51 protein-coding genes (2 of these 51 cut by a window edge) are annotated in these 56374 nt (G+C 70.9%); 23 read left to right on the top strand and 28 right to left on the bottom strand.

Going from position 1 to position 56374, the window contains the following annotated elements; all coding sequences use genetic code 11:
• On the bottom strand, window positions 1-1352 hold the 5' portion of the coding sequence (mctP, locus tag ACZ7OH_RS17825; protein ID WP_470281750.1) for a monocarboxylate uptake permease MctP. It extends 304 nt beyond the left edge of the window; 1352 of the gene's 1656 nt are visible here — the first part of the coding sequence; it begins with the start codon at window positions 1350-1352; its stop codon lies off the left edge, out of view.
• Window positions 1349-1627 carry a DUF3311 domain-containing protein gene (locus ACZ7OH_RS17820; RefSeq protein ID WP_470281749.1) on the bottom strand — a complete coding sequence of 93 codons (279 nt, stop codon included), beginning with the start codon at window positions 1625-1627 and terminating at the stop codon, window positions 1349-1351. Before ACZ7OH_RS17820 ends, mctP begins: the two co-directional genes overlap by 4 nt.
• 188 nt (window positions 1628-1815) lie before the next feature.
• On the opposite strand from ACZ7OH_RS17820, the gene ACZ7OH_RS17815 reads away from it, so the two are divergent.
• From ACZ7OH_RS17815 to ACZ7OH_RS17805, 3 genes are all read left to right on the top strand, one after another.
• On the top strand, window positions 1816-3435 hold the full coding sequence (locus ACZ7OH_RS17815) for an alpha/beta hydrolase (RefSeq protein ID WP_470281748.1): 1620 nt from the start codon (window positions 1816-1818) through the stop codon (window positions 3433-3435).
• A 113-nt stretch (window positions 3436-3548) separates the two neighbouring features.
• A complete protein-coding gene (locus ACZ7OH_RS17810) occupies window positions 3549-3821 on the top strand; it encodes a helix-turn-helix domain-containing protein (RefSeq protein WP_470281747.1) in 273 nt (90 codons plus the stop codon).
• Between the two features lie 9 nt (window positions 3822-3830).
• Complete coding sequence (locus ACZ7OH_RS17805) at window positions 3831-4646, top strand: GNAT family N-acetyltransferase (RefSeq protein ID WP_470281746.1); 816 nt, start codon at window positions 3831-3833, stop codon at window positions 4644-4646.
• Here the strand turns inward: ACZ7OH_RS17805 and ACZ7OH_RS17800 are convergent.
• The 11 genes from ACZ7OH_RS17800 to ACZ7OH_RS17750 all read right to left on the bottom strand — a co-directional run bounded on the left by ACZ7OH_RS17800 (window position 4643) and on the right by ACZ7OH_RS17750 (window position 16446).
• Window positions 4643-5221, bottom strand: a complete 579-nt coding sequence (locus ACZ7OH_RS17800; protein ID WP_400897165.1) for an EndoU domain-containing protein — start codon at window positions 5219-5221, stop codon at window positions 4643-4645. The two genes, ACZ7OH_RS17805 and ACZ7OH_RS17800, sit on opposite strands and share 4 nt — an antisense overlap.
• A 30-nt stretch (window positions 5222-5251) precedes the next feature.
• Complete coding sequence (locus ACZ7OH_RS17795) at window positions 5252-6529, bottom strand: hypothetical protein (RefSeq protein WP_470281745.1); 1278 nt, start codon at window positions 6527-6529, stop codon at window positions 5252-5254.
• Window positions 6523-7128 (bottom strand): ABC transporter ATP-binding protein, encoded by a 606-nt coding sequence (locus ACZ7OH_RS17790; RefSeq protein ID WP_470281744.1) that lies wholly within the window; start codon window positions 7126-7128, stop codon window positions 6523-6525. The genes ACZ7OH_RS17795 and ACZ7OH_RS17790 overlap by 7 nt, the downstream gene beginning before the upstream one ends.
• On the bottom strand, window positions 7125-8006 hold the full coding sequence (locus tag ACZ7OH_RS17785) for an LLM class F420-dependent oxidoreductase (RefSeq protein ID WP_470281743.1): 882 nt from the start codon (window positions 8004-8006) through the stop codon (window positions 7125-7127). The genes ACZ7OH_RS17790 and ACZ7OH_RS17785 overlap by 4 nt, the downstream gene beginning before the upstream one ends.
• Before the next feature lie 14 nt (window positions 8007-8020).
• A complete protein-coding gene (locus tag ACZ7OH_RS17780) occupies window positions 8021-8896 on the bottom strand; it encodes a TIGR03621 family F420-dependent LLM class oxidoreductase (protein ID WP_470281741.1) in 876 nt (291 codons plus the stop codon).
• An 81-nt stretch (window positions 8897-8977) separates the two neighbouring features.
• The gene (locus ACZ7OH_RS17775; protein WP_400897175.1) at window positions 8978-10801 is read right to left on the bottom strand and encodes a phosphoenolpyruvate carboxykinase (GTP); all 1824 of its coding nucleotides are present in this window, start codon (window positions 10799-10801) and stop codon (window positions 8978-8980) included.
• Between the two features lie 349 nt (window positions 10802-11150).
• Window positions 11151-11852 carry a hypothetical protein gene (locus ACZ7OH_RS17770; RefSeq protein ID WP_470281740.1) on the bottom strand — a complete coding sequence of 234 codons (702 nt, stop codon included), beginning with the start codon at window positions 11850-11852 and terminating at the stop codon, window positions 11151-11153.
• Between the two features lie 104 nt (window positions 11853-11956).
• Window positions 11957-13795: a dynamin family protein gene (locus tag ACZ7OH_RS17765; RefSeq protein WP_470281739.1), complete on the bottom strand. Its 1839-nt coding sequence runs from the start codon at window positions 13793-13795 to the stop codon at window positions 11957-11959.
• A complete protein-coding gene (locus ACZ7OH_RS17760; RefSeq protein ID WP_400897181.1) occupies window positions 13792-14184 on the bottom strand; it encodes a nucleotide exchange factor GrpE in 393 nt (130 codons plus the stop codon). The genes ACZ7OH_RS17765 and ACZ7OH_RS17760 overlap by 4 nt, the downstream gene beginning before the upstream one ends.
• 46 nt (window positions 14185-14230) lie before the next feature.
• Window positions 14231-14878 (bottom strand): hypothetical protein, encoded by a 648-nt coding sequence (locus ACZ7OH_RS17755; protein ID WP_470281738.1) that lies wholly within the window; start codon window positions 14876-14878, stop codon window positions 14231-14233.
• Window positions 14879-14937: 59 nt separating this feature from the next.
• Complete coding sequence (locus tag ACZ7OH_RS17750) at window positions 14938-16446, bottom strand: dynamin family protein (protein WP_470281868.1); 1509 nt, start codon at window positions 16444-16446, stop codon at window positions 14938-14940.
• Between the two features lie 191 nt (window positions 16447-16637).
• Between ACZ7OH_RS17750 and ACZ7OH_RS17745 the strand changes: the two genes are divergently transcribed.
• Together ACZ7OH_RS17745 and ACZ7OH_RS17740 are read left to right on the top strand one after the other, a co-directional pair.
• Window positions 16638-17810: a sensor histidine kinase gene (locus ACZ7OH_RS17745; protein ID WP_470281867.1), complete on the top strand. Its 1173-nt coding sequence runs from the start codon at window positions 16638-16640 to the stop codon at window positions 17808-17810.
• Window positions 17807-18463: a response regulator gene (locus tag ACZ7OH_RS17740; protein ID WP_400897185.1), complete on the top strand. Its 657-nt coding sequence runs from the start codon at window positions 17807-17809 to the stop codon at window positions 18461-18463. The genes ACZ7OH_RS17745 and ACZ7OH_RS17740 overlap by 4 nt, the downstream gene beginning before the upstream one ends.
• Here ACZ7OH_RS17740 and ACZ7OH_RS17735 read toward each other — a convergent pair.
• Together ACZ7OH_RS17735 and ACZ7OH_RS17730 are read right to left on the bottom strand one after the other, a co-directional pair.
• Window positions 18460-19365, bottom strand: a complete 906-nt coding sequence (locus ACZ7OH_RS17735) for an SDR family NAD(P)-dependent oxidoreductase (RefSeq protein WP_470281866.1) — start codon at window positions 19363-19365, stop codon at window positions 18460-18462. The two genes, ACZ7OH_RS17740 and ACZ7OH_RS17735, sit on opposite strands and share 4 nt — an antisense overlap.
• A gap of 35 nt (window positions 19366-19400) precedes the next feature.
• Window positions 19401-19988, bottom strand: coding sequence for a TetR/AcrR family transcriptional regulator (locus ACZ7OH_RS17730; RefSeq protein WP_470281737.1), 588 nt, complete (start codon window positions 19986-19988; stop codon window positions 19401-19403).
• A gap of 197 nt (window positions 19989-20185) precedes the next feature.
• Here ACZ7OH_RS17730 and ACZ7OH_RS17725 point away from each other — a divergent pair, with 197 nt between their 5' ends.
• The 6 genes from ACZ7OH_RS17725 to trmB all read left to right on the top strand — a co-directional run bounded on the left by ACZ7OH_RS17725 (window position 20186) and on the right by trmB (window position 25071).
• Window positions 20186-21124: an ABC transporter ATP-binding protein gene (locus ACZ7OH_RS17725; RefSeq protein WP_470281736.1), complete on the top strand. Its 939-nt coding sequence runs from the start codon at window positions 20186-20188 to the stop codon at window positions 21122-21124.
• Between the two features lie 17 nt (window positions 21125-21141).
• Entirely contained in the window at window positions 21142-21891 is a 750-nt protein-coding gene (locus ACZ7OH_RS17720) for an ABC transporter permease (protein WP_400897193.1), read from the top strand.
• A gap of 88 nt (window positions 21892-21979) precedes the next feature.
• Entirely contained in the window at window positions 21980-22888 is a 909-nt protein-coding gene (locus tag ACZ7OH_RS17715) for an ABC transporter ATP-binding protein (protein ID WP_470281735.1), read from the top strand.
• On the top strand, window positions 22885-23640 hold the full coding sequence (locus ACZ7OH_RS17710; RefSeq protein WP_470281734.1) for a hypothetical protein: 756 nt from the start codon (window positions 22885-22887) through the stop codon (window positions 23638-23640). The genes ACZ7OH_RS17715 and ACZ7OH_RS17710 overlap by 4 nt, the downstream gene beginning before the upstream one ends.
• 174 nt (window positions 23641-23814) lie before the next feature.
• A complete protein-coding gene (locus ACZ7OH_RS17705; protein ID WP_470281865.1) occupies window positions 23815-24366 on the top strand; it encodes a hypothetical protein in 552 nt (183 codons plus the stop codon).
• Between the two features lie 9 nt (window positions 24367-24375).
• Window positions 24376-25071 (top strand): tRNA (guanosine(46)-N7)-methyltransferase TrmB, encoded by a 696-nt coding sequence (trmB, locus tag ACZ7OH_RS17700; RefSeq protein ID WP_470281733.1) that lies wholly within the window; start codon window positions 24376-24378, stop codon window positions 25069-25071.
• 40 nt (window positions 25072-25111) lie between these two features.
• On the opposite strand, the gene ACZ7OH_RS17695 is transcribed toward trmB, so the two are convergent.
• Together ACZ7OH_RS17695 and ACZ7OH_RS17690 are read right to left on the bottom strand one after the other, a co-directional pair.
• Window positions 25112-27361, bottom strand: a complete 2250-nt coding sequence (locus tag ACZ7OH_RS17695; protein ID WP_470281732.1) for an FtsX-like permease family protein — start codon at window positions 27359-27361, stop codon at window positions 25112-25114.
• On the bottom strand, window positions 27358-28059 hold the full coding sequence (locus tag ACZ7OH_RS17690; protein ID WP_470281731.1) for an ABC transporter ATP-binding protein: 702 nt from the start codon (window positions 28057-28059) through the stop codon (window positions 27358-27360). Before ACZ7OH_RS17690 ends, ACZ7OH_RS17695 begins: the two co-directional genes overlap by 4 nt.
• Window positions 28060-28232: 173 nt before the next feature.
• On the opposite strand from ACZ7OH_RS17690, the gene ACZ7OH_RS17685 reads away from it, so the two are divergent.
• From ACZ7OH_RS17685 to ACZ7OH_RS17675, 3 genes are read left to right on the top strand one after another with little or no spacing between them, the layout of a single operon-like run.
• Window positions 28233-30020, top strand: coding sequence for a sensor histidine kinase (locus tag ACZ7OH_RS17685; protein ID WP_470281730.1), 1788 nt, complete (start codon window positions 28233-28235; stop codon window positions 30018-30020).
• Window positions 30017-30667, top strand: a complete 651-nt coding sequence (locus ACZ7OH_RS17680; protein WP_470281729.1) for a response regulator — start codon at window positions 30017-30019, stop codon at window positions 30665-30667. The genes ACZ7OH_RS17685 and ACZ7OH_RS17680 overlap by 4 nt, the downstream gene beginning before the upstream one ends.
• 23 nt (window positions 30668-30690) lie before the next feature.
• On the top strand, window positions 30691-31998 hold the full coding sequence (locus ACZ7OH_RS17675; RefSeq protein ID WP_470281728.1) for an amidohydrolase family protein: 1308 nt from the start codon (window positions 30691-30693) through the stop codon (window positions 31996-31998).
• Here ACZ7OH_RS17675 and ACZ7OH_RS17670 read toward each other — a convergent pair.
• From ACZ7OH_RS17670 to ACZ7OH_RS17650, 5 genes are all read right to left on the bottom strand, one after another.
• Window positions 31995-32672, bottom strand: a complete 678-nt coding sequence (locus ACZ7OH_RS17670; RefSeq protein ID WP_470281727.1) for an SDR family oxidoreductase — start codon at window positions 32670-32672, stop codon at window positions 31995-31997. The genes ACZ7OH_RS17675 and ACZ7OH_RS17670 overlap by 4 nt on opposite strands.
• 13 nt (window positions 32673-32685) lie before the next feature.
• The gene (locus tag ACZ7OH_RS17665; RefSeq protein ID WP_470281726.1) at window positions 32686-34293 is read right to left on the bottom strand and encodes a DUF7850 domain-containing protein; all 1608 of its coding nucleotides are present in this window, start codon (window positions 34291-34293) and stop codon (window positions 32686-32688) included.
• A gap of 179 nt (window positions 34294-34472) precedes the next feature.
• Entirely contained in the window at window positions 34473-36536 is a 2064-nt protein-coding gene (locus tag ACZ7OH_RS17660; protein WP_470281725.1) for a PhoX family protein, read from the bottom strand.
• 100 nt (window positions 36537-36636) lie between these two features.
• Window positions 36637-37854 (bottom strand): MFS transporter, encoded by a 1218-nt coding sequence (locus tag ACZ7OH_RS17655; protein WP_470281724.1) that lies wholly within the window; start codon window positions 37852-37854, stop codon window positions 36637-36639.
• Window positions 37844-38302 carry a MarR family winged helix-turn-helix transcriptional regulator gene (locus tag ACZ7OH_RS17650; RefSeq protein WP_470281723.1) on the bottom strand — a complete coding sequence of 153 codons (459 nt, stop codon included), beginning with the start codon at window positions 38300-38302 and terminating at the stop codon, window positions 37844-37846. The genes ACZ7OH_RS17655 and ACZ7OH_RS17650 overlap by 11 nt, the downstream gene beginning before the upstream one ends.
• A gap of 66 nt (window positions 38303-38368) precedes the next feature.
• Between ACZ7OH_RS17650 and ACZ7OH_RS17645 the strand changes: the two genes are divergently transcribed.
• Entirely contained in the window at window positions 38369-39007 is a 639-nt protein-coding gene (locus ACZ7OH_RS17645; protein ID WP_470281722.1) for an HAD family hydrolase, read from the top strand.
• On the opposite strand, the gene ACZ7OH_RS17640 is transcribed toward ACZ7OH_RS17645, so the two are convergent.
• The 4 genes from ACZ7OH_RS17640 to ACZ7OH_RS17625 all read right to left on the bottom strand — a co-directional run bounded on the left by ACZ7OH_RS17640 (window position 39000) and on the right by ACZ7OH_RS17625 (window position 42024).
• Window positions 39000-39698: a hypothetical protein gene (locus ACZ7OH_RS17640; RefSeq protein ID WP_470281721.1), complete on the bottom strand. Its 699-nt coding sequence runs from the start codon at window positions 39696-39698 to the stop codon at window positions 39000-39002. The genes ACZ7OH_RS17645 and ACZ7OH_RS17640 overlap by 8 nt on opposite strands.
• Window positions 39695-40225 (bottom strand): RNA polymerase sigma factor, encoded by a 531-nt coding sequence (locus ACZ7OH_RS17635; RefSeq protein ID WP_470281720.1) that lies wholly within the window; start codon window positions 40223-40225, stop codon window positions 39695-39697. Before ACZ7OH_RS17635 ends, ACZ7OH_RS17640 begins: the two co-directional genes overlap by 4 nt.
• A gap of 92 nt (window positions 40226-40317) precedes the next feature.
• Window positions 40318-41406: an inositol-3-phosphate synthase gene (locus ACZ7OH_RS17630; protein WP_470281719.1), complete on the bottom strand. Its 1089-nt coding sequence runs from the start codon at window positions 41404-41406 to the stop codon at window positions 40318-40320.
• Window positions 41407-41478: 72 nt separating this feature from the next.
• Window positions 41479-42024, bottom strand: coding sequence for a PadR family transcriptional regulator (locus ACZ7OH_RS17625; protein ID WP_086679623.1), 546 nt, complete (start codon window positions 42022-42024; stop codon window positions 41479-41481).
• 299 nt (window positions 42025-42323) lie between these two features.
• On the opposite strand from ACZ7OH_RS17625, the gene ACZ7OH_RS17620 reads away from it, so the two are divergent.
• The 4 genes from ACZ7OH_RS17620 (at window position 42324) to ACZ7OH_RS17605 (ending at window position 50567) form a co-directional block, all read left to right on the top strand.
• A complete protein-coding gene (locus ACZ7OH_RS17620) occupies window positions 42324-42722 on the top strand; it encodes a DUF5318 domain-containing protein (protein ID WP_329053600.1) in 399 nt (132 codons plus the stop codon).
• Window positions 42723-43062: 340 nt separating this feature from the next.
• Window positions 43063-45528 (top strand): transglycosylase domain-containing protein, encoded by a 2466-nt coding sequence (locus tag ACZ7OH_RS17615; protein WP_470281718.1) that lies wholly within the window; start codon window positions 43063-43065, stop codon window positions 45526-45528.
• Between the two features lie 149 nt (window positions 45529-45677).
• Window positions 45678-48140: a transglycosylase domain-containing protein gene (locus tag ACZ7OH_RS17610; protein ID WP_470281717.1), complete on the top strand. Its 2463-nt coding sequence runs from the start codon at window positions 45678-45680 to the stop codon at window positions 48138-48140.
• A gap of 78 nt (window positions 48141-48218) precedes the next feature.
• Window positions 48219-50567, top strand: a complete 2349-nt coding sequence (locus tag ACZ7OH_RS17605; RefSeq protein ID WP_470281716.1) for a transglycosylase domain-containing protein — start codon at window positions 48219-48221, stop codon at window positions 50565-50567.
• Window positions 50568-50609: 42 nt separating this feature from the next.
• On the opposite strand, the gene ACZ7OH_RS17600 is transcribed toward ACZ7OH_RS17605, so the two are convergent.
• Entirely contained in the window at window positions 50610-51653 is a 1044-nt protein-coding gene (locus ACZ7OH_RS17600) for a Gfo/Idh/MocA family oxidoreductase (RefSeq protein WP_470281715.1), read from the bottom strand.
• 55 nt (window positions 51654-51708) lie between these two features.
• Between ACZ7OH_RS17600 and ACZ7OH_RS17595 the strand changes: the two genes are divergently transcribed.
• A complete protein-coding gene (locus ACZ7OH_RS17595) occupies window positions 51709-52767 on the top strand; it encodes an ROK family transcriptional regulator (protein ID WP_400897241.1) in 1059 nt (352 codons plus the stop codon).
• A 49-nt stretch (window positions 52768-52816) separates the two neighbouring features.
• The gene (locus ACZ7OH_RS17590) at window positions 52817-54367 is read left to right on the top strand and encodes a glycosyltransferase family 87 protein (protein WP_470281714.1); all 1551 of its coding nucleotides are present in this window, start codon (window positions 52817-52819) and stop codon (window positions 54365-54367) included.
• Here ACZ7OH_RS17590 and ACZ7OH_RS17585 read toward each other — a convergent pair.
• A complete protein-coding gene (locus ACZ7OH_RS17585; RefSeq protein WP_470281713.1) occupies window positions 54364-55137 on the bottom strand; it encodes a deoxyribonuclease IV in 774 nt (257 codons plus the stop codon). The two genes, ACZ7OH_RS17590 and ACZ7OH_RS17585, sit on opposite strands and share 4 nt — an antisense overlap.
• Window positions 55138-55251: 114 nt before the next feature.
• Between ACZ7OH_RS17585 and ACZ7OH_RS17580 the strand changes: the two genes are divergently transcribed.
• Window positions 55252-56061 carry a hypothetical protein gene (locus tag ACZ7OH_RS17580; protein ID WP_470281712.1) on the top strand — a complete coding sequence of 270 codons (810 nt, stop codon included), beginning with the start codon at window positions 55252-55254 and terminating at the stop codon, window positions 56059-56061.
• 122 nt (window positions 56062-56183) lie between these two features.
• Window positions 56184-56374: the 5' end (the start) of a hypothetical protein gene (locus ACZ7OH_RS17575; protein WP_470281711.1), read on the top strand. The gene runs 712 nt beyond the window's last position; the window shows 191 of its 903 coding nt (coding positions 1-191); the start codon lies at window positions 56184-56186; its stop codon lies beyond the right edge, outside the window.

Raw genomic sequence — 56374 nt, 5'->3', positions numbered from 1 at the left:
ACGACCCAGCCCGCGATCAGGCCCCAGCGGTGGAACCAGCGCGTGTACAGCGCCAGTGCGACCGCCGGCAGCGTCTGCAGGATCAGGACGCCGCCGATGAGCTGGAGGTCGATCGAGAACTGCGGGTCGATCAGGATGATCACAGCCACCGCGCCGAGCTTCACGACCAGCGAAGCGAGCTTCGCCTGCTTCGCTTCTTCCTGCGGCGTCGCGTTCTTGCGGATGTACTCCTTGTAGATGTTGCGGGTCCACAGGTTGGCCGCAGCGATCGACATGATCGCGGCCGGCACCAGGGCGCCGATGCCGATCGCGGCGAACGCGATGCCGGCGAACCACGACGAGAACTGGCTGTCGAACAGCACCGGGACGATCGTGTTGCCGTCCGCCTTGCCGGTCGCCGCGTTCGTCAGCGGTTTGACGCCGGCGGTGATCGCGACGTACCCGAGCAGCGCCAGCAGGCCGAGCACCAGCGAGTACGCCGGCAGCGCGACCATGTTCCGCTTGATCACGTTGCGGCCGCGCGAAGCCAGCACGCTGGTCAGCGAGTGCGGGTACAGGAACAGCGCGAGCGCCGAACCCAGGGCCAGCGTCGCGTACTGCAGCTGGTTGTTGGCGGTCAGCAGGATCGAGCCGGCCGGCTTGCCGGTGGCCGGGCTCGGCGTGCCGAGCTTCTTCGCCGCCGCGTCGAAGATGTGCGACCAGCCGCCCAGCTTCGAGGGCAGGTAGATGATCGCCACCAGGATCACGATGTAGATCAGGATGTCCTTGACGAACGCGATCAGCGCGGGCGCCCGCAGGCCGGACTGGTAGGTGTAGAAGGCCAGGATGACGAAGGCGACCAGCAGCGGCAGGTGGCCGACGATGCCGGAGCCGTTGATGCCCATCGTCCGCAGCACGGCTTCGAGGCCGACCAGCTGCAGCGCGATGTACGGCATGGTCGCGACGATGCCGGTGATCGCCACCAGCAGCGCGAGGATCGGCGAGCCGAAGCGGCCGCGCACGAAGTCGGCCGGGGTCACGTAGCCGCGGACCCGCGAGACCGACCACATCCGCAACGCCGGGAGCAACACGATCGGGTAGACGACGATCGTGTACGGCAGCGCGTACAGGCCGAGCGCGCCGGCGCTGAACACCAACGCGGGCACCGCGACGAACGTGTACGCCGTGTAGAGGTCACCGCCGAGCAGGAACCAGGTGATCCACGAGCCGAACTTGCGGCCGCCGAGACCCCATTCGTCCAGGTGGTCGAGCGTGCTGCCGCGCTGCCAGCGCGCCGCCATGAAGCCGAGGACCGTCACCAGCGCGAACAGGATCGTGAAGATGATCAGCTCGGGCCACTGCAGGTTGCTCATCGAGCGTCCCCCTCGTCCAGGTCCTCGACGCTCAGCCGGTCCGGCGCGTCAACGGTCGGCTTCTCCCGCGTCATCAGGTAGACGATCCAGGTGCTGAGCACCCCGACCGCCACCATGAGGAACTGGAACCAGTAGAAGAACGGCATCCCGAACAACCGTGGACCGTCCATGTTGAACAGTGGCGTGACCAGGACCAGCAGCGGGACGATCAGGAGCAGGTTCCACGGGTTGAACCGCAGCCCGCGCACCTTCCCGTCGTGCTTCACAGTCGACATCGGACCTCACCTAACACTCCCGTAACCGACCGCCTGACCTTAGAACCTGGGTGACAGGGAGTCACGTCTGTCCGATATCGATTTGATCGCCGCGATCCGCGATGCCGACCAACGTCGGTTGCCCCGCCCCCACCCGGCCGATAGGAATAGCCGGACTCGCACGCGAAAACCCGATAAGGGGCAACCGTATGACACGACTCCGCTACGCGGTGGTGATCCCGGCCATCGCCGGCACCCTGCTGGCCGGGTTCACCCCTGCGTTCGCAGGCCAGGATGCCGCGGCCGGCAAGCAGCCGCTGAACTCCACGAACATCCCGGCGCAGTACGCGAACCAGAAACTGGACTGGCACAAGTGCGCTGTCCCCTCCGAGCTGCCGACGGCGCCGCCCGCGGGTGCCGAGGACATGGAGTGCGCGACCTACAAGACGCCGCGCAACTGGTACCAGGCGAACGCCCAGATCGACCTGACCATCGCGGTCAGCCGGCTGAAGGCGACCAAGGACGCGACGGCCAGCGTCGTCACCAACCCGGGCGGCCCGGGGGCGCCCGGGCGCAACTTCCCGGCCCGCCTGCGCAACCAGCCCAAGCTGCGCGAGCACCAGGAGATCGTCGGGTTCGACCCGCGCGGCACCGGCAAGAGCACGAACATCACGTGCGGGGGCGCCATCGGCACCGGCTCGGACCTCGACCCGCGTGACCGCAGCAAGCAGAACCTGAACCTGATCCTCCAGGCGACGAAGTACGCGGCGCTGTCCTGCCAGCAGAAGTCCGGCGAGCTGGGCCCGCTGATCAACACCGACCAGACGGTCAAGGACATCGACCTGCTGCGCGTGCTGCTCGGCCGCGACAAGATCAACTGGGTCGGCTACTCGGCGGGCACGTGGATGGGCGCGCACTACGCGCAGGCCTACCCGACGCGCACCGGCCGGTTCGTCCTCGACTCCTCGACGGAGTTCACGACGACCTGGCAGAAGTCGTTCGACTGGCAGCCGCTCGGCTTCGAGCGCCGCTGGCGGCAGGACTTCCTCCCGTGGATGGCGAAGTACGACAAGCTCTACCACTTCGGCACCACCGGCGAGGCTGCCCGCCAGACCTACGAGCAGGTCCGCTACGCCCTGACCCAGGGCGCGGTCACCCTGCCCGACGGCTCGACCGTGTCGGCCAACGGCCTGGACTCCTTCATCGCCTCGAACATCTACTCGAAGCGCGCCTTCCCGGGCCTGGCCGACTACCTGGTCAGCGTCCGCACGCTGACCCAGGGCACCGCGTCCGCGCAGGCCAAGACGTCGGCCGCGCAGAAGGTCAAGGCCGCCGACAAGAGCACCGAGACCTCCGGCGCGCAGCCGCTCATGGTCCCGACCGACGGCGACGCCTACGACGCCTCCTTCTGGACGATCCCGTGCAACGAGGGGCCGTGGACCGGCTCGACCCAGAGCGCCATCAAGCAGTCGCAGAAGCTGATCGACCAGCAGCTGCCCCTGCTCGGCGCGGGCTGGTTCATCCAGCCGTGCCTGTTCTGGAAGAAGCCGCCGGCTCCGCTGCCGGTGCTCAACGGCAAGGGTGTCCCGCCGGTGCTGATCGTCGAGTCGGAGCACGACCCGGCGACGCCGATCGAGGGCGCGCGGCGCGCGCACCAGGCGTTCGACAACTCGCGGATGCTGACGATCACCGGTGAGGGTGACCACGGCATCTACGCCGGCGGCAACGCGGGTGTGGACAAGGTCGTGGAGGCCTACCTGGTCGACGGCGTCGTGCCGAACGACCAGAGCCTGCCCGGCATGCCACTTCCGGTGCCCGCGGGCGCCTGAAGGCACTAGATGTGGTGGGGCCCCGCCGAACTCCGGTTCGGCGGGGCCTTTTCCACACCTGTGCACAGAGTTGTCCACCACCTGTGGACAACTCTGGTATTAGTATTGGCGCCATGGTGCGGGTACCGCTAACGGACGAAGAGCGCGAACGGGGCGAACGCCTCGGCCAGGCGTTGCGGACGGCGCGGGCCGGCCGGAGCATGGTCGACGTCGCCGCGGAGGCCGGGATTTCGGTGGAAACACTCCGGAAGATCGAGACCGGACGGATCCCGACACCGGCGTTCTTCACGGTCACGGCCATCGCGGACGCCGTGGGCCTGCCGCTGGACGAGCTGCGCGCGGCCGTCGCGGCGACGGCGTCACCACCGCTTTCCCAGGCGAGCTGATCCCCGGACATGACCTGGCACCTCACCGAGGACATCGAAGACTTCCTCGCCCGGACCGAAGACTTCCTGCGCTCGCGGCCCGCGCTGCACACCTCGCAGCTGACCCGGCTCGAGAAGCTGCGGAAGCAGAAGGAAGAGGGCACGCTCTTCGGCCGGCTGGAGCAGCACGGCGAGGTCCGGGCGGTCTTCTACCGCCGCGCGTCGCAACGGCTCCTTCTCACCGCGGTCGAATCCGAGCAGGCCGACGCCCTTGCCGCGGAGCTGGCCGACCGGCCGTTGTCCGGGGTTACCGCGGAAGACGACTGCGCCGCCGCGTTCGCCGAGGCGTGGCAACGGCACACCGGCGCGGTCGCGGTGCCCGGCGTGCGGGTCCGGCTCCACCGGCTCGGCACGCTCGTTCCGCCGGAGCCGATGCCCGAAGGCCGCGCGGTGGACGCGCCGGACCGCGCGGAGGTGATCCGCTGGTGCAGCGAGTTCGCCACCGCGGTCGGGCAGGCGCCCTTCGCCGACGAGTCGTCCTGGGCCGCCTCGAACTTCGCCGACAAGCGGTTCACGTTCTGGGAGGCCGGCTCACTCGTCGCCATGGCGGGCTCCACCCCGGTGCTGGCGGGCATGGTCCGGGTCGACCCCGTCTACACCCCGGCCCGGTTCCGCGAGCGGGGCTACGCGGGTGCCGTGACGTTCGCCGTGAGCCAGGCCGCGCTGGCGGCGGGCGCGACGGACGTCGTCCTCTACACCGATCCCGCCAACGTCACGAGCAACGCCCTGTACCGGCGCCTCGGGTACGTCCCGATCGCCGCGTTCACCGGGTACGACTTCCGCTAGACCGGGCGGAGCTGGTTCAGGATGTGCTCGCGGTCGTTGAGGAACGCGCACGCCGGGACCGGCAGGTCGTAGCTGTTCAGCAGCCGCTCGAAGTCGGAGAACTCGTCCGTCGAGAAGCCGAAGCCGACCTTGACCGCGTGCGCGGCCAGGACGTCTGCCAGTTCTTCCCACTCGCCGGACCACAGCAGCGTCCGGTAGTGCGTGTAGTCCTCGGGGGACAGGCGGTCGGCCAGGTGCGTCAGAACGCTGTCGCCGAAGAAGCTGATCCGGTTCTCCTTGAGGTCCGCCACCGTCGGGTTCGCCGGGTCGCGGGCCGCGTCCGGGTTGCGGACCACGCCGGGGCCCGCCACCGGGTACGCCGTGTGGACGTGGCCGTTCTCCTCGACCAGCACGATCAGGTGCACGTTGTACCGCTCGCCCGCGCAGCGCCAGCGGCCGTTCGGCTGCCGCCGCCGGGCCTCGCTGGGGTCGTTCGCGACGTCCTTGACCACCGAGATGATGTGCTCGTCGCTCCAGCCGGGCGGGAACTCACTGGTCGCCCGCCGCCCGACGCCCGGTGCGTGTCCGCCGCCCACCGCTGCTCCCTTCGACGCAACGAGCGTAGGTCAAACGGCGGCCGACAGCACCACGATGCCGAGGACGAGCAGGTCGGGACCGCGGAACAGCTGCCGGGTCAGGTTGGCGGGCATCGGCCCGACCGGGGTGTCCACGAAACCCGGATTCGCGTAGTCAACGGCGGTCCGCGTGACCGTCCGCAGGATCGAGAGCACCGCCAGCGGCACCGCGAGCCAGGTGCCCAGGCCGAACGACGTCCCACCCGCGAGGGTGACCACGGCGAACACGCCCGCCCAGAGCAGACCGGTGCCGGCGAGCACCACGCCGTGCGCGACGACCAGGTCGCGGTTCGGCGAACCGAGCCAGCGGCGGCGGCCCGGGTTGCGCCACAGCTCGCCGAGCCCGGCGCCGAACGGCGTCAGCGCGACGTACGCGCCGAGGCCCGCCAGGACCGCGCCCGGCAGGGTCGGCAACGCGATGTGCGCGACGACGACCGCGAAGCCGACCAGCACCGCCGCCCCCGCGTACCGCGACCGGCCGAGCGTGCCCGCCACCGCCAGCCGCAGCGGGGTCGGCCGCCGGACCGAAAGCCCGATCGGCGCCGACGGCGGGAGCAGCATCATCGGGTCGAGGAAGGTGACGGCGACCGAGCGCAGCACCCGGCCGTCCCACCCGGCGAGCAGCGCGGACCGGCCCGCGCGCGAGACCGGTTCGCCGCCGAAGGCCAGCGGCAGGGCGGCGACCAGCACGCCCGCGGCGATGAGCTCGACGGTCAGCGGGCCGAGGCCGAAAGCGGCGATCGCCAGCCCGAGGACGGCCAGCACCAGCGGGCCGAACGCGTCGAACCGCAAGGACGTCCGCCGCGCGGACGCGAAGGCCACCACGGCGGTCGCGGCCACGACGGCGATGCCCGCGCGCCACTGGTCCAGCCCCGCGCCGCCGACGGCGAGCATCAGCGCGGCCAGGTAGCCGGTCACCGCCACGACGCCGGTCCAGGCACCGAGCAGCCGGAGCGTGACGACGCGGCCGCGGTCCACCGGCGCGAAGTCGAGCCAGGTCAGCTCGGCCGGCTCGACCCACGCGAACCCGCGGCGGAGCAGGCCGCGCCAGCCCACCGCGCAGCAGAGCGTGAGCAGGCCGAGCACGGCCGGGAAGTCGACGTGGGCCGAACCGTAGACGGCCTGGCGCCAGCCATCGACGTGGAAGAACGCGGTGAACAGGAACCCGAAGCCGAACAGGAAGACGAACGAGGCCGTGTCGCCGCTGAAGATCCCGCCGAACCGCTTGCGGCCCGGGATCCGCATCCGCCGCGGCGCGAGAGTCACCACAGCTCGAGAACGCTGTCCGCGGCTTCGAGCAGCGGCGGGTGGTGCGTGGCCACCACGACCGCCGCGCCGGCCGCCGTCGACCGGGCGATCAGCTCGACCAGCCATTCCTTGCCCTCGACGTCCAGCGCGCGTTCCGGCTCGTCGAGCAGCAGGAGCTTGTGCGGCCGCGCGGTGACGCCGAGCAGGAGCAAGCGCCGCCGCTGCCCCGCCGAGAAGTGCCCGGACGTGACGCGCATGCGGTCGCCCAGCCCCGCGTCCCGCAGCAGTTCCTCGTGGTCGCCGAGGTCGGCGCCGAACGAGCCGGACAGCAGTTCCAGGTGCTGCACCGGCGTCAGCTCGGCGAAGAAGTCGGAGTCGTCGAACAGCACGGACACCTTGCGGCGGAACTCGACGTCCCGCTCGTCCGGCGCCTTGCCGTCGATGAGCACGCGGCCCCGCTGCGGCTTCTGCATGCCGTAGAAGCAGCGCATCAAAGTCGACTTGCCGACCCCGTTCGGCCCGACGATCGCGGCGCACTCGCCGGGGTCGACCGAGAAGTCCAGGTCGTCGAACAGCCACAGCTCGCCGGCCTGGACCCCGATGCCCCGCGCGTCGATCATCGGAGGTGCTCGAGCACCGGGGCGAACTCGTCCGCGAACATCTCGAGGATGGTGAAGTAGGTGAACCCCCACCGCTCCCGGTGCCCGCGGATCTGGTCGGCGATCTGGGCCGGCGTGCCGACGAGCGCGATCGGCAGCTCCCCGATCTGCTCGGCGGTCATCCCGCCCGGGACGAGCCGCTCGATCTCGGCCAGGCCGGCCGCGCGGTCGTTCGTCACCTTCACGAACTGGCAGAGCAGGTTGAACTCCACTTCGGACGCTCGCTCGCCGAGCTTCGCCCGGACGAACGCCACCCGCTCGTCGACGCCCTCGGGCGGGGCCGCCGCGATGGGCGCGCCGTCCGGGGTCTTCGCCGTGCCGGTGAAGCCGATGATGTCGGCGTGCTCGACGGCCAGGCCGAGCACCCGGTCGCCGCGTCCGCCGAGCAGCAGCGGCGGCCCTTGGGGACGGACGGGCGACGGCTTGTGCTCGGGGTCGGCGTACAGCCGCTTCAGCTCGAGGATCGTGCGTTCGAGGTGGTCGACGCGCTCGCCGGCCGACGGGAACGGCATCCCGGCCGCTTCGAACTCCGCCTTGACGTACCCGGCGCCGAGCCCGAGCTCCAGCCGGCCGTCGGTGAACTGGTCGGTGCCGGTGACGTCCCGCGCCAGCAGCACGGGGTTGTAGAAGGGCGCGTTGAGCACGAAGGTGTTCAGCTTGACGCGGGAAGTGGCCTCGCCGGCGAGCACCAGCGACGGGAACGGCGTGGCCATGCCGAGGTGGTCGGCGACGGACAGCACGTCGTAGCCGAGGTCCTCGGCCTTGCGGCACTTCTCGACCCACGCGGCGCGGCTGTCCGGAACGACCATGTTGACACCGAAGCGGAATTCCCCAGTCATGATCCCCAAAATACTCACCGGTCGCGGAGGCGTTCGACCACCGGGGCCAGCCGGGGCAAGTCGTCTTCGATCACCGTGAAGTAGCTGATTCCGAGCCTCTCGCGGGTGCGCAGCAGCTGGTCGGCGACGGCGTCGGCGGATCCCACGAGGACGGTCGGGAGCTCGCCCAGCTCGTCCGGGGACAGGTCGGGCACCCGCCGGTGCACCGCTTCGAGCGTGCTTCGCCGGTCGTCGGTGATCCGCGTGACGTGCACCAGCAGGTTCAGCTCGACGTCCCGGCCGTCGAGCGCCTTGCGCGCGAACTCGACGCGTTCGGTGAGCTCGGCGGCGCCGGCCAGCGCCATCCGGCCTTCGGTCTTGGTCGCGGCGGTGCCGGTGAACCCGACGATGTCGGCGTGCTCGGCGGCCAGCTTGAGCACGCGGTCGCCGCGCCCGCCGAGCAGCAGCGGCGGGCCGGGCTTCTGCACCGGTTCCGGCTTGTGCGACGGGTCCGCGTAGAGCCGTTTCAGCTCCAGGACCGCGCGTTCGAGCCGGGCGAACCGCTGCCCGGGCGTGCCCCATTCGATGCCCGCCGCGTGGAACTCGTCCTCGACGTACCCCGCGCCGATGCCCAGCTCCAGGCGGCCGTCGGTGAACTGGTCGGTGCCCGTGACGTCGCGGGCGAGCAGCACCGGGTTGTGGAAGCAGGCGTTGATGACGAACGTGTTGAGCCGCACCCGCTCGGTCGCCTCGCCGGCCAGCACGAGCGCGGGGAACGGCGGCGCCATCCCGACGTGGTCGGCCGCGCCGACGACGTCGTAGCCGAGGTCCTCGGCCTTCCGGCACTTCTCCACCCACTCGGCCCGCGAGCCGGGCACCACCAGGTCCACGCCGAACCGGAACGGTCTCATGGTCGCGAAACTACCGGGAAAAGGTAGAAGGGGACGCCTCCCGGATGCGGCCGGGAAGCGTCCCCTTCTGTCTCAGGGAGCTCAGCTCAAGCGCTGGGCCAACGCGTCGAGCTCGTCACGCAGCGACGTCGGAACCCGGTCGCCGATCTTCTCGAACCACTCCTCGATCAGCGGCAGCTCCTCGCGCCACTCCTCGGGCTTGACGTCCAGGGCGGCCTGGATGTCCTCGATCGGCTCGGTCAGGCCCTCGGTGTCGAGGTCCTCGGCGCGCGGCACGAAGCCGACCGGCGTCTCGACGGCGTTGCCCTTGCCCTCGACGCGCTCGATGACCCACTTGAGGATCCGCGAGTTCTCGCCGAAGCCCGGCCACAGGAAGCGGCCGTCGTCGCCGCGGCGGAACCAGTTGACGTAGAAGATCTTCGGCAGCTTGTTCGCGTCGGCGTTCTTGCCCAGCGTCAGCCAGTGCTTGAAGTAGTCACCGGCGTGGTAGCCGAGGAACGGCAGCATCGCCATCGGGTCGCGGCGCACGTTGCCGACCGCGCCGGCCGCCGCGGCGGTGGTCTCCGACGACATCGTGGCGCCCATGAAGACGCCGTGCTGCCAGTCGCGGGCCTCGTTCACCAGCGGGACGGTGGTCTTGCGGCGGCCGCCGAACAGGATCGCCGAGATCGGCACGCCCTTCGGGTCGTCCCACTCCGGCGCGAGGATCGGGCACTGCGACATCGGCGTGCAGTAGCGCGAGTTCGGGTGGGCGGCCTTCTCGCCGGAGTCCGGCGTCCAGTCCTGGTGCTTCCACGAGGTCGCGTGCTCGGGCTTGTTCTCCATGCCCTCCCACCAGATGTCGCCGTCGTCGGTCAGGGCGACGTTCGTGAAGACCGTGTTGCCCTTCTCGATCGTGCGCATGGCGTTCGGGTTGGTGTGCCAGTCGGTGCCCGGCGCGACGCCGAAGAAGCCGAACTCGGGGTTGACCGCGTACAGGCGGCCGTCCTCGCCGAAGCGCATCCAGGCGATGTCGTCGCCCAGGGTCTCGGCGCGCCAGCCCGGGATGGTCGGCTGCAGCATGGCGAGGTTGGTCTTGCCGCAGGCGCTCGGGAACGCGGCCGCGACGTAGTGGACCTTGTCCTCGGGCGAGATCAGCTTGAGGATCAGCATGTGCTCGGCGAGCCAGCCCTCGTCGCGGGCCATGACCGAAGCGATGCGCAGCGAGTAGCACTTCTTGCCCAGCAGGGAGTTGCCGCCGTAACCCGAGCCGTAGCTCCAGATCGCGCGCTCCTCGGGGAAGTGCGAAATGTACTTCGTTTCGTTGCAGGGCCAGGAAACGTCCTGCTGACCCGGCTCGAGCGGCGCACCAACGGAGTGGAGGGCGGGCACGAATTCACGCTCGGTGCCATCCGGCGCGACGAACTTGTCGAGGGCCGCCTTGCCGGCGCGAGTCATCACGCGCATCGAAGCGACAACGTAGGCGAAATCGGTGATTTCGATACCCAGCTTGGGGTTCTCGTCAGCGAGCGGGCCCATGCAGAAGGGGATGACGTACATCGTGCGGCCGCGCATCGAGCCCCGGAAGAGCTCGGTCATGGTGGCCTTCATCTCGGCCGGGTCCATCCAGTTGTTCGTCGGGCCGGCGTCCTCGGGGCGCTCCGAACAGATGAAGGTGCGGTCCTCGACGCGGGCGACGTCGTTGGGGTCGGAAGTGGCCCAGAAGGAGTTGGGCTTGGACTTGAGCTGCACGAACGTCCCGGCCTCGACCAGCTCCTGGTTGATCCGGGCGGCTTCTTCGTCGGACCCGTCGACCCACACCACGCGGTCCGGGGTGGTCAGCTCGGCGACCTCCCGGACGAAGGACAGCACGCCAGTGTGCGTCGTCGGCGCGGTGTCCAGTCCGGGGATGGCGACTGCGGTCATCTCTACTCCTGACTTCCGACGACAAAAGAGCCCACACCGGAACGACGCTGTTCCGGCGCGGGCCACATTGCCGACGACCGAATGGCTTCGCACACCGGCTGGCGAACCGGTGTGCGTGATTTGGGATTCTTCGAGAGTAGCCGCATGACCGGCAGGTAACCGATAGCTGACGTGTACGTTCTCTCACAAGAACGATAAGGGAATCGATTCAGACGTCACCGGATCGGTGCATTCGCAGTAAATCTTCCGGTGACCGCGATCACGCCCGTGACCTGGTCGTTTTCATTTGCGACATGAAGAAAGCCCGGCGCTCGCGCACCGGGCTTTCAAACTGTGACCTGGGTTACTTTCAGTTGGGTGAGATCCACTGCCCCGTGCCGGAGTCGATGCGCGCGACGCCCTCCAGCGTCTGCGTGCCGGCGCCGCCCCATTCGGCGTCACCCGCCGGGTCGCCCTCGCTGCCGGAGTCCATCAGTCCACTGGAGACTTCGGTCCACTGGCCGTGGCCGGTGTGTTCGAACGTCGTGGTCGTGCCGTCCGCCTCGGTCTGCACGGCGATGTCCGCTTCGCCGTCGCCGTCCTTGTCGGTGAAGGCGATCGTGCCGCCGCTCTTCGTCTCGACGATGGCGGTGTCGTTGTGGCCGTCGTGGTCGGTGTCGATGGTCGCGGCACCCGCGTCGACCTCGCCGTCCGGCATGTCCGCGTGGATGTGGCCGCCGGAGCTGTCGTCGTGACCGCTCGTGCCGGAGTCGTCGTGACCACCGCCGGAGGACTCGACCCACTGCCCGCTGGCCTCGTCGTAGACGGCCTGCTCGACGACCTTGCCGTGGTCGTCCAGCACGGCGTACTGGTCGGCCTGACCGTCGTGGTTCGTGTCGATGAAGGCCTGGGCGGTGCCGTCGTCGTGCTCGATGATCGCGGTGTCGTCGACGCCGTCGCCGTTCGCGTCGTAGTTGACCTCGGCCTGGTACTCCTGGCCGTCGACGTGGACGGTCATCGCCTCGGCGCCGCTGGCATGGGTGTCGCTGCCGCCGCTCTCGTCGACCCACATGGGAACTGCCCCCTTTGAACCGGATAACGCCGTCTCTGACCTGCTGTCGGAGGGTATGACTCACCGTAGGCCCGTTCGGTTCCGCTCCACAACCGGGCGCGTGGTCAGACCGTCTTGTCCCGCAGTGCCCGGATCCGGGTGAGGAACGCTTCGGCGCGGTCACGGCCTTCGGAGACCTCTTTGAGCCGCTTCGACACGATGGCGATCTTCTTGGCGCGTTCCTGGGCACCCATCTTGATCGTCTTGTCGACTTCCTTCAGTTCGGCCTCGATGGCGTCGATGCGCCGGCCCAGCGCCTCGTCCAGGGCCATCGACAGCTGCTGCTCAGCCTCGATGAGCTGCTCGGCGACGAGCTGGTCGAGCGTCGAGCGGGCGTCCGCGATGGCCTCGACCAGCCACTGCTTCATGTGCTGCTTGTCGGCCGCGTGCTTGCGGGTGCGGGCCATCCACCAGCCGGCGCCGAGGCCGATGATGATCGTCGCGGGCAGGACGACGGGGTTGAGGATCGCGACGCCGGCCAGCGGCAACGCGGCGACCTTGCCCGCGCCGACGCCGCCCGAGATGCCCATGAAGACGAGCAGCTTGTCCTCGGCCGTCGGCGGCTTCTTGTCCGGCGGGCGCAGCACCACCGGCGGGCCGCCGGCCCGGGCGAACTGCGCGCGGATGACGTCGAGCTCTTCGGGCGAGAACAGCTCCGACAGGGAGACGTTGGTGACCTGGTTCAGGCGCTGCGAGAGCAGCATCGAAATGCGCTGCGACGTCGTCTGCAACGCGATGTCGACCTGCTGCGGCAGCGCGGCCAGCTCGTCGCGCTTGGCCGCGTCGATCAGCTGGCGGAAGTGGGTCTGCGCGTCCCGCATCTGCCGGGCGCTTTCGTGCCCGACCTCGACGCGGGTGCGCTGCACCTCGCCGCGCAGCTTCAGCTGCCAGCCGCGGGTCGACGTGCGGCGCTCGGCCTGCAGCTGGTCACGGCGTTCGCGCAGCTGCTCGGCCTCGGCCTCGCCCGCGGACAGCGCGCGGCTTTCGGCCTGCAGCTTCGCCTTCAGCTCGCCGAGCGCGCTGGACAGCGCACGCAGCGTGTTCGCCTCGCCGAGCATGGCCGAGCGGCCGACGAGGAGCTCCTGCAGCGCCGTCTGCACCGCGGCGACGCCGGACTTCTCCCGGAGCATCGCGGCCATCTGCTCGTTCGGCGCCTTCGAGGCCGTTTCGAACATCCGCGCCGACACCGGGTGGAAGACGGCGTCGGCGAAGCGGGGCGCGTGCTCGCGCAGCAGCTGCCGGTCGGCCTCCATGACCTCGCGCCAGCCGCGGAACATGTCCACCTTGGTCAGCGCGAACACGACGGTCTCGACGCGCTCGCCGACGTCGCGCAGGAACTGCAGCTCGGTCGAGGTGAACGGCGCCGAGGCGTCGACGACGAACAGCAGCGCGGTCGCGCCCGCGGCGGCTTCCTTGGCGAGCTCGCCGTGCAGCGAGTCGAGCCCGCCGACCCCCGGCGTGTCGACCAGCGAAAGCCGGTCCAGCAGCGGGACGGGCCCGGTGACCTCGACGTACCGCGGCGGGATCTGGCCGGGCGGCAGCTCGTGCGCGGCCGAGACCCAGTTGATCAGCTGGCCGAGGTCGATCGGCACCGACGCCAGCTGACCGGGGTAGCAGGCCTGCGCGCCCCACGTGTCGGCGTGGTCGAACACCAGGTAGGTGGCGGTGGCGACGTCGGCGTCCACAGGGGACAGTCCCGGCATCGCGAGCAGCGCGTTGACCAGCGAGCTCTTCCCGCGGTTCGTCTCGCCGACGACCACCACGGACGGCTTCTTCGGCCGAGCCCTCCGGACCTGGTCGACCCACTTGGCGGCCTCCGGGTCGGCGTCGCGGACGACGGTCAGCAGCTGGTCGCGGGCGGCCTGGACCTGCGCGGGCAGGCTCGGCGCGGTCGGTGCGCTCACGGGTTCTTCTTCGCGTAGACGGTGACGATCGGGGCGCGCAGCAGCCGGTCGTGGTCGGCGAAGCCGGTGACCTCGGTTTCCGCCACGACGCCGTCGAGCGCGGGATCGTCGGTCGGGACCGCGCCGCCGGCCTCGTGGCGGGCCGGGTCGAACCGCTCGCCGTCCGGCCGCAGGGCTTGCACCCCGATCGCGGCGAGGCCTTCTTCCAGGCGTTCGACGACGCCGCCGCTGCGGGCGCGGTCCAGGGCGTACAGGCACATCTGGATCAGCGCCTGGCGATCGGCGAGCGCACGCTCGAGGTCGGTCCCGACCTGCTGCTGCAAGGGGTGCACATCGGTGTCCGACGCGGTGGACCCGCCGCCGGTTCCGTCCTTGCGAAACCACGCCATGCGGACAGTTTGGCGGATGCGGCCCCACCGTGGGCGGAAGCCGCCGTCAGACGAGCTGGTCGATCACGTCGCGGAGCACGGCTTCGAGGCCGGGGCCGTCCTCGGCGAGCCGGGACGAGACGAGCAGCTGGTCCTCGGCCGTGCGCAGCCAGATCGAGCCGGCTACGGAGATCTCGATGACGTTCAGCCGGAACGGGTACGCGCGCCGGCCCAGCCGGACCTCGGCCTCGCGCACGAGCTGGCCGAGCCGCTCGCCGGCCACGATCTGGCGGCGGTAGAAGCCGGGTGCCCACGGCGTGCTGCCGGACGGCTCGCCCGCGCCGCGCAGGGCGGGCCCGCGCGCGTTGGCGAAGTGGCGGGCCGCGGCCGGGCCGAAGAACTCGAGCGCCTGGCGCATCGCCGAGCCCTGCGCGAGCGCGGGCCGGCCGTAGCGGGAGCGGGGGCTGCGCGGGTCCGGGTCCTCGCGGTTGCGCAGGAAGGCGAGCAGGTCGACCCACCAGTCGGCCCACTGCGCCTGGACGGCCGCGCGGTCGATCTCGGGTGGGACGTGCACCGGGACCCGCGGCTCCACCGGCGGGAGCACCTGCCCTTCGGAAACGGACAGCGCGAGGGCGTCACGGATGTACAGCGCGACGTCGATCTCGTTCTCGCTGCTCCAGCCCGCTCGCCACGATGTCGTGTTTTCTAGGCGCACGTCTCAACAGTACGCGGGAAACGGGCGCTGACCGGCGAAGTCGGCAAGCAGAAACAAACTCAAGCTTCGCGGACTTGTTGCCAGATCAGAAAGTACGCCCGGTGCACGACGTGCGCGACGCGGCTCTGCGCCGGCGTCGCGCCGAAGGACGCGAAGGAGCGCCACCACCCCGCGCGTTCGAGGGCGTGCGCGGCGAGCTCCGGCCGGGGCGCGCCGGGCTTGCCGAGCTGGGCGCCGATGTCGGCGTTGCTGCCGACGCGCAGGACCTCCTCGGACAGGTCCTCCGGCATGTCGACCGCGCCGGAGGCGACCAGCGTCAGCGCTTCGAGCAGCCGCAGCTGGTGGGCCTCGGGCTTCGCGAGCAGCACCTCGATGGCGTCGTGGACGCGCTGGCGTTCGGCCGGGTCGCCGGAGGCGTGCGCGAGCGCGGTGACCGACGCGAGCGCCGCGGCCGCCTTGATGCCGTCGGCGCGGGCGGCGAACACGATCGACAGCCGCTGCCGCACCGCTTCCAGGCCGGACGCGTCGAGCAGCGAGCGCCGCAGCGCGCCCGCCGTGATCTCCGGTTCCTTGCGGATGGCCTCGACCGCGTGGGAGACGCCGAACAGGTCGAGCTTCTCCAGCAGCCGCAGCCGGGTGCCCGACGGGACGTCGCACTCCCAGGTGGTGAAGATGTCGGCCGAGATCAGCATGGTCTGCAGGACGTCGTCGTCGAGGTCGGCGAGCCGGCGCAGCGCCTCGGCGTCGGCGGAGGTGAACCCGCCGGACTCGGCGGACTCGGCGATCAGCCCGATCACCGGCAGCACGTCGGCCACCCGCGGCTTCAGCGTCGACGCCTGCTTCTCCGACAGGATCGTCGCGGCCTTCCAGACGTCGCCGCCGGAGCCCTCGACCGACTCCGGCGCGATGGTGTCGGCCTTGTTCAGCACGGCGATGGCGTTGACCGGGCCCGCCTCGCGGCTCGCGGTGGCCGCGGTGAACGCGGCGAGGGCCTGCTGGTCGTCGGCTCGGACGCCCTGGGTCACGACGTAGAGCACGGCTTCGGCGCCGGCGACGGCGTTGCGCGAGGTGTCGTCCAGCTCGTCGGAGCCTTCGTCGTCCTCGGCGTGCTTCGCGGCGCCCAGCAGCTGCTCGGTCCGCGACACCGAAGCGGCGTCGAGGGAGCCGAGGCCAGGGGTGTCGATCACCGTCATGCCCTGCAGGACGGCGTTGGTCAGGTACGCCTCGATGTGCGACACCTGCTCGATGTCGACGCCCAGCTCGGCCGGGATCATGCCGTCGGCGGCGAAGGGGAGCACCTGCTTGCGGCCGTCGGTGAAGACGATCTCGACGCGGTCGACCGTGCCGTACTGGAACCGGGTCACCAGCCGCGTGCACTCGCCGATGTCCGTCGGCGCCACTCGGCGCCCGATCAGCGCGTTGACCAGCGTCGACTTGCCCGACTTGATCCGCCCGGCGACGGCCACCTGCAGCGGCGCGCCGAGCCGGCGCAGCACTTCGGCGAAGCCGGCCGCGGTGCGCGCGGAGACCTGGGACTGCAGGCGGTGGCACAGGTTGGCCACCGACATCGACAGCGGACCCGCGAGCCGGCCCTGCTCCGGTGACGTCACGGCCCCCAGCCCTCCCCGGTCGTACGGACAACCCCGTGAATCGTGCCATGGGGCTCATCCCGAGGTCGCACCGAAGGTGGTACCGGCGACCGACGCGCTTCCCCCGGCCCGCGACCTAGTGTTGTGTGGTGCGACGGCTGAGCCTCTGGATGCGTGCCCACCCCATGGCGGGCGACACGGTGCTCGCCGTCCTGCTCGGCTTGATCGACATGCTGCTGTTCGTCGCCGACCAGTTCGCCGAGCTGCCGGAGCTGCCGCCCTGGTACGTCGCCGTGCCGATCAACCTGGCGATGGTCGCGCCGCTGGTGTTCCGCCGGAAGTCGCCGCTGTGGTCGGCCTACGTCGTGCTGGTCGTCAGCATCGTGCACGCGACGCTGATGCTCGGCATCGCCAGCGCCGCCGGGCTGGCGATGAGCATCTACTCGGTCGTCGTCTACGCCGGGCGCCGGCAGGGCTTGATCTTCGTCGGCGCGGTCATCGTCTCGTCGGCCGTGCAGCTGGCGCTGACCCCGCCGGGCGACGAGCTCGTCCTCGCGATCGTGTTCCTCGCGTTCGGCATCGCCCTGTGCTGGACGCTCGGCGAGTTCGTCGGCGCCCGGCGCGCCTACGACGTGGAAGTGGAGGCCAGGTTGCACCTGCTCGAGACCGAACGGGACCAGGCCACCCGGATCGCGGTGGCGGAGGAGCGCGGCCGGATCGCGCGCGAGCTGCACGACGTCGTCGCGCACGCGGTGAGCGTGATGGTGGTGCAGGCTGACGGCGCATCCTACGCGATCGAGAGCAACCCCGAGCTCGCCCAGCGGGCCCTGCAAACGATTTCCGAGACCGGCCGCGGCGCGCTCGGCGAGCTGCGGCGCCTGCTCGACGTGCTCCGCAGCGACGACGCCGAGGGCGAACCCCGCGTGCCGCAGCCGGACGCGCACGCCCTCGCCGAGCTGGCCGACCGGATGCGCACCGCCGGCGTGCCGGTCGAGCTGGAGACCGACGAGCTCGGCGACCTGCCGGCCGGGGTCTCGCTCGGGGTCTACCGGATCGTGCAGGAGTCGCTGACCAACACGCTCAAGCACGCCGGCCGCGGCGCGACCGCGTCGGTGCGGGTGCACCGGACCGGCGACCTGGTGGAGGTGCTGGTGTCCGACGACGGCGCCGGGCGCGTCCCACAGCTGGCCGCGGCCGGCGCTTCCCAGCGGCTGCCCGGCGGGAACGGCTTGATCGGCATGCGCGAACGCGCGCACGTGTACGGCGGAACGCTCGACGTGGGCCCCGCTCCGGGCGGTGGGTGGCAGGTCCGCGCGGCCCTGCCGGTTAGGTTGGACAAGTGATCCGGGTGGTGGTCGTCGACGACCAGGAACTGATGCGCGTCGGGTTCCGGATGGTGCTGGGCGCGCAGGCCGACATCGACGTCGTCGGCGAGGCGGGCGACGGCGCGCAGGCGATCAAAATGGCCGAGGAGCTGCGTCCCGACGTCGTGCTGATGGACGTCCGGATGCCGGTGCTCGACGGTGTCGAGGCGACCAAGCGGATCGTCGCGGCCGGTACCGCGCGCGTGCTCGTGATGACGACGTTCGACCTCGACGAGTACGTCTACGCGGCGCTGCAGGGTGGCGCGAGCGGGTTCCTGCTCAAGGACACCCAGCCCGGCCACCTCGTGTCGGCGTTGCGGGCGGTCGCCTCGGGCGACGCGGTGGTGTCGCCGTCGGTGACCCGCCGGCTGCTCGACCGCTTCGTCGGCTCCGGCGGCGCGCCGATGCGCGACACCGCGGAGCTGGACGTGCTGACCGACCGCGAGCGCGAGGTGCTCGTGCTGATCGCCAAGGGCATGTCGAACCTGGAGATCGCGGAGGCGCTGTTCCTCTCGGAGGCAACGGTGAAGACGCACGTCGGGCGGATCCTGGCGAAGCTGGAGCTGCGGGACCGGGTGCAGGCCGTGGTTCTGGCCTACGAAACCGGTCTCGCGCGCCCCGGCTTGGCCTAGCGGTAGTCGTCCGGCGGGGTGGTCGCCGGGTCCTTGCCCGTGTTGCGGACCTCGGTGAGCCAGCGGCCGAAGTCCGGGCGGTCGCCGTCGATGTCCGTGTAGCCGTACTCCTTCATCAGCGTCCACGACGCCAGCGTCTGACCCGCGAAGCGCGCAACTTCCGGGTCCTGCGCCAGGGCCGCGACACCGCGCGCGAGCAGGTACGGCGTCTCGGAGATCTTGAAGTCGTCGGGAGCGAGCTTGCCGACCGCATCGCGCCAGTTGTCCTCGGTGACCTCGAAGTGGTCCAGCATCGACTCCGACCGCAGGAAGCCCGGCGTCACCGAGAGGCCGACGCAGTCGTTCTTCTTCAGCTCCACGCCCAGTGCCCGGCCGAGCGCGCGGATGCCGCACTTGGCCAGGTAGTAGGGGAGACCCGCGCCGACGTAGTCGTCGTTGTCGCCGTCGGTCACCTCCAGCACCAGGCCGCGCCGCGCGACCACCAGCGGCAGCAGCTTGTGCAGCGCGATGAGGTGGGTGTCGAGCGCGTTGTGCGTCAGGTTGAGCGCGTCTTCGAGCGGCGTCTCCCAGAACGGCGCGTCGAAGTGGAAGTACATGTCGCCGCCCCAGACGTCGTCGACCAGGATGTCGATTCCGTCCACTTCGGACTCGATGCGTGCCTTCAGCGCGTCCACATCGGACACTGACGTGAAGTCGCAGCGGACGACCACGGCCTTGCCGCCGGCCGCCTCCACCAGCTCACCGGTCTCTTCGATCGTCTCCGGACGCTTCAGCGGTGACGCCGTTTCGCGCGTCGTGCGGCCGGTGACGTACACCGTCGCGCCCGCGCGGCCCAGCTCCACCGCGATCGCGCGTCCGCACCCCCGGGTCGCCCCGGTGACCACGGCTACCTTGCCCTGCAAGCTCAGTGTTGAATTCGATTCGTTCGCAAGCTCACTCATGTTTCCTCCCGTCCCCGCCACGCGGTCAGCACCGCGTCGACGTCCTCCGCCAGCCGGTCGGCCAGCCGCCCGTGCGGCCGGATCGACCAGTCGATCGACACCCCGTTGATGACCCCGAGCACCGCCCGCGCGGCCCGCGGCACGCTCGGCGCGTGCGGCAGCGACGAAGCCGCGGCACGCACGAGCCGCCGCAGCTCCTCTTCGACCGCCGTGAAGTGCTCGCCCAGCAGCGACCGCAGCACCGGGTCGCCGATGTCCACGCCGAGCTGGCCCAGGTGGTTCGCCGCTTCTTCGGCGTCACCCAGCACCGCGTAGACCGACACCGCCGCGGCGCGCAGGCCCTCGACCGGGTCGTCCGCCTCCTCGGCGCACGCCCGCATGTGCTCGACCGCCCGCCGCGTAGCCCGCCGGCTCATCTCCTGCAGCAGGCCGCTCTTCGAACCGAACCGCTGCGCGACCGTGCCGACCGAGACGGTCGCTTCCGCGGCCACCTGCGCGAGCGTGAAACCGGGGCCACACCTGCCGATCACGGTCTCCGCCGCACCCAGCAGCCGCTCGTCGGTGATGCTCCTCGGCCGGGCCACGGCATTATTGAACCACAGTTCATTAATGCCGTCGAATCAGGGTCGCCTCAGGGTCATCACGGATCGCGCATCGGCCGAAGAGCCAGCAAGGTACTACTCAGGTAGGGGGCCCGGTTCGGTCTCCAGGGTGACGCGCGAACCGGCTCCGACCCGCGACGATGAACGCGTCGTAAGCGAGGGGCGGAAGAGGAGCAGTCATGATCGAGGCAACCGGCCTCACCAAGCGGTACGGAAAGACACTGGCGGTGAACAACCTGTCGTTCTCCGTGGCCGCGGGTCAGGTCACCGGCTTCCTCGGCCCGAACGGGGCGGGCAAGTCCACCACCATGCGCATGATCCTGGGCCTGGACAACCCCACGGGTGGTCAGGTCACCATCGGGGGCAAGAAGTACCACCAGCTCAAGGAACCGCTGCGCACGGTCGGCGCGCTGCTCGACGCGAAGTGGGTGCACCCCAACCGCTCGGCGCGCGCCCACCTGCTGTGGATGGCGAAGTCCAACCGCATCCCGGCGGCCCGCGTCGACGAGGTGCTCGACACCGTCGGCCTCACCAACGTCGCGGGCAAGCGCGCCGGCGGGTTCTCGCTCGGCATGTCGCAGCGGCTCGGCATCGCGGCCGCCCTGCTGGGCGACCCGGAAGTACTGCTGTTCGACGAGCCGGTGAACGGCCTGGACCCGGAGGGCATCCTCTGGATCCGGAAGTTCATGCACCGCTTGGCCGAGGAAGGCCGCACAGTGTTCGTGTCGAGCCACCTGCTTTCGGAGATGGCGCTGACCGCCAGCAACCTCGTGGTGATCGGCCGCGGGCAGCTGATCTCGCAGTCCTCGACCGAGGAGTTCGTCTCCCGCGCCGCGGAAAACACCGTCAAGGTGCGCTCGCCGCAGCTGGCCGAGCTGCGCGACGCGTTGCAGCGCGCCAGCGCCGGGGTCGCCGAAGAGGGCAACGCGCTCGTGGTGTCCGGGATGGACAGCGACAAGATCGGCGAAATCGCGGCCGCGAACCGGATCGTGCTGCACGAGCTGAGCCCGCAGACCGGCTCGCTCGAGCAGGCCTTCATGCAGATCACCGGCGACTCCGTCGAGTACCACACCGGTCTCGACGCCGAGGCGCAGCACGTGCTCGAGTCCGCCAAGTAAACGGGGAAACCAAGATCATGAACCTGCTCGCGGTAGAACGCATCAAGCTGTTCTCCACCCGATCGCCGTGGTGGTGCGCGCTCATCACCCTGGCCCTGACCATCGGCTTCGCCGCCATCATCGCCGGCGCGACGCCGTCCGACGCGCAGCTCACGCTGTCCGCCACCCAGTTCGGCGGCTCGCAGTTCGGCATCGCCGTCGTCATGGTGCTCGCCGCGCTCGCGGTGACCACCGAATACCGGTTCAACACCATCCGCACGACGTTCCAGGCCGTGCCGCACCGCTCGCCGGCGCTGGTCGCCAAGGCGGTCGTCGTCGCGCTCGTGGCGCTGGTGATCGGGGAGATCGCCGCGTTCGGGGCGCTGGGCCTCGGCATGCTCATGCGGCCGCACGACGGCCTGGGCCTGCACACGTCGCAGGACTGGCTGAACGTCGCGGGCCTCGGCCCGGTGTTCGCCCTCAGCGCCGTGCTCGCGGTCGCGCTCGGGATCCTCATCCGGCACAGCGCCGGTGCCATCGCACTGCTGCTCATCTACTACTTGGCCGTAGAGGAGCTGGTGCAGCTGATCCCGAAGATCGGGCACACCATCCACGAGTGGCTGCCGTTCAACGTGGCGAACAAGTTCCTGCGCGGCTCGGCGGTCGTCGACGGCCCCGCGCCGTCGGACTCGCCGCTCAGCCCGGGGTGGGCGCTGGCGTACTTCGCCGGCATCGCGATCGTGTTCCTGCTCGTCGCACTCGGGGTTGCGAAGAAGCGGGACGCCTGAGGGGAAACAGGGGAAAAAGGGGAAAACGGGAATCCGGGTCGCGCTGTCGGGGGGCGACCCGGATTCCCGTTCCCGATAGGCTCCTCGAGTGATCGAAGCGAACGCACTGACCAAGCGGTACGGCGCCACCACCGCGGTCAACGAGCTGACGTTCACCGCGCGGTCGGGGCGCGTCACCGGCTTCCTCGGCCCGAACGGCGCCGGCAAGTCCACGACCATGCGGCTGGTCCTCGGCCTCGACACGCCCGACGCGGGCACGGTCCTCGTCGACGGCGTCCCGTACCGGCAGCTGAAAGATCCACTCCGGACGGTCGGCGCGATGCTGGACGCCACCTGGCGCCACCCCGGCCGCAGCGGGCGCGACCACCTGCGCTGGCTGGCCGCGACCAACGGCCTGCCCGAGAAGCGCGTCGACGAGGTGCTGGACCTGGTCGGGCTGACGAGCGCCGCCGACCGCCGCGCCGGGCAGTACTCCCTCGGCATGCTGCAGCGGCTCGGGATCGCCTGCACGCTGCTCGGCGACCCGCGCGTGCTGCTCTTCGACGAGCCGGTCAACGGCCTCGACCCCGAGGGCATGGCCTGGATCCGCCAGCTGCTGCACGCGCTGGCCGCCGACGGCCGGACCGTCTTCGTCTCCAGCCACCTGCTGCCCGAGATGGCGCAGACCGCCCAGGACCTGGTCGTGATCGGCCGGGGCCGGCTGATCTACCAGGGCACCATGGACGACTTCGTCGCGCAGACGAGCCAGCACGGCGTCCGCGTGCGCACCCCGCACGCCGACCAGCTGCGGACCGCGCTGACCGGGCAAGCCGAGTTCACCGAGGCCGGCGGCGCGTTCGTCGTGTCCGGTTTGGACAGTGACCGGATCGGGCAGCTCGCCTTCGACGCGGGAGCGACGCTGCACGAGCTGTGCCCGATCACCGGCTCCCTGGAGCAGGCTTACCTCGACCTCACCCGTGAGGCCGTCGAATTCCCCGCGGCGGAGGTCGCCCGATGATCACGAACCTGCTCCGCGCCGAGCGCATCAAGCTCTTCAGCACCCGGGCGCCGTGGTGGTGCCTGGCGCTCGCGTTCGCCGCGCCGCTCGGCTTCACCGCGCTGTTCTTCGCGCTGGCCGGCCCGGAGATCCCGCCGACCGTCGGCAACACCCAGCTCGCGAGCGGCAACGGCCGGACCGTGCTGGTCGTCCTCGCGATCCTCGCGACGGCGTCGGAGTTCAACTGGGGCACGATCCGGCTGACGTTCCAGGCCGTGCCGAGCCGGGTGCCCGCGCTGCTGGCCAAGGTCGTGGTCGTCGGCGCGGTCGGGGCCGGGCTCGGGCTGCTCGTCGGCTTCGGCTCGTGGGGCCTGGCGACGCTGGTGAACCCGGACGCCGACCTCGCGCTGCGCTCGGGCGCGGAGTGGCGTTCGGTGCTCGGGCAGAGCCTGGTCTTCCTGCTCGCCGCGGTGGCCGGCGTCGGTGTCGCCCTGCTGCTGCGCAGTGTCGCCTTCGCGTTGACGGTGGTGCTCGTGTGGACGCAGGTGCTCGAAGGCGTGGTGATCTTGATCCCGGGCGCCGGCAAGCACATCTACCAGTGGATGCCGTTCCACGCGGCCGACCAGTTCGTCGGTGCCGGCGGACTCGGCGCCGGGGCGCTGCAGCTGCCGCCCGCCCCGCTCGGCCCGTGGGGCTACCTCGGCTACTTCGCGGCGATCTGCGTTGCCCTGTTCGTGGCCGGCGTGATCACCACGGCACGCCGCGACGCCTGAGCGTGACGGCGCTCTCAATACCTCAAAAATTCGTGTTAACAAAAGATGAAGACGCTGTGGCTTCTCTCACAGGCACCGGACATACTGCTATGACCAGGCAATATTCGTAAGTGAGCACCGGAACCGTCTGCGCTCCCCTGGAGGTGATCCTTGACGGTGAACACCGGTCAAGAATTGGGCAACACGATTCCCCGAGCCCGCGTCGAAGACGATGCTCCCCGGCTCGAACCGATGCTGGACCTCGAATGGTCGCGGGCGATCGAGCTGCCGCAGGCTGCCATGACGGCGGCCACGCCGGCCGAACTCCGCCGGGCGTGGGTGCACCGCGCGCCCGAAGACACCGTCCTGGCCCTGTTCCGCGCCTCGGCCGGGATGGTCGGGCCGATCCCGGCACCGTGGTGGCTCCGCGCGATCGCGGACGGCAAGCTGGACTCGCGGGAACAGGGGTTCCGCGTCGAAGACCGCATCGCGCAGCTCCTCGGCCGGCGGCCGGGCTGGGAATTCGTCCCGTGGGCGGCGGACGGTGAATCCGGCTACTGGGAGTTCATGCCGTCCGAACGCGGGAAATCGGGGCACGCGATTCCCACGACGGTGATGAACACCGACCGGCACCCGGGCTGGATCGACGTGCTCCCCGCGCACACGGGGGCGACGCCGGACCCGATCGCCATCGCCGGACTCGCGGGGCTGCGGTCTCGTCTCGGAGAGCTCGAAGCCGTTCGTTAACCTCGGTCCGTGGAAAACGAGGACCAGCCCCGGCTGCGCAGCGTGGTCAGCTACGTCAAGCGCGGTGGCCGGATGACCGTCGGGCAGCAACGCGCGTGGGACGAACTGTGGCCGAAGCTCGGCCGCACGGTCGGTGAGCTGCCCGCCGGAACGCTGGACTTCACCGAGTGGTTCGGCCGCGAAGCCCCGGTCATGCTGGAGATCGGTTCCGGCATGGGCGAGACGACTTCGCAGCTGGCCGCCGCGGCGCCGGAGCTGAACTACGTCGCGGCCGAGGTCTACGACCCGGGCCTCGGCCAGCTGATGCTGCGCGCGGAAAAGCTGGGCGTCGAGAACCTGCGGCTGCTGCACGGCGACGCCGTCGTGCTGCTCACCGAGCACGTCGAGCCGGACACGCTGCACGGCGTCCGGCTGTTCTTCCCGGACCCGTGGCCGAAGAAGAAGCACCACAAGCGGCGGATCGTGTCGCCGTCGTTCGCCGCGCTCGTGGCGTCGCGGCTCGCACCCGGCGGGACCTTCCACATGGCGACCGACTGGGAGAACTACGCCGAGCAGATGCTCGAGGTCTGCTCCGCCGAGCCTGCGCTGCGCAACCGGTACGACGGCTGGGCGCCGCGGCCGGAGTGGCGGCCGGTGACCAAGTTCGAGCAGCGCGCCGACGTCGAAGGCCGCGTCTCGCACGACTTGATCTTCGAGAAGCGGTAGGAGTTCGCCCCTCCCCCGACAGAGGGGCGAACTTCCTTCCCTATTCCTCGGCCAGCGGCTCGGCCTGGACCCGCTTGAGGGCGGGTGTGCAGACCGACGCGCCGAGCAGGGCCACCCCGACCCCGAGCACGACCGGCGCCAGCAGCCACGGGCTGAGCACGATTCCGCGTGCGTCGACCATGCTGTAGAGCCCAACACCGACCAGCACCCCGACGATTCCCGCGCCGATGGTGGCGACCAGCGCGGGCAGCGCGGCCTCCATCCGCAGCGCCCTCGCCAGCACCCGCACCGGGGTGCCGGCCGCCATCAACGCCCCGAACGTCCGACGGCGGTCCATCACCGAGCCCGCGGTCGCGACCGCGGCGCTGCAGCCGGCGAGCACCCCGGCGGCGATCAGCCCGATCACCGTGACGCGGCGCAGGTCGCCGAGCTCGGTCTGCTGGTTGACCAGGTACTGGTCGCGGCTGCCGACCTCCTCGCCGGCGGCCGGCGCGGCCAGCGCCGTCCGGACGATCTCGCGGTTCGCGTCGGTCGTCGGCGCGACGACGGTGACGTACTTCGGCGTGACGCCGGCCGGCAACGCGGCCGGGTCGATGATCGACGTGCTGGACAGGTCCGAGTCCCGGGGCGGCACGGCTTCCGCCCGCGTACCCGAGTTCACGGCGACCGCGGGGGCCTCCCACTCCGGGGCGATCTTGTACTTCGCCAGGTCCAGCTGCGTGTCGCCGAAGACGGCCGGACCGCCGGCGCAGTTGGCCGGCGTGAGGCCGTACCGGGTCAGCTCGACGGCGTCGGCGCAGGTCATCACCAGCGCCCGGTTGCCGGTGCGCTCCCGGCCCTCGCCCTGGACCAGGTAGACCTCGCCGACCGCGACGGCCTTCTCGTTCTGCCCGTACTTCCGCAGCGACGCGTTGGCCTGGTCGACGACCTTGCCCGCGTGCTGTGCGTCGGTGTCGACGTAGAGCACGGAGTCCTGGAAGGACCGCCCGCCGCCGGCCATCGACTCGAACGTCGGCAGCAGCGTCAGCGCCATCGACCCGGCGAACACCGCGAGCACGATCCCGGCGGAAGCGCGGTAGGCGCCCTTCGGGTCGTCCCGCAGGCGGCGGCCGGCGAGCAGCGCCGACGGGCGCCGCCAGATCCGGACGAACGTGCCGCCCACCGCCGACGTCACCCACGGCCCGACGACCGCGGCCGAGCCGACCAGCAGGAACAGCCCCGCCATGACCATCGTGATGCCGCCGGAGTCCTTCGCCGTCGTCACCGCGACGAGGAAGAACAGCCCGGCCGCGGGCAGCGCCAGCAGACGCCACCAGCGCAGCGGCTTCTTCGTGTGGCCGCCCGTCGCGAACAGCGGGTTCTTGAGCACGCGGCGCAGGCCGAGGACGCCGGCCAGCACCACGAGCACCGGGATGGCCAGGGCGATGAACACGGTCAGGCCGACCGGCAGCGCGAAGTCGGACGCGAGCCAGGTGCCCCCGGCCCACGGCACGAACGACGCGAGGCCGTGCAGCGCCGGGCTGATCAGCAGGCCCAGCAGCGCGCCGATGCCCGCGGACAACGTCGTCTCGGCGGCCACCATGTTCGTGACCTGCCCCGGCGTCGCCCCGGCCAGCCGGATCGCGGCCAGCCGCCGCTCCCGCCGGGCCGCGGTCAGCCGCGCCGAGGACGCGACCAGCACCAGGCTCGGTACCAGCAGCACGATGATCCCGACCCAGGACAGCAGCATGAGCAGGGGATCCGGGCGCGCCTTCCCGCCGGGGAAGCCCGCGATCGGGTTGGCGTTCTCCGGCATCTGGTCGGGCGTGTGCCCGACGAGCGCGACGAGCTGCTCCGGGAAGCGGAGACCGTTCTCGTCGAGCGCGCCGACGGGCTTGCCGAACCGGTCGCCGAGCTGGTCGGCCGGGTGGGCCTGCAGGAGCCGGCCGAGCGCGGGCGACACGACGGTCTCGCCCGGCCCCGGCAGCTGCGGCACCCCGGCCGGCAGCGGGACTTCGGCGGCGGTGGCGCCGGGCGCGAGCGCCACGTCGACGCGCACGATCTGCTGCCCGTCGAAGTAGTCCTTCGACGAGTTGAAGAGGATCTTGGCCGGGGCGTCGGAGCCGCGGCTGAAGAAGTGTTCGCCCTGCCAGAGGGCCCGTTGCTCGCGGTTCTGCGTGGCGAACGGCAGCGTCGCCAGCAGCAGCACCAGCCCGGTCGCGACGGCCACCCCGATCGCGGTGAGGATCGCCGACGTCCGGGTCCGCCGGTCGACCTTCAGCACCCGCAGGGCGATCTGGAGCGAGTTCACGCCGCCAGCCTCGTCGCGATCAGGCCGTCGCGGATGGCGACCGTCTTCGGCATCGACTCGGCCAGCTCGCGGTCGTGGGTCACCACGATCACCGCGGCGCCCGTCTCGTGGGCGGCGCCGAGCAGGGCGTCCATCGTGTCGCGGCCGGTGCGCGTGTCGAGGGCGCCGGTCGGCTCGTCGGCGAAGATCACCTTCGGCCGGTGGGTCAGGGCGCGGGCGATCGCGACGCGCTGGGCCTCGCCGCCGGACAGCTCGCCGGGACGGCGTTTCTCCTTGCCGGCCAGGCCGAGGCGCGAAAGCCACTGGCGGCCGGCTTCGATGGCCTCCTTGCGGCCGAGCCCGGCCAGCAGCGACGGCAGCGCGACGTTCTCCTCGGCCGACAGCTCCGCGACCAGCATCCCCGACTGGAAGACGAAGCCGAACTCGGTGCGGCGCAGCTCGCTGCGCTTCTTCTCGCCGAGGTGGTCGATCCGTTGCCCGGCCAGGAAGATCTGCCCGTCGTCGGCCCGGAGGATCCCGGCCAGGACATGCAGCAGCGACGTCTTGCCCGAGCCCGAGGGCCCGACGATCGCGACGGCGTCCCGTGGCTGGATGTCGATGTCGATGCCGGCGAGGGCGTACTGCGCGCCGTAGCGCTTCACGAGCCCACGGCCGGAAAGCACCGGCCCAACCGTCGATTGTGGAGTGTTCGGGTCCACCACGTTCTCCCTGTCGCTTCGGATCTTGACGCCGACGAGCTTCGCGGAGATCGGGGGTTGTCCACTTCGGGCAGACGGCCAGTCAGGCCCGGTGCGGCATCGGCCGATCGGCCGAGGGAGCGCGGGCCACTCGGCCAAGGTGCGGACGCGGCCCGATCCTCTAACGTCACGTTGTGACCGCCGCGCCCCCGCCGAAAACGCTGTACGCCCGCGCCGCCGCCCTGGTGCGGCGCATCGGCGTGCCTTCGGCCGTCCTGTACGCCGCGCTGCTCTTCGACGTCGTCTTCACGACGCAGGCGGCGCTCGACGATCACGGGCCCAAGTTCATCGACTTCGGCCTGCTGCCCGGCATGTTCGCGATGGTCGCCTGCGCGGTGTGGGCGCAGAAGCGCGCGGCGGTCGCCGGGGTGGCCGGCGGCGCGGTGCTGGTGTTCTCGACGCTGTGGATCTACGCGTTCCGCCTCCCGGCGTACTCCAGCGTGCTGCCGAAGATCACCATCACCGAGGTCGTGGCCGGGGTGCTGATGGTCTACTACGTCACCCGGCGGGCGCGGGCGGGCGTGGCGTTCTGCGTGGTCAGCTTCCTGGTCGTCGGCGGCCTCGTCGCGCTCTTCGGCCGGTACCGGGGCATCAACGACATCGACAGCGGCACGGCGACGCAGGGTCTGGTGTTCGGCCTGCTGCTGCTCGTCGGACCGGTCGTGCCCGCGATCACGCTGCGGGACCGCCGGCCGAACGCCGACCCGCGGACGCGGAAGCTGCAGCGGGTGAACGAGCTGGCCATGGGGCAGTGGCCGCTGATCGGGCTGCTCGGGTTCGCGCTGCTGTTCGAGTTCGGCTACACGTACTCGAGCAACGCCCGCGGGTTCCCGATCCTCTTCTGCTCGCTCGCCGCGGCCCTCGTCGCGGTGCTGTCGCCGCGGCGGCCCGCGGACGCGCTGCTCGGCATCGGCGGGATCCTGCTGGTGTCCGCGGTCGTCACGCCGTTCCTGCACCTGCGCTACGACTACCCGATGCCGGGCGGGGTGCCGTTCGTGCAGGTCATCGCGGCGATGGGCGTGATCGTGAACCTGACTCGGGCCCGCGGCCTGAGCCAGTCGTGGCCGCGGATCGGCCTCCTGTCCGCCGTCGTCGCCCTCGCCGCGATCCTCAACTCGAACCAGCCCCGGGGCCTGCAGAGCGACCCCCAGGTCCTGTCGATCCTGGCCTTCGCCGCGGCGCTGCTGCTCGGCATCTCGATCGCCACCGGCCTGATGCTGCGGTCGCGGGACTCCGAGCGCACCACGGTCGTCAAGTCGGCGGTGGCCGACGCGCAGACCGCCGAGCGGATGGCGCTGGCCCGCGAGCTGCACGACGTCGTCGCCCACCACGTCACCGGGATCGTCGTGCAGGCCCAGGCCGCGCGCATGATGGCCTCGCAGAAGCCGGAGGTCGCGGTCGAGGCGATGGAGCGGATCGAGAACGCGGGCGTCGAGGCCCTCGCGGCGATGCGGCGGCTGGTCCGCTCGATGCGCGGCGACGCGCCGGCCGGGGCGAGCGAGTTCAGCGAGCAGGCCACCACCGATCTGGGCGCCGACCTGCGGAAACTGGTCGAAAGCGCCAACCACGGCGTGCCGACGTCGATGCACCTCGACCTGCCGCCGGACCTGCCGCACGAGGTCGGCCGCTCGGCGCTGCGGCTGGTGCAGGAGTCGCTGACGAACGTCGGCAAGCACGCCTCGGACGCGACGGACGCGTTCGTGCTGGCCGAAGTGAGCGGCGCCGAGCTGCACTTGCGGGTGACGGACAACGGCCACGAGACGGCGCGGCGGCCGGCCGGCGGGTCGGGCGGATACGGTCTGGTCGGCATGCGCGAACGGGTCGCGCTGCTCAAGGGAAGGCTGTCGGCCGGGCGCGGCCCGGACGGCGGCTGGCGGGTCGAAGCGTGGCTGCCGCTGGCCGCCGGGGAAGGGGACGAGTGATCCGGGTACTGATCGCCGACGACCAGGAGATGGTGCGGATGGGCTTCCGCATGATCCTGGACGCCCAGGACGACATCGAGGTCGTCGCCGACGTCGCGGACGGCGTCTCGGCGGTGTCGAAGGCCCGCGAGCTGCGCCCGGACGTCTGCCTGCTCGACATCCGCATGCCGGGTCTCGACGGCCTCGAGGTCACCCGGCAGCTGGCCGGCCCCGACGTGAGCGACCCGCTGAAGGTGGTCGTGGTCACGACGTTCGACCTCGACGAGTACGTGCACACGGCGCTGCGCAACGGCGCCCACGGCTTCTTGCTCAAGGACGCGGGCCCGGCGCTGCTGATCGAAGCGGTCCGCGCGGCCGACCGCGGGGACGCGCTGGTCTCGCCGCAGATCACCATCCGCCTGCTCAAGCACTTCGACGGCGGCTCGGCCCGTTCGCAGGGGGCACCGCCGTCGGAGCCGCTGACCGCGCGGGAGATGGACGTGGTCAAGGCGGCGGCGCGCGGGCTGACGAACACCGAGATCGGCGCGGAGCTGTTCCTCTCGCTGTCCACGGTGAAGACGCACCTGGCGTCGGTGCAGGGCAAGATCGGCGCGCGCAACCGCGTGGAGATCGCGGCGTGGGCGTGGCGGAGTGGAGTCGTCTCGTAATCGAGGGTGCGTAGTATCCAGAGATGCAACGCCGTTTCCACGCCCCTGTCGTTCTCCCCGCCGACGCGTCCTGTTCGCTCCTGCGTGACGCGGTCGTCGATGTGGACGCCGACGGGCGCATCTCCTACTGCGGACCGGCGGCCACCGCCCCCGAGTCCGCCGCGCCGGTCACCACCCTGACCGGCATCCTGCTTCCCGGCCTGGTCAACACGCACGCGCACAGCCCGATGACGCTGCTGCGCGGCATGGGCGGCGACCTGCCGCTGCTGCCCTGGCTCAACGAGATCATCTGGCCCGCCGAAGCGAAGCTGCGGCCCGAAGACGTCCGCACCGGCATGCTGCTGGGCTCGGTCGAGATGCTCCGCCACGGCGTCACGACCAGCGCCGAGATGTACTTCGAAGGCGAGCAGCTGGTCGACGCGGTCCTCACGACGGGCGGCCGCGTGCTGGTCGCCCCGCCGGTGATGGAGCTGCCGGGCCTCGACTGGCGCGCCCAGCTGGCGGCGATCGAGCGCTGGATCGACACGGACGGCCTGCGCTTCGGCCACGGCGACCGCATCGAGCTGGGCTACGGCCCGCACTCGGCGTACATGCTCTCTGCGGAGGGGTTGCGCGCGACGGCGGAGTCGGCGGCCGCGCGCGGTGCGCTGGTGCAGATCCACGTCGCCGAGGCGGCCGCGGAAGACACGGCGGTCCGCGCCTCGCACGGTTCGGTGCCCGCGCTGCTTCGTGAGCTGGGCATGCTCGACGGCCGGGTGCTGGCGGCGCACGCGATTCACCTGTCGGACTCCGACATCGCGCTGTTCGCGGCGCACGGCGTCGGCATGGCGCACTGCCCGGGTTCGAACGCGAAGCTGGCTTCGGGCATCGCGCGGATCGCGGACCTGCGCGCGGCCGGGGTCGCGGTGGGTCTGGGTACGGACGGCCCGGCGTCGAACGACGACATCGACCTGTGGGAAGAGCTCCAGCTCTCGGCGATGTTCGCCCGCCTGGCGACCGGCGACTCGACGGTGCTGACCGCGGCCGACGTCTTCCTGCTGGCGACCCGCGGCGGGGCCGCGGCGCTGGGCCGGGACGACATCGGCGCGCTGGAGCCGGGCCGCTGGGCCGACCTGGTGCACATCGACCTCGACGACCCGGCGTTCGCGTGCGGCGTCGACGTGCCGGACGTGCAGCTGCTGTCGAACCTGGTGTGGGCGGCGGGGTCGCGGCGGGTCCGGGACGTGTGGGTCGCGGGCGAGCAGGTCGTCGCCGACGGCGAGTCGCTGAAGGTGGACCGGGCGAAGGTCCAGGCCGGAGTGGCCGAGACCGCCGCCCGGCTGCGCGCTTAGTTCGGCCGCAGGATCAGCTCGGTCAAGTGGGCGTCCGGGGTGGCGGACACCGCCGTCACCACCGCGGTCGCCACCGAGTCCGCCTTCAGCAGGTGCGACGTGTCGTAGTCGCGGCCTTCGCCCTTGAAGATCTCCTGCTGCATCTCGGTGTCCGTACGGCCCGGGTAGACCGACGTCACGCGGATCTCCGGCTCCTCCTCGCGCAGGGCGTCGGCGAAGGCGCGGACGGCGAACTTGCTCGCCGCGTACGGCGACCAGCCCGGACGCGCGTTGCGGCCCGCGCCGGAGTTGATCACCACCACGTGGCCGCGGGCCGTCCGCAACGCCGGCAGCAGGAGGCGGGTCAGCTCGACCACGGCCAGGGTGTTGACCTCGAAGTTGTCGCGCCACGCCTGAGCCGGCGCCTCCTCGACACGGCCGAGGTGGGCGACCCCGGCCGAGTGGACCAGGACGTCCAGCGACCGGATGTCCGCGACCGCCGAGGCGAGCGAGTCCGGGTCGGTCAGGTCGACGGGCCACGGCTTCGCGCCGGGGAGCTCCTTCGCCAGCGCCTCGAGGGCGGCCGCGTCCCGGCCGCCGAGGAGGACGCGGTGGGTCGGGGCCAGCTGGTGGGCGACCGCCTTGCCGATGCCGCGGGAAGCGCCGGTCACGAGGGCGAGGGGAAGATCCGTCATGCCCCCACCGTAGCTACGCGAAGCCGACGTCGACCGTCCGGTCGTCGCGCTTGTCCTTGCCCAGCTGACGCGGGTCCGTGCAGCCCGTCGCCGGATCCGCGTCGGAGTCCTTGGTGTCGTCTCCGGCGTCCTTCACCGTCGGGTGCTTGCCCTCCGCTGTGAAGCACACCTGGTAGCTGCCGTCCTCGAGACCGTCGAAGCCGTACGCGCCGTCCGGGCCCGTCACCACGCTCGCGATCTCCTTGTCGCCGCTCTTCAGCACCGCCTTCACGCCGGCCAGGCCCGGCTCGCCCGCGTCCTGCAGGCCGTTGCCGTTGGTGTCCGACCAGGCGAAGTCGCCGATGCGGTTCGTCGGCGTGACCAGGCCGAGGTCCACCGCGAAGTCCTCGTGCGACGGGGCGCCGACCGTGCGCGGCGCAGCGCAGCCGTCCGGCCCCGCGTCCGAGTCGCGGTCGTCGGGTGCAGCGTCCTTGCTGGTCACCGCGTAGCCCGAGGGCACCGCGAAGCAGACCTGGTACGTGCCGTCCTTCAGCTTCTCGAAGCCGTACTTGCCCTTGTCGTCGGTCGTCGCGGTGGCGATCGTGCCGCCCGCGCCGTCCTTCAACGTCACCATCACGCCCGCGACGCCGGGCTCGTCCGGGTCCTGGATCCCGTCGCGGTTGCGGTCCGCCCAGACGAAGTCGCCGATCTTGGCGATCGCCGGCGGCGGCAGGACGGTGATCGTCGCCGACGCCGTCTTGTCGCCCAGCGTGCCGCCCGGGTACTGGACGCCGGTCACCTTCGCCGTGTTGACGTGCCCGGTGTCGGCCACCGTCAGGTTCGGGTGGTCGCAGGTCAGCGCCTTGTTCGCGCCCGCCGCGAGCGCGAACGGCGCGAACGTCCCGGTGCACCACGGGTCCAGCACGGTGATCCCGGACAGGTCCTGCGTGCCCTCGTTCGCCACCGTGACGCGGTAGTGCGCGGTCTCGCCCGCGGTGACCGTCGCGAACGGGCCCCACGCGCCGGTCGCCGGGTTCTGCACTTCCTTCTTCACGGAGTACGCCGCGAGCTGCAGGCCGACGCAGTCCCAGCGCAGCCGCTCGGCGCTCGTCGTCGCGAAGAACTTCACCGCCGCTGCCTTGGCCGGGGCCGTCACCGCCGGGAACTCCTGCTTAGCCAGGTGGCCATCGGCGGCGTCGTGGTCGGCGACCAGCTTGGTCTCCTGGACCTGGGCGCCGGTCACGTCGTAGAAGCGCAGGCCGGTCGCCGGTCCGGCGCCGGGCACGTACGAGCCGGTCGACACGCTCAGCGTGTAGACGCCGCCGGGCACGAACTTCTCGGTCGAAGTCGCGGTGCTGGCCTTGCCGTCCGGCGTCTGGATCACCGCGGACCGCTGCCCGTCGACGGCGAACGCCTGCTCGGTCAGCAGCCTCGGCACCTTGGCGGACGGGGTACCGGGCGGCACGGGCGCGGCCGGCGTGAAGACGTAGGCGTCCGGGGCGCCGTTGCGGGCGGTCTCCTCGACGCTCGGGTTGGCCGCGATCCCACCGCACGCCGACGGCGCGCCCGCGGCGGCCGCGGGTACGACCGTCCCCGAGAGCGCCACCACCGCCACTGCCACTAAGCGAGCCGAACGGACCATGCCTCGACTATGGCGCGCCCCCGGGGCCCGCACCGGGCGAGAACCGTCCACTTAAGAGTGAACCTTATTCTGGTTAGGCTGGCGCTACGGATCGCGAGCGGCGGCATGAAGCCGCCGCTCGCGCCGGCCGACGGCTGAATAAGGTTCAGTGAATCTCGGCCGGCGCGGGCCCCTGCGCGTCAGCGTTCGCCGATGCGGCCGGGCAGGCCGAAGCGGCCCTTCTTCCACACCGAGACGATCGACGGCCGCGGCTGCGCGGTGCCGCCGTCGGGCCAGTGCGACGTCGGGTTCGCCGAGCTCGCCGCGTTTTCGCCCGGGTGCTGGACCGCGACGAGCACCAGGTGGTCCGTCACGACCGGGCCGCACGTCTCCGCGCCGACCGGCACCGAGAGGAACTGCTTGACGTGCCCGCGCTCCGGCCCGGTGACCGGCACCGAGAACAGGCCGTCGTTCGCGCCGAGGGCGTTGCCGTCGGTGGCGATCCACAGGTTGCCGTGCCGGTCGAAGGCCACGTTGTCCGGGCACGAGATCGGGCTGACCTGGCTCTTGTCGAAGCCGCCGAAGTACGTGTCGGCCGCGGCCGGGTCACCGCAGACGAGCAGCAGCCGCCACGAGAAGCGCGTCGACGCCGCGTCGCCGCGGTTCTCCTCCCACTCCAGGATGTGACCGTTCTTGTTGCCGTTGCGCGGGTTCACCTCGTCGACGCCGGCCTTGCCCGCCGCGCCGCGGTCGGTGTTGTTGGTCAGCGCCGCGTAGATCCGGCCGTTGACCGGGTTCGGCTCGATGTCTTCCGGGCGGTCCATCTTCGTCGCGGCGACCTTGTCGGCGGCCTGGCGCGTGAAGACGTAGACCTCCTCGGCGGTGAATCCGTCCACAAAGGACTTATCGCCGCTGGCCAGCGGGATCCACTCGCCGGTGCCGTCGAACTCGTGGTCCGCCGGGAGCTTGCCGGTGCCGTCGATCTCGCCGGGGCTGTCGCCGGTGAAGCGGGCGACGTACAGCGTGCCCTCGTCGAGCAGCGCCGAGTTGTGCCGCCGCGCGTGCGCGCTGGTGCCGGGCTTGTACTTGCCCTTCGAGACGAACTTGTAGATGTACTCGAACCGGCTGTCGTCCCCGGAGTAGACGGCGACCTGGCCGTCCGCGGTGATCTTGACGTTCGCGGCCTCGTGCTTGAACCGGCCGAGCGCGGTGTGCTTGACCGGCGTCGAGTTCGGGTCGTTCGGGTCGATCTCGACGACCCAGCCGAAGCGGTTCGGCTCGTTCGACTCCTGCGAGACGTCCCAGCGCTTGTCGAAGCGCTCCCACTTGCGGGTGCTCGTCCCGGCGCCGACGGAATAGCGCTTGAGCCGCGCGGCGGCGACCGGGTCGGTGACCTTGTCGGAGTTGGCGAAGTACTGGTCGAAGTTCTCCTCGCCGGAGAGCACCGTGCCCCACGGCGTCACGCCGCCGGAGCAGTTGTTCTGCGTGCCGCGGACCTTGCGCCCGGTCGGGTCGGCCGACGTCTTCAGGTACTTCGAGCCGGCGGCCGGGCCGCGGACCTCGAAGACCGTGTCGAGCGTGATCCGGCGGCCGTAGCGGCTCGGGACGACCGCGAGGCCGCCGTGCACCGGGTCGCGGCGGGTCAGCAGCACCGACAGGCCGTGCGCCGCCCAGGCGATCTTGACCTGCTCCTCGGTCGGGTTCGCCGGGTCGTACTGGTCGGCCGGGAACATGTGGACCTCGGTCGTGTACTCGTGGTTGACCACGAGCAGGTTGCTCAGCCCCAGCGGGTCCTGCGGGATCAGGCCGACGAAGTCGTTGTTGTAGCCGAACTGCTTGGCCTGCGCGGCCGCCGTCTGCTTGGTGAAGTCGAACTTCGGGGCGCCGGCGACGACCGGGTCGCCCCAGCGGACGACGACGCGCTGGTCGTAGGCCGCGGGGACGCTGACCTGGTCGAGCTTGTTCGGCGGGACCGGCTCGAAGTCGGTGCCGGGGACGGGCCGCGGCGGCTTCGGAGCGGGTCCGGCGGGCGAGGCCGCCGCCGTGCCGGACAGGGCGGCGAACCCGCCCGCGGCGGCGGCCATCACGGCACCGGCCTTGAACACCCGGCGGCGCGAGATGTCCTTGACGACGTCGCCGAAGTACTCGTTGCCGGATTCGTTGGCCTCCGGGTGGGCGCACGCGTTGCCGCAGCGGTACTCGCAGGTGATCGGGGATCGGCCGCCAGGGTGGGCGGGGAACAGCGGGAGCAGGCGGTCGAGCACAACGCCTCCAGAGTGGGAGTTCGGGAACGAACCGAACCTAAGCTCCCAAAACCAGCCAATCCAGACATTCAGGTGAACACCTGGTGTACTGGCCTTCCGGTCAGAACTCCTCGCCGACGAGCGCGGCTTCCTTCGGCACCGCGTGCGGGTCGGCCTGGCGCTCCCGCAGCGAGAGCAGCGCGCCCGCGACGACGCACAGCACGGCCGAGGCGATGAACGGCGCCTGCGGGGAGCCGAACCACTCGGCGACGTGCCCGACGAGCGTCGCGGCGACGGCGCCCCCGAGCCAGCGGCAGAAGTTGTAGCCCGCGCTGGCGACCGGGCGCGGCGCGTCGCTGATCGACATCGCGGTGCCGGTGAACAGCGTGTTCAGCAGGCCGGACACGAGCCCCGAAACGATGATCCCGGCGACCAGGACCGGCTTGCTCGGCACGGCGAGCACCAGCATCAGCACGGCGTAGCCGAAGACGGCTGCCGCGGCGGCGTGCCGCTCACCGAGCCTGGCGGCGAGCCGCGGCGCGAGGGCGACCCCGGCGACGGCGACGCACAGGCCCCAGCCGCAGAAGACCAGCCCGACGGCGATGGCGCTCCACCCGAGGACGAACGGCGACCAGGCCAGCACCGCGAAGAACGCGGCCGTGTACAGCGCCGACGCGACCGACGTGCGCAGCAGGCCGGGGTGCTTCAGCGCGCGCAGCGGGTCGAGCAGCTTGATCGGGGCGCGCTGCTCGCCCTTGTCGCTCTTGAGGAAGACCGCGCACAGCACGAGCGCGCCGGCCATCAGGACCGCGGTGCCGAGGAACGGGCCGCGCCACGAGATGCTGCCGAGCAGCGCGCCCAGCAGCGGGCCGACCGACAGGCCGACCCCGAGGGCGGCCTCGTAGAGCAGGATCGCGCCGGACTGGCCGCCGGTCGCGGCGCCGACGATCACCGAAAGCGCGGTCGCGATGAAGAACGCGTTGCCGAGCCCCCAGACCGCGCGCAGGCCGACGAGCTGCTCGATCGAGCCGGCGGCCGAACACAGCGCGGTGGCCGCGACGATCAGCGTCAGCCCGACCAGGACGGTCTTCTTCGGGCCGAACTTGGCGCTCGCCGCGCCGGTGACCAGCATCGCGATGACCTGGACGCCGAGGTAGGACGAGAAGAGCAGCGTGACCTGCGACGGCGTCGCGTCCAGGCCCTTGGCGATGGACAGCAGGATCGGGTCGACCAGCCCGATCCCCATGAAGGCGATGACCGCGGCGAACGCGGTGATCCACACCTGCTTGGGCTGGCCCTTGACGGCGTCCAGCAGGCTCGAGTGGTGTTCAGCGCTCATCGCTGATCAGTTCCTCCTTCTTGGTGTTCACGAGCAATTTGGCGAGGGCGGGGAGGGCGGCTTCGATCGCGGCGCGGTCGGTGTCGTCCATGGCGATGAGCCGCTCGCGGAGGAACTCCTCCCGAGCGGCCACCGTCTCGGCGTAGAAGCGGCGACCCTCGTCGGTGACGTCCACGAGCACCGCCCGCCGGTCGGCGGGGTCCGGCGTGCGGGTGGCGAGGCCGAGGCGCTCGAGCCGGCTGACGACGTCGGTCATCGACGGCAGCTTGACCTGCTCGAACTCGGCCAGCGCGCTCATCCGCCGCGGCCCGCCGTTGACCAGCTCGCTCAGCACCGAGCCCTGCGTGAGGGTCAGCGACAGTTGCGGCGTCTGCCGGCGCACCTGGTGGTACAGCCGGAAGACCAGCGGCCGCAGCCGGTGGGCGAGGTCGGCGATCGGGGAAGTCACTTAGCTATGCTAACAAAAATTAGTAAGGGTGGCTAAGTAAGTCGGCTCACAGGCTAGGCTCGGGGGATGGAAGCGGTGATCTTCGACCTCGACGGCGTCCTGGTGGACTCGGAGCGCATCTGGGACGAGGTGCGCCGGGCAGTGGTGGCCGAGCACGGCGGCACGTGGCGTCCCGAGGCGACGCGGGCGCAGCAGGGGATGAGCACGCCGGAGTGGGCCCGCTACCTGGTGGAGGAACTGGGCGCGCGGCTGTCGCCACCGGAGATCGCCACTTTGGTGGTCAAGCGGATGGCGGCGCGGTATGCGGCTGAACCGCCGTTGATCCCCGGGGCGGTCGAGGTCGTGCGGCAGGTGTCGGGGCGGTGGCCGGTGGCGATCGCGAGTTCGTCGCCGGTGATCTTGATCAAGGGCTTCTTGGACGTGACGGGGTTGCCGGTGGGGGCGGCGGTGTCGTCGGAGCAGGTGGGGGCCGGGAAGCCGGCGCCGGACGTGTACCGGCGGGCGGCCGAGCTGCTGGGGGTTTCGCCGGGCGATTGCGCGGCTGTCGAGGACACAACGAACGGGCTGCGGTCGGCGTTGGCCGCGGGGATGGCGGTGTATGCGGTGCCGAACCCGCACTTCCCGCCGGATCCCGAGGTGTTGAAGCAGGCCGCGGCAGTGGTGGAGAAGATCACCGATCTGCCGGGAGCGCTCGGGCTCAGCTGACGTCGTAGCGCACCGGCGGCGAACCGGCGGCCACATCGGCCACGAACACTTGGTAGGTGTTCCCCAGCCTGCCAACCCACCGGCCTTGGCTCAGGTCGCCCTTCGCGTCGTAGAGCCGCAGGAGATCCGTCGTGGAGCCGAGCAGGTAGACCGCCTTGTCCGGCGGCAGCGGCCCGAAGTTTTCGCCGATGTACCCGGCCAAGAGGACCTTCCCGTCCGCCGAAACGAAGGGAACACACCGCGGCGAAGGGCCGAACTGCGGGCTGCTGCTGCTGAACGGCAAGTCCGCGGGCATCGCGGCCACGCAGAACAGCAGGCCGGGTTCGCCCCGCCGGATCGTCGTGAAAGCCCAGGCTCGCCAGCGGTCGGTCTGGCCGGCGAACTCCGTGAGGGCCACCGGCGTACCCATCATGAGCAGCTCCGCCATGGGCTCGTACACCGGCGTCGCCAGCTTCAGCGCTTGCCCCGGGTTCGCCGGCGGAGTCGAAGCCGTGTTCAGCTGCGTGGCCAGGAGCACGCTCGTCAGCACCACCAGGACCGCCGCAAGCGGCGCGATCACCACCGTCAACCGGCGGCGCCGGGGTTGGTGCTGCCTCCTCTGCTGCTCCGCCCACGCCGCGTCGAGGTTGGGCGTGACCTCCTCCGCCTGCCCGCGCAGTGCTTCGGCCAGCTTGCGTTCCAGGTCGGTCATCGCTCACCTCCCGGCTCTTCCCCCAGGTGCTTGCGCAGGTTCTCCATCGCGTGGTGGGTCGTCGCCTTGACCGTTCCCGGGGAAATACCCAGGGTCTCCGCGATGCCCGCCGTACTGAGGTCCAGCCAATAGCGAAGCACCAGCACCTCGCGTTGGCGACGGGACAATTTCCCCAGCACCGTCCGCAACCGCTCGTGCTCCCAGTTGGCCACCGCCCGGACCTCGGCCGACAGCTCGTCCGGCGGCCGCTCCTGCGGGGTCCGCCGGACGACGCGCAGGTGCCGCGTGCGCGACCGGGACATGTTCACCACGGTCGTGCGGAGGTAGCCGGCCACCCGCGTGTGGTCGGACAGGGTGTCCCAGCGCTGGTGGAGCTTGACGAAGGCCTCCTGGGCGACGTTCTCCGCGTCGTCCGCGCCGAGCAGGTGGGCGAGCCGCGTCATCTGGGCGAAGTACTCCCGGAACAGGTCGTGGAACGTCGGCGCGCCCAGATCCCCCGGCGCGCTCTCGCCCACGCTCGCACTCACGCCCCGCCAACGCCCACCCCGCCCCACCGGTTTAGTGGAGCACGCGAAGAAGGCCGCCACCAGCGGTGACGGCCTTCTCCGGGTACCGAGGGTTACCGCTCGACTTCGCCGCGGATGAACTTCTCGACGGCGTCGCGGGCAGTCGCGTCGTCGTACTGCTCCGGCGGCGACTTCATGAAGTAGGACGACGCCGACAGGATCGGGCCGCCGATGCCGCGGTCGAGCGCGATCTTCGCGGCGCGCACGGCGTCGATGATGATGCCCGCCGAGTTCGGCGAGTCCCACACCTCGAGCTTGTACTCCAGGTTCAGCGGCACGTCGCCGAACGCGCGGCCCTCGAGCCGGACGTAGGCCCACTTGCGGTCGTCGAGCCACTGCACGTAGTCCGACGGTCCGATGTGGACGTTGCCCTTGCCGAGCTCGCGGTCGACCTGCGACGTCACCGACTGGGTCTTCGAGATCTTCTTCGACTCGAGCCGCTCGAGCTCCTTCATGTTCAGGAAGTCCATGTTCCCGCCCACGTTGAGCTGCATCGTCCGGTCGAGCTGGACGCCGCGGTCCTCGAACAGCTTGGCCAGCACGCGGTGCGTGATGGTGGCGCCGACCTGGGACTTGATGTCGTCGCCGACGATCGGGATACCCGCGTCGGTGAACTTCTGCGCCCACTCGGGGTCGGAGGCGATGAACACGGGCAGCGCGTTGACGAACGCCACGCCGGCGTCGATCGCGGCCTGGGCGTAGAACTTGTCGGCCACCTCGGAGCCCACCGGCAGGTACGACACGAGCACGTCGGCCTGCGCCTCGCGCAGCGCGGCGACGATGTCGACCGGGGTCTCGTCGGACTCCTCGATCGTCTCGCGGTAGAAGCGGCCGAGCCCGTCGTGGGTGTGGCCGCGCTGGACGGTGACGCCGAGCGGCGGCACGTCGGCGATCTTGATGGTGTTGTTCTCGGAGGCGAAGATCGCCTCGGACAGGTCGCGGCTGACCTTCTTGGCGTCCACGTCGAACGCGGCGACGAACTCGATGTCGCGGACGTGGTACCCGCCGAAGTCGACGTGCATCAGACCGGGGACGCGGGTGGCCGGGTCCGCGTCGCGGTAGTACTGGACTCCCTGGACCAGCGACGCCGCGCAGTTGCCGACGCCCACGATGGCCACCCGTACGCGGCGGTTCTCGCCCATGGGGGTTTCTCCTTCAATCCGTGTCTGTTCAGTAGGTCTGGTGCCGCGACGCTGCGGCCCGCGCCGGGCGGCTCAGGTCTCCGGACCCTGCCGTTCGGCTTGTTCGTGCGCGATCAGCTCGTTGAGCCAGCGCACCTCCCGCTCGCTGGTCTCCAGCCCCAGCCGGTGCAGCTCGCGGGTGTAGCGATCGATCTTCTCCTCGGCCCTGGCGAGTGCCGCCCGCATGCCCTCACGGCGTTCTTCGACACGGCGGCGGCGCCCCTCGAGGATCCGCATCCGCACGTCGGCCGGGGTCCGCGAGAAGAAGGCCAGGTGGACGCCGAAACCCTCGTCGTCCCAGGTCTGCGGCCCGGCGTCGCCGAGCAGCTCGCCGAAGCGCTCCTTGCCCTCCGCGGTGAGCTTGTAGACCCGCCGCCCGCGCCGCGACCACGCCCGGTCGTCGGCCTCGTCCAGCTCTTCGACCAGGTACCCGGCCCGCAGCAGCTTCCGCAGGGTCGGGTACAGCGAGCCGTACGAGAACGTCCGGAACGTGCCGAGCGTCTCGTGCAGCCGCTTGCGCAGCACGTACCCGTGCATGGGCGCTTCGTGCAGAAGACCGAGGATCGCGAACTCCAGCACACCGCACCCCCTTTCGGGAACAAACCGAGACGTCGGGCGTTGCTCCGAACGATCGCCTCGATCCAACCTACTCAGCCACTATATCGCGCCGATACATCGAAGTGGCGAAGCTAACGAGGCCACTCACCCGAAATATGCGGGGCTTCGCCCCGGGCCGGGGGCTCCGCCACCCGGACCCCTGGACAGAGTGGGCGAAATTGACCGGAGAGTTATCGAACGTCCGGCGTGTCCCCGTCGGCTCCGCCACAGGTCGCGCTAGGGGGCGTGGACGACACAGGAAGAGCCCGTACTCTGTCCTGGTGATTAACCAGCGGCAGGTCGTGGACTACGCGCTGCAGCGCCGTGCGCTGCTAGCCGAAGTCCGCTCCGGGCGCGTCGGCAGCTACGAAGCCTGCGACGCGAGCCCGTACCTGCTGCGGGCGGCGAAGTTCCACGGCCGGGCCGGTGACCAGCCCTGCCCGATCTGCCGCCAGGAACCGTTGACCCTGGTGTCCTGGGTCTACGGTGACGAACTCAAGCACGTCGCGGGCTCGGCGAGGACTCCCGAAGAGCTGGCCAGAATGGCCGGCCGGTTCGCCGAGTTCACCGTGTACGACGTCGAAGTGTGCCGGGCGTGCCACTGGAACCACCTGGTCCGGTCGTACGTCCTCGGTACGGGGGAGCCGGCCGACGGTCCACGAAGGACCGCAGGCCGGTGAGCTGGATCACAACCGCTGAAGAGCGCAGAACGGCGCACTACCGGGCGCCGGTCTGGGAGGCCCATTCGTGAACGACGACCGCAACCGCTCCTGGCCCGGCCAGGAGCCAGATGCACCTCGCCGTGCCCAGTCAGGCCCGTGGCCGGGGGAAGACCCCGGACCGGCGTGGCCCGGTGAAGAGGCCCCCCGTCGACCCCAGCGCGGGACGCCGCCCCGGGGCAACCCGCGTGGCGGCGGGTCGCCTGAGTGGCCCGCAGGCGACGAGGGCGGTCCCCAGTGGCCCGCCGGCGACGAGCCGCCGAGGCGGCCGCAGCGCCCGCGTCAGCAGGGCCAGCAGGGCATGCCGCCCCGGCGCGCGGTCCCGCCGCCCGGGCAGCGCCCGCAGCAGGGTCCGCCCGGCTCGCCGCCGCAGGGCTTCCGCCAGCCCGGCAACCGGCCGGTGCCGCCTCCGGGGCGCGAGCCGGACCTGATCACCCACCACGCGCACAACGGCACCGACGACCTCGGCCGCGACCCGTACGACGACGGCTACGACGACGCCGCCTTCAACGAGTTCGCCGACGACGTCGAGCCCCAGGACGAGCTCGACGAAAAGGGCAAGAAGGTCCTCACCCCGGCGCAGCGCAAGAAGCGCCGGTGGAAGATCATCCGGCGGGTGGCGTACGCCTTCGTCGGGCTGTTCTTCGTCGTCCCCGCGATCGCGTTCGTCATCACGTACTTCCTGGTCGACGTGCCGACGCCGGAGAGCATCAAGTCGCTGCAGAACCAGCCGATCACCTACTACGACGCCAGCAACCAGGTGATGGGCCGGGAGCTGCCGCCGGGCGGCGACCGCCAGCTGCTCAAGCCGGGCGAGGTGCCCGAGGTCGTCAAGCACGCGGTGTACTCGGCGGAGGACGCGACGTTCGAGACCAACTCGGGCTTCGACGTCACCGGCATCCTGCGCGCGGTCTGGAACCAGGTCTCCGGCGGCCAGGGCGGTGGTTCGACCATCTCCCAGCAGTACATCAAGCAGGCGACGCAGAACGACGCCCCGACGCTGACCCGCAAGTGGACCGAGCTGGCCAAGTCGTTCAAGATGAACAACCAGCAGTCCAAGGAAGAGATCATCACTTCCTACCTGAACATCGTCTACTTCGGCCGCGGGGCCAACGGCATCCAGGCGGCCGCGAAGGCGTACTTCAACAAGGACGCCAAGGACCTCAACGCATCCGAAGCCTCGCTGCTGGCCGGCCTGATCCAGGGCCCCGGCCGCTCGGAGAACCAGGCGTACGCCCAGAAACGCTGGGCGTACGTGATGGACCAGATGGTCGCCAACAAGTGGCTGCGCGCGGACGAGCGGGCGACCTTCCAGTACCCGACGCCGATCGCGAAGAACGCCAACAAGGACCAGAACACGGGCAAGCTCACCTACCAGGTCCAGCAGCGGATCAAGGACGAGCTCGCGACGCGCGGTTACGACGAGAACAAGCTGTTCTCCAGCGGCGCCAAGATCTACACCACGATCGACCCGGCGGCCCAGGACGCCGCGGAGAAGGCCGCGGCCGACGGGATGAAGGGCCAGACCGACGAGAACCTGCTGAACGCGCTCGTCGCCGTCGACCCGAAGACCGGCGGGGTGCTCGCCTACTACGGCGGCCCCGAGATCGTAAAGGACGCCAACGGCAAGGACCAGGTCGGCCAGGACCGCGCCAACCAGGCGAGAAACCCGGGTTCGTCGGTGAAGGCGTTCGACCTCACGGCGTTCCTCAAGATGGGCAAGGGCCTCGGCGAGGTGTTCGACGGCTCGAACAACCGGGTGCTCGGCGGCCGGACCGTCCGGAACGCGGGTGACAGCGCGAGCTGCGGCAAGGACTGCACCGTCGCGAAGGCGATGGAGATCTCGGCGAACACCGTGTTCTACGACATGGTCCTGAACGTGACGAAGCCGTCGCGGGTCGCGGAAGCGGCCAAGGAAGCCGGGGTCAAGGTCGCGCCGGCGGGCAAGAGCGTCCTCTACACCGACGACAACAACATTTCGCTCGGTGGTGGTGGCACGGCCGTGACGCCGGAGGACATGGCGGCCGCGTACGCGTCGTTCGCCAGCGGTGGCACTTACCACGAGCAGCACTTCGTCGCGAAGCTGACGAACGCCCAGGACGAGGTGGAGTTCGACCAGAACAACATCAAGACCAACCCGGCGTTCGACGACAACGCGTCGAAGAGCCAGCAGATCGCGGGCAACGTCACCCAGGCGCTGATCCCGGTCATCGACCACTCCCACCTGAAGTGCCCCAGCGGCCACGACTGCGCCGGCAAGACCGGTACGCAGCAGTACACGCCGAAGGACGGCGACCCGAAGGCGTACGCCGACCGCAACGCGCAGACGTGGATGGTGGGCTACACCCCGTCGGTGTCGGCCGCGGTCTGGGTCGGCGGCGACGGCAACAAGCCGCTGCACGATCCGAACAACAAGCCGATCTTCGGTGCCACGATCGCCGGTCCGACGTGGCAGAACTTCATGAACCTCTACCTCAAGGGCAAGCCGGCGGAGAAGTTCGACAAGGTCCAGCCGATCGGCAAGGACGTCAACGACGTGACGACGACGCAGTCGAAGCCGCCGGACACGCCGACCACGACGACCCCGCCGAGCACCACGGAGACGCCGCCCAGCACGGAGCCGTCGAACACCGACACGTCCACGCCGACGCGGACCCGGACCCGCCCCGGGCCGCCGATCACGACCCCCAACCCCGGCGACGGCAACGGCAACACCTTCGGTGGTGGTGGCGGGATCGCCTCGCCACCGGGCTCCGGGCCCGGCTAGCGACGTCCTCCTTCAGGGCCCTCCGCGAACGCGCGGAGGGCCCTGAAGCGTTTCAGGAAGATCGTTTCGGCAACCCCACCGTCGTACGCGCGTCCTTTCCTAGAGGGAGTGGCGACTGTCGCCGCCCGCGCACACTGGAGGACTGCCCCGTGCCCGACGATCGATCCCGCTCCTGGCCCGGCCAGGGACCCGATCCGCGCCGTCGCGCACCCCAGGGTCCGCCCCCCGGCCAGGGTCCGCGCCGCCCGCAGCAGCCGTGGCAGCAGCAGCCGCCCCAGCAGCAGCCGCCGCGGACGCCGCCGCGCGGGTACCGGCCCGAGCCGCCGCCGATGAGCGGCGGCCCCGAGCTGATGACGCACCACGCGTACGAGGAGCCGGACACCCCCGACGTCGAGTCCGACGCCGACGGCAAGCCGGTCCTCACCCCGGAACAGCGGAAGAAGCGGCGCTGGAAGATCATCCGGCGCGTGGCCTACGCGTTCGTCGCGGTGTTCTTCGTGCTCCCCGCGATCGCGTTCGTCATCACGTACTTCCTGGTCGACGTGCCGTCGCCGACCGAGGTGGCGCAGAGCCAGAGCCAGGCGGTGACCTACCTCTTCGCCGACGGCTCGCCGATGGGCAAGGACGTCCCGCGCGGAGGCAACCGCGTGCTGCTGACGCCGGAGCAGATCCCCGACGTCATGAAGCACGCGGCGATCGCGACCGAGGACGCGACGTTCGAGACGAACTCCGGCTTCGACATCACCGGCCTGCTGCGCGCGGCCTACAACCAGGCCACCGGCGGCACGGGCGGTGGCTCGACGATCTCGCAGCAGTACATCAAGAAGGCCACCGACAACGACGCGCCCACGCTGACGCGCAAGTGGACCGAGCTGGCCAAGTCCTTCAAGATGAACCAGACGTACGAGAAGAAGGACATCATCACCGCGTACCTGAACATCATCTACTTCGGGCGCGGGGCGTACGGGGTCGGTGCGGCGTCGCAGGCCTTCTTCCACAAGGACGCCAAGGACCTGACCTTCTCGGAAGCCGCGCTGCTGGCCGGGCTGATCCAGCAGCCGGGCCGCTCGGAGAACCCCAAGGTCGCGCAAGACCGCTGGAACACCGCGCTCGACCGGATGGTGAAGAACAACTACATCACCGCGGCCGACCGCGCGGCGGCGAAGTTCCCGACGCCGATCCCGCTCGAAGACAGCAAGCAACAGGCCGGCGCGCCGCCCGCGTTCGTCGTCCAGCAGGTGAAGGACGAGCTGGCGGCGCACGACATCCCGGAGGACCGCTACTACTCCGGCGGCTTCGTCGTCCAGACGACGATCGACCCGAAGGCGCAGCAGGCCGCGGAGCAAGCCGCCACCGAGGCGCTCCAAAACCAGGTCGACGACAACCTGCTCGACGCCCTGGTCGCTGTCGACCCGAAGACCGGCGGCGTGCTCGCCTACTACGGCGGCAAGCCGATCGTCCAGGTCAACGGGCAGGACCAGGCCGGGCGCGACTGGGCGAACACACCGCAGAACCCGGGTTCGTCGATGAAGCCGTTCGACCTCACGGCGTTCCTCAAGATGGGCAAAGGCCTCGACGCGACGTTCGACGGCTCCAACAACCGCACCTTCGACGGCCGCGTCGTGCGCAACGCGGGCCCGGGCAGCAGCTGCTCGCAGGAGTGCACCGTCGCCGAGGCGATGAAGCGCTCGGCGAACACGGTCTTCTACGACATGGTCCTCAACCAGACCCACCAGCAGCCGGTCAAGGACGCGGCGCGCGAAGCCGGCGTGAAGACCAAGAACGACGACGGCGGCCAGTCGATCATCTCGACCAAGGACAACAACATCTCCCTCGGCGGCGGCGAAACCCAGATCACGCCGCTGGACATGGCCTCGGCGTACGCGACGTTCGCGGCCAACGGCCAGCAGCGGCCCCGCCACTTCGTGCTGAAAGTGAGCAACGGGCAGAACGAGGTCGCCTACGAGGCGCCGACCGATGCCAAGGCCGCGTTCGACAGCGACTCCGACAAGAGCCGCCAGATCGCCGGGAACGTCACCGAGGCGCTCAAGCCGGTGATCGACTTCTCGCACCTGAAGTGCCCGGCCGGCCACGAGTGCGCCGGCAAGACGGGGACCCAGCAGCACACGAAGACCGCGGATGAGCCGGCGTGGGCGGCGAACGCGAACTCGCAGACGTGGATGGTGGGGTACACGCCGTCGGTCTCGGTGGCGGCCTGGGTCGGCGGTGACGGCAACAAGCCGCTGCACGGCAAGAACAACTCGCCGATCTACGGCTCGACCATCGCCGGCCCGATGTGGGAGAAGTTCCTCTCGCTGTACCTGGCCGGCAAGCCGGGCGAACGGTTCGACAAGGTCGACCGCATCGGCGGCGAGGTCCCGCCGCCGCCGTCGTCGGACGTGGCCACGACGACCGACGCGCCCCCGACGAACCAGAACCAGGACAACGGCGGCGACAACAACGGCAACGGCAACAACGACGGCAACCAGGGTGGCAACCAGGGTGGCAACCACGGCAACCAGTCGTCGTCGCAGCCGAGCACGCCGAAGCACACGAAGTCGTCGACCTCTTCGAAGGAGACACCGACGAACTCCGGCGCGCCGGGCAACTAGCCGGCTGAACCACGGTGGGCCGCGGTCCGTGTCCCTTCCGAAAGGACTGCGTCCGCAGCCCACCGTGGAGGACGGCCCGTGAACCACGACCGCACGTCGCCCGGCCGGCAGCAGGCCCCGCGTCGACGTACCCGGCGGCCCGTGCCGCGCTCCGGCCTGCTGGGCGACGAGCCCGAGCTGATCACCCACCACGCGCACAACGGCACCGAGCCGGACGAGCCGCCGACCGTGCCGATCCTGCGCCAGCGCCCGGGTCAGCCGCCGCGCCGGCCGCGGCCGCTCACCGGCCAGGACCTGCGGCGACGGCGCTGGCGGCGGGTCCGGCGGATCGCCTACGTCGTAGCCGGGCTGTCGTTCGCCGTGCCGGCGATCGCGTTCCTGATCACCTACCTCGCCGTCGACGTCCCCTCGCCGGAGACGGTCGCGCAGGCGCAGGGCCAGGCCGTGACCTACCTCTACAGCGACGGCACCGAGATGGGCAAGGACGTGCCCACCGGCGGCAACCGGCAGATCCTGGCGGCCAACCAGATCCCGGACGTCGTGAAGAAAGCCGTGATCGCGACCGAGGACGCGTCCTTCGAGACCAACTCCGGCTTCGACGTCGGCGGCATCCTGCGCGCGGCGTACAACCAGGTCACCGGCGGGTCCGGCGGCGGGTCGACGATCTCGCAGCAGTACATCAAGAACGCTTCCGGCGACGACGATCCGACGCTGACCCGCAAGTGGGTCGAGCTCGCGAAGTCGTTCAAGATGAACCAGACCTACGAGAAGGCGGACATCATCACCGCCTACCTCAACATCATCTACTTCGGCCGCGGCGCCTACGGGATCCAGGCCGCCGCGCAGGCCTACTTCGGCAAGGACGTCGGGCAGCTCGACTACTCGCAGGCCGCGCTGCTGGCCGGGTTGATCCAGCAGCCGGGCCGCTCCGAGAACACCGCCGTCGCGACGGGCCGGTGGAACACCGCGCTGGACCGGATGCTGAAGAACGGCTACCTGACGCCGGCCCAGCGCGCTTCGGCGAAGTTCCCGGCGCCGATCCCGCTGCGGGAGAGCCGGGAAGCGGGCGCGCTGAACCCGTTCATCAAGGCCAAGGTCAAGGCCGAGCTGGCCGCGCAGGGCATCGACGAGAAGCAGTACTACTCGGGCGGGTTCCAGGTGTTCACGACCATCGACCCGGTGGCCCAGCAGTCGGCCGAGAAGGCCGTCGCCGAGGGGATGGCCGACCAGACCGACAGCCGGATCCTGAACGCGCTCGTCGCGGTCGACCCGAAGTCCGGCGGCGTGCTCGCCTACTACGGCGGCGACGCGATCGTGAAGGGCCCGAACGGCGAGGACCTGGCCGGGCGCGACTGGGCGGACGAGCCGCACAACCCGGGTTCGTCGATGAAACCGTTCGACCTGGCCGCGTTCCTCAAACTCGGCCGCGGCCTCGACGCGCGCTTCGACGGCACGTCACCTCGGACGTTCCCCGGCGTCGACCTGCCGATCCGCAACGCGGGCGACAGCAGCAGCTGCTCGCAGCAGTGCACGGTCGCCGAAGCCATGCAGCGGTCCACCAACACCGTCTTCTACGACATGGTCCTCAACGTGACGAAACCGTCCGGGGTGGCGGAAGCGGCGCAGGAAGCCGGGATCCGGACGGACGGCAACGGCGGCCGCAGCAAGCTGTTCACCGGCGACAACAACATCTCCATCGGCGGCGGCGGCACCCAGGTGACGGCGGCCGACATGGCGTCGGGGTACGCGACCTTCGCCGCGGGCGGCGTCCAGCGCGACCGGCACTTCGTGCAGAAGGTGACCAACGCGAACGGCGAAACCGCTTACGAGGCCAAGGATCGCTCGACCGACGCGTTCGCGGACAACGACCCGCAGAAGAGCGCGCAGATCGCCGGGAACGTGACGGCGGCGCTCGCCCCGGTGATCCAGTTCTCCAAGCTCAGCTGCCCGGCCGGCCACGAGTGCGCCGGCAAAACCGGGACGCAGCAACACACCCCGCAGAACGACGAGCCCGCGTCGGCGGCCAACGCCAACTCCCAGACGTGGATGGTGGGCTACACGCCCTCGGTGTCCGCGGCGGTCTGGGTGGGCAGCGACGGCGACAAGGCGCTGCGCGGCCCGAACGGCGCGCCGCTGTTCGGTTCGACGCTCGCGGGCCCGATCTGGGACCGGTTCATGCAGCTCTACCTGTCGGGCCGGCCGGGCGAGCGCTTCGACCGCGTGGCGGCGATCAGCTCACCGCAGGACCGGGTGCAGGTCCAGTTCCAGCAGCCGCAGCAGGAAGACCAGAACCAGCAGAACCAGCGGCAGCAGCCCGGGAACGGGAACGGGAACCGGCAGCAGGCCGATCAGCTCGAGCAGTTCCGCCAGTTCCAGCAACGGCTCCAGCAGCTGCAGGACCAGCAACGCGGCCGAAGGAGGCCGTGACGTCGGCGCTGGGGGACACCGGCGTCACGGCCAGACTGGGGGTCAGAGCTTGATGACCGTTCCTTCGATACCCGAGCGGTGCGCCGCCTCGATCACGCGCAGGGCTTCGACCGACGACTCCGGGTCGACCGGGAAGTCGCCCTCGCCGCGCAGGGCGTCGCGCACGTCGGCGTAGAACCGCTCGTAGCGGCCCACCTCGGTGGGGACCGTCTTGACGTCGTTGCCGACGCCGATGCGGCCCGCGTCCGACGCAGGCTCGATGGCCCAGCCGTCGTCGCCGGGGCGCATGCCCGCCTTGATCTGGGGTTCCTGCACGTCGAGGCCGTACTTGGTGAACGTGGCCTGGTCGCCGAGCACCCGGAACCGAGGGTTCAGCGTGCCGGCGAGCGCGGACGCCCACAGGTGCGACCGGACGCCGTTGGCGTGCTTCAACGCGACGAACACGTCGTCGTCGACCTGGACGCCGGCGCGGCGGCGGTCGGTCTCCGCGTAGACCTGCGTGACCGGGCCGAACAGCTGCAGCGCCTGGTCGACGATGTGCGCGCCGAGGTCGTAGAGCAGGCCGCCGGCCTCGGCCGGGTCGCCGAACTCGCGCCAGTTGTCCTTGGGCTTGGGCACCCAGCGGTCGTAGCGGGACTCGAAGCGGAAGACCTCGCCGAGCTTGCCGGACTCGAGGACCTTCCGGACGGTGAGGAAGTCCGAGTCGAGCCGCCGGTTCTGGAAGACCGTCAGGCCGACGCCCGCCGCCTTCGCCGCGGCGACGACCTGCTCGGCTTCGAGCGCGGTCGGCGCGAACGGCTTGTCGACGACCACCGGCAGGCCGGCCTCGATCGCCCGCAGCGCGAGCGGGACGTGCGTGCGGTTGGGCGTGCTGACCACGACGAGGTCGAGGTCGCCGGCCCGCTCGAACAGCGCGTCGGCGTCCGGGACGACCTCCGCGCCGGGGTGGTCGGCGCGTGCCTGGGCGGCGTTGCTCGAGGTCGTGATCACCGCGGGGGTGAGCCCGGGCGTCGCCGCCACCAGCGGCGCGTGGAAGACGCGGCCGCCGATGCCGTACCCGAGGATGCCCACGCGCAAGTCACTCATGCCACCATTAAACAACAGTGTTGCTTAATTGGCCAGGCGTGGGAAGATCCTGTCCATGGCGGACACCGGGGTGAACCTGCGCAACGTGCGCGAGCACAACCGCGCCCTGCTGCTCACGCACATCCTGCGCGCCGGCGGCCTCAGCCGCGTGGAGCTCGCCGAACGCACCGGGCTCACCCAGCAGGCCGTCTCCAAGATCGTGCCCGAGCTCCTCGACGCCGGCCTGCTGGACGAGGAGCGCCAGGCCTCGACGGGGGTCGGCAAGCCCCGCACGCAGCTGACCATCCGGGCCGGCGCCCGCCACGCGCTCGGCGCGCGCCTGGACCGCGACGAGTACCGCGTCCTGCGCACCAACCTCATCGGCGAGGTCGAGGAGACGGCGGGCGGCCCGCTCCCGGCCGGCTTCACACCCGAGCAGGCCGTCGAAGCCATCGGGACGACCGCGCTCGAACTCGCCGACGGCTTCGACGTGCTCGGCCTCGGGCTCGGCGCCGTCGGTCCGCTGGACCACCTCGCCGGCCTGGTCCGCGACGCGACGAACATGCCCGGCTGGCACGACGTCCCCCTGCGCGACCTGCTCGAGAAGCGCACCGGGCTGCCGGTGACGCTCGACAAGAACACCAACGCCGCCGCGTTCGCCCGGCTCTGGCCGCACGGCGAGCCGACGGCGACCGCGGTGGTGCTCGTCGGCACCGGCATCGGCGTCGGCCTGCTGATCGACGGGCGCCTCTACCGCGGCCCGCGGACCAACGCGGGTGAGTTCGGGCACACCACGATCGCCTTCGACGGACCCGTCTGCGCCTGCGGGCGACGCGGCTGCGTCGAGATCATGGCCAAGCGGGCGCCCGACACGCGGACCGCCGCGGGCTTCCTCGGGATCGGCCTCGCCGACCTCGTCCAGGTGCTCGACCTGGAGCGGATCGTGCTGGCCGGACGCGCCGTGCGGGACGAACCGGACGTCCACCGAGAGGCCGTTTCGGCGCGGCTGGCGGAGCTGCTGCCGCTGCCGCAGTGGCAGCGGATCGAGGTCGTCGAGGACGACGGCGGCGAGGAGATCGTCACGCGCGGAGCCGCCGCGGAGGTCCTGGCCTCGTACTACGCGAATCCGGCATGATCACCGCCTTCACCTCGGCGACGGGCGCCGACCGCTAACATCCGCACTCGTGCCAGAGGAGACCACGCGCGAGCCGGAGGCCGGCCCCGTGACGCTTACCCGGGCGGAACGGGTCGTGCCGAGCTGGAACGAACCCCTCGCGGCGGCGGTCACCAGACCGATCGGCGGCCCGCTCGGCGAGCACGCGGCGGTCGGCCGGCACTGGTTCTGGTCGCCGCAGCGCGTCGGCCTGCTGCTGGCCACGCTCGCGCTGATGCTCTGCTGGTTCGGCAAGGGCTCCTGCATCCAGCAGTACCAGGACTCCAGCGGCGCCACTCAGCTCGACTGGCGCGCGGGCCGCCCGTTCGTCGCGATGTGCTACTCGGACATCGTGCCGCTCTACAGCTCCGAGCGGCTCGACCGGCCGGGCACCTTCCCGTACTACACGTCGTGGAAGGAAAGCTCGCAGACCGCGGAGAACAACACCCGGTACATGGAGTACCCGGTGTTCACCGGCCTCTTCCAGTGGGCGAACGCGAAGCTCGCGGCGGGCTGGCTGGACGTCGCCCAGAGCGGCTGGCTGCCCGGCGCGCTGCCGGTCGCGGTCTACTTCGACCTCACCGCGTTCTTCCTGGCGCTGGCCTGGCTGGTCACCGTGTGGGCGACCGGCCGGACGATGAAACGCCGCCCGTGGGACATGGTGCTGGTGGCGGTCTCACCGCTGGTGCTCGTGCACGCGTTCACGAACTTCGACGCGATCGCGACGGCGTTCACCGCGACCGGCCTGCTCGCCTGGGCGCGCAAACGCCCGCTGCTCGCCGGGCTCCTGCTCGGCCTGGGCGCGACGGCGAAGCTGTACCCGCTGTTCCTCCTCGGCGTGCTGTTCTTCCTGTGCCTGCGCGCGGGGAAGCTCACGCCGTTCTGGAAGACCGCGGCCGCCACCATCGCGACGTGGCTGGCGGTGAACGCGCCGTTCATCCTCACCGCGACCCGCGGCTGGTGGGAGTTCTTCCGGATGAACACGCTGCGGCCGATGGACCCGGACTCGCTGTACAACGTCTTCTCGTACACCACGGGCTGGGCCGGCTTCGACGGCGTGCTGCAGAAGAACCAGAACCCGGCGTACCTCAATCTGACGGTCGCCGTGCTGTTCCTCGCCTGCTGCGCGGGCATCGCCTACATCGCGCTCGCCGCCCCGCGCCGGCCGCGCGTCGGCCAGCTCGCGTTCCTCGTCGTGGCGGCGTTCCTGCTGACGAACAAGGTGTGGAGCCCGCAGTACTCGCTGTGGCTGGTGCCGCTGGCCGTGCTGGCGATCCCGCGCTGGCGGCTGCTGCTCGGCTGGATGCTGATCGACGCCCTGGTCTGGGTGCCGCGGATGTTCTACTACCTCGGCGTCGACCACAAGGGCCTGCCGGAGGGCTGGTTCCTCGGCACGGTCGGGGTCCGCGACCTCGCCGTCGCCGCGCTGTGCGTGCTGGTCGTGCGCGAGATCTACCAGCCGGGCACCGACCTGGTCCGGGCCGCCGGCGACGACGACCCGGCGGGCGGCTTCCTCGACGGCGCCCGGGACGTGATCGTCCCGAACGCCGTCCGGCGCCGCCGCAAGACCGTGGCTGCTTAACCCAGCTGTTCGCGCAGGTAGGCGATGTCGGCGGCCTGGCCGTCGGGCGGCGTCTCGACGACGACCGGCGCGCCGGCGGCCCGCGCGACCTCGACCAGCACCTCGGGGTCGATCGTGCCCTCGCCCTCGACGACGTTGGCGTGCCGGTCGCGGGTCGAGCCGAACTCGTCGCGGGAGTTGTTCAGGTGCACCAGGTCGATCCGGCCGGTGATGGCCTTGACCTTTTCGACGGCGGTCGCGAGGTCCCAGCCCGCGGCGTACGCGTGGCAGGTGTCCAGGCAGAACCCGGCGCCGAACTCGCCGACCTTGTCCCAGAGCCGGGCGATGACGTCGAGGTCGCGGGTGATCGCGTTCTCACCGCCCGCGGTGTTCTCGATCAGGATCGGGACCTTGAAGCCGCCCTTCTCCTGCTCGCGCTCGAAGAGCTTGCGCCAGTTGTCCAGGCCGACCTCGACGTCGTCGGTGTCGCCGACGTGCCCGCCGTGCACGATCAGGCCCTTCGCGCCGACGGCCGCCGCGCCGTCCGCGTGCTGCGTGACGTTCTTGCGGGAGGGGATCCGGATCCGGTTGTTCAGCGAAGCCACGTTGATGAGGTAGGGGGAGTGGATGAACACCTCGACGGGGTCGGCCTTGATGGCTTCGCCGTGGGGGTGCGGCTTCGGGGCCTTCCAGCCTTGCGGGTCGGAGAGGAAGAACTGGACGACGTCGGCTTTGCGCTCGGCGACCGCGGTCAACGGGTCGTCGTCACGGACATGGGCGCCAATCAGCATGCCGAGCACGCTACTCCGGGTGCTTCTTTCCCCTGTGGGACCGGCTGGTGACGCTCGTGGAGTACCGTGAGCGCGTTCCGTGATCCAGATTGGTCCGACTGCCGGAGGGCATCGATGGGGAAGCAGCTCACCCGGATCACCGCACTTGGATTCACTCTTGCCGCTTCGGCCGCGCTGGTCGCGCCAGGCGTCGCGAGCGCGGACACCAGTCCCACCCTCGGCGGCGACTGCTCGGCCACCCTCCAGAACGGCCAGGCCCGCGACGCGAAGACCGGCCTGGTCCTCGACGCCGGCGCCCCGCTGAACGCTCCCGACCGGCTGACCGCCGGGCTCGACTCCAGCGCCAAGAACACGAACGGCTCGGCCCCGCTGCTCACCCTGCCGGTGGGCGACACCGTGCGAGCGCTCGGCGTCGGCGACGTGCCGGTGGTCGGCGACGCGGCGGCGAAGACCGTCTGCCCGGCCGCGCAGAGCGTCGTGAACACCGTCGGCGGCGTGACCCAGGGCGTGGCCGAACAGCTGCCCCCGCTGCCGCTCCCGCCGAACCCGAACCCGCCGGCTCCGCCCGCACCGCCCGCACCGCCGGCCCTGCCCGGCCCGACGCCGCCGGGGCAGAACCCGCCCGGGAACAGCACCGGCCCGGTGACCACCGGTCCCGGCAACGCGGGCCTGCCGGGTGACGCGATCTCGGGCATCTTCAGCAACGCCTCGCTGCTGCCGGGCAGCCTGGTCCAGGCCCCGGTGATCGCGCAGATCATCCCCGGCCAGCAGATCCCGACGGTCGACGAGCAGAAGTCCGGCACGGCCGAGGCGCTGCCCGCGGTCACGCCGCCGGCGAAGCTGCCGGTACTGCTCGCGGTCCTGGCGCTGGCGGTCGTCGCCGCGGCCCTCGTCCGGGCCTGGATCCGGCGCAAGCCCGCCTGATCTCACCCAAGGTGACGTCCGCTTCCACTCGAATGCCGGACATTTCTGAGCGAGCGGGCGTCACCGCGCTGCCTTAACGTCGTTGTTCTGGGGGAGAGACGACGAGGCAAGGGGCGGCGAGTATGCAGGATCGGACACGGAGGGCAACGGCGGTCGGAGCGACGGCGTTCGTGCTCGCGGGTTCGGCCGTGCTCGGCATGCCCGGCACCGCTTCCGCCGACACCAAGACCGTGCCCTGCGGCAGTACCGTGGAGGCGAAGCCGGGCGACCACATCCAGGGGACCCTGCTCGGGCTGCCGCTGCCGGTCGACCT

Source organism: Amycolatopsis sp. NPDC114478 (assembly GCF_055633805.1).
Note: the sequence above shows the minus strand (reverse complement) of the source record. Positions and strands in the feature narration are given on the sequence as shown.

Bases quoted from the DNA above. Each gene is read 5' to 3' on its own strand.
- ACZ7OH_RS17810 (WP_470281747.1), top strand. From the start codon at position 3,549: ATGGTGCGGGTACCGCTAACGGACGAAGAGCGCGAACGGGGCGAACGC.
- ACZ7OH_RS17760 (WP_400897181.1), bottom strand. From the start codon at position 14,184: ATGGCGTGGTTTCGCAAGGACGGAACCGGCGGCGGGTCCACCGCGTCG.
- ACZ7OH_RS17780 (WP_470281741.1), bottom strand. From the start codon at position 8,896: ATGAGACCGTTCCGGTTCGGCGTGGACCTGGTGGTGCCCGGCTCGCGG.
- ACZ7OH_RS17640 (WP_470281721.1), bottom strand. From the start codon at position 39,698: ATGACCGACCTGGAACGCAAGCTGGCCGAAGCACTGCGCGGGCAGGCG.
- ACZ7OH_RS17815 (WP_470281748.1), top strand. From the start codon at position 1,816: ATGACACGACTCCGCTACGCGGTGGTGATCCCGGCCATCGCCGGCACC.
- ACZ7OH_RS17615 (WP_470281718.1), top strand. From the start codon at position 43,063: ATGCCGCCCCGGCGCGCGGTCCCGCCGCCCGGGCAGCGCCCGCAGCAG.
- ACZ7OH_RS17675 (WP_470281728.1), top strand. From the start codon at position 30,691: ATGCAACGCCGTTTCCACGCCCCTGTCGTTCTCCCCGCCGACGCGTCC.
- ACZ7OH_RS17785 (WP_470281743.1), bottom strand. From the start codon at position 8,006: ATGACTGGGGAATTCCGCTTCGGTGTCAACATGGTCGTTCCGGACAGC.
- ACZ7OH_RS17750 (WP_470281868.1), bottom strand. From the start codon at position 16,446: ATGTCGGTGGCCAACCTGTGCCACCGCCTGCAGTCCCAGGTCTCCGCG.
- ACZ7OH_RS17775 (WP_400897175.1), bottom strand. From the start codon at position 10,801: ATGACCGCAGTCGCCATCCCCGGACTGGACACCGCGCCGACGACGCAC.
- ACZ7OH_RS17720 (WP_400897193.1), top strand. From the start codon at position 21,142: ATGAACCTGCTCGCGGTAGAACGCATCAAGCTGTTCTCCACCCGATCG.
- ACZ7OH_RS17585 (WP_470281713.1), bottom strand. From the start codon at position 55,137: ATGCTGATTGGCGCCCATGTCCGTGACGACGACCCGTTGACCGCGGTC.
- ACZ7OH_RS17630 (WP_470281719.1), bottom strand. From the start codon at position 41,406: ATGGGCGAGAACCGCCGCGTACGGGTGGCCATCGTGGGCGTCGGCAAC.
- ACZ7OH_RS17745 (WP_470281867.1), top strand. From the start codon at position 16,638: ATGCGTGCCCACCCCATGGCGGGCGACACGGTGCTCGCCGTCCTGCTC.
- ACZ7OH_RS17725 (WP_470281736.1), top strand. From the start codon at position 20,186: ATGATCGAGGCAACCGGCCTCACCAAGCGGTACGGAAAGACACTGGCG.
- ACZ7OH_RS17655 (WP_470281724.1), bottom strand. From the start codon at position 37,854: ATGAGCGCTGAACACCACTCGAGCCTGCTGGACGCCGTCAAGGGCCAG.
- ACZ7OH_RS17600 (WP_470281715.1), bottom strand. From the start codon at position 51,653: ATGAGTGACTTGCGCGTGGGCATCCTCGGGTACGGCATCGGCGGCCGC.
- ACZ7OH_RS17820 (WP_470281749.1), bottom strand. From the start codon at position 1,627: ATGTCGACTGTGAAGCACGACGGGAAGGTGCGCGGGCTGCGGTTCAAC.
- ACZ7OH_RS17710 (WP_470281734.1), top strand. From the start codon at position 22,885: ATGATCACGAACCTGCTCCGCGCCGAGCGCATCAAGCTCTTCAGCACC.
- ACZ7OH_RS17805 (WP_470281746.1), top strand. From the start codon at position 3,831: ATGACCTGGCACCTCACCGAGGACATCGAAGACTTCCTCGCCCGGACC.
- ACZ7OH_RS17770 (WP_470281740.1), bottom strand. From the start codon at position 11,852: ATGTGGGTCGACGAGAGCGGCGGCAGCGACACCCATGCCAGCGGCGCC.
- ACZ7OH_RS17670 (WP_470281727.1), bottom strand. From the start codon at position 32,672: ATGACGGATCTTCCCCTCGCCCTCGTGACCGGCGCTTCCCGCGGCATC.
- ACZ7OH_RS17595 (WP_400897241.1), top strand. From the start codon at position 51,709: ATGGCGGACACCGGGGTGAACCTGCGCAACGTGCGCGAGCACAACCGC.
- ACZ7OH_RS17580 (WP_470281712.1), top strand. From the start codon at position 55,252: ATGGGGAAGCAGCTCACCCGGATCACCGCACTTGGATTCACTCTTGCC.
- ACZ7OH_RS17790 (WP_470281744.1), bottom strand. From the start codon at position 7,128: ATGATCGACGCGCGGGGCATCGGGGTCCAGGCCGGCGAGCTGTGGCTG.
- ACZ7OH_RS17645 (WP_470281722.1), top strand. From the start codon at position 38,369: ATGGAAGCGGTGATCTTCGACCTCGACGGCGTCCTGGTGGACTCGGAG.
- ACZ7OH_RS17665 (WP_470281726.1), bottom strand. From the start codon at position 34,293: ATGGTCCGTTCGGCTCGCTTAGTGGCAGTGGCGGTGGTGGCGCTCTCG.